A 56,632-nucleotide genomic window follows, 5' to 3' on the forward strand; every position below is an offset into this window, starting at 1 on the left:
GTTTGCGTCAGGAATCGGCCGCTTCCTGACGCAAACCTCTTGATCAACGCCGGTGGGTGGGGCGCGGCGGGGCCGGGGTGGGGGTTCTGGTTGGGAGGATGGGGGTGTGTGGGACGTCATCGTCGTCGGGGCCGGGCCCGCCGGGGCGGCCGCCGCGCTCGGGGCGCGGCGGGCCGGCGCCCAGCGCGTGCTGCTGCTCGACCGGCACGACTTTCCACGGGACAAGGCGTGCGGGGACGGCATCGCCGCGCACGCGCTGGACGTCCTCGCCGAGCTGGGCGTGACCGGGGCGGTCGACGGGTACGCGCCGCTGCCCGCGCTGCGCCTCGTCGGCCCCGGCGGCGGGACGGTGGCCCGGGCGCTGCCCCGGCCCGCGTACACGGTGCCCCGGCAGGTGTTCGACGCCCGGCTGGTGGCGGCGGCGACCGCGGCCGGGGCCGAGCTGCGGCGGCACACCGTACGCACCGTGGAGGTGCGCGACGACCGGGTGGTGCTCGACGGGGAACTGGCCGCCCGGGCGGTGGTCGGGGCGGACGGGGCCGGCTCGGTGCTGCGCCGGACGCTCGGCCACCCGGTGAACCCGGACCGGCACCTCGCGCTCGCCATCCGGGGCTACGCGCCGGCCCGCCCCGGCCCGCCCGAGCAGCTCATCGTCACCTCGTCGGCGCGCTGGCCGGCGTACGCCTGGTCCTTCCCGATCGGTGACGGCCGCGCGAACGTCGGGTACGGGGAGGTGCTGCGGGGGGAGCCACTGACCCGCGCCCACCTGCTGGACCGGCTGGCCGCCCTGCTCCCCGGCACCGACCCGGCGCAGGTGACCGACCTGCGCGCCCACCACCTGCCGCTCTCCACGCACCGGCCGGCCCCCGGGCGGGGCCGGGTGGTGCTGGCCGGCGACGCGCTCTCGCTGATCAACCCGTTCACCGGCGAGGGCATCTTCTACGCGTTGCGCTCCGGGGCTCTGGCCGGCGCCGCCGCGGCCGCCGCCCCGGGCGCGGCGGCCCGCCGGTACGCCGACGCGCTGCGCCGCCGGCTCGGCACCCACCTGCGGCACAGCTCGGTGGCGGCCTGGCTGGCTCGGCGCCGGTGGGTGGTGGACGCGGCGGTGCGCGCCGCCCGCCGCGACGAGCGGGTCTACCGGACCGTGGTCGAGCTGGGGCTGGGTGACGGACGTCTCGATGCGCGCACCCTCGCCAGGATCGGCGCGGGCCTTCCCCGGCGCCCATGAGCCACCCAGACACGGAACGTCCGCGCGGGTCGCTACCCTGCAAGGTGATGACTCTGCGGAAACTCCTCTACTCCGTGTACGAGCGCCGGCTCACCGCGAAGCTCGCGGGCACGCCGGTGCCCCGGCACGTCGGCGTGATGTGCGACGGCAACCGCAGATGGGCCCGGGAGATGGGCTTCGTCGACCCGAACGACGGCCACCGGATGGGCGCCGAGCGGATCAAGGAGCTGCTGCGCTGGTGTGACGCCGCCGGTGTGGGGCACGTCACGCTCTGGCTGCTCTCCACCGACAACCTCTCCCGGCCGGCCGCCGAGCTGGACCCGCTGCTCCAGATCATCGAGGACCTCACCACCGAGCTGGCCGAGGAGGGCAACCCCTGGCGGCTGCGGATGGTCGGCGCCCTCGACGTGCTGCCCGCGCAGCACGCCGCCGCGCTCAAGGCGGCCGAGGAGCGCACCCGGCACCGCAGCGGCGGCGCGCAGGTCAACATCGCGGTCGGCTACGGCGGCCGGCGGGAGATCGCCGACGCGGTGCGCTCGCTGCTGCTGGAGCACGCGGCGAGCGGCGGCACGGTGGAGGAGCTGGCCAACTCGATCGATGTCGACCACATCTCCGAGCACCTCTACACCAAGGGCCTGCCGGACCCGGATCTGATCATCCGGACCAGCGGCGAGCAGCGGCTCTCCGGCTTCATGCTCTGGCAGAGCGCGCACTCCGAGTTCTACTTCTGCGAACTCAACTGGCCCGACTTCCGCCGGGTCGACTTCCTCCGGGCCCTCCGCTCCTACGCCACCCGGCAGCGCCGCTACGGCTCCTGAGGGCGCAGGGCGCGGCTCAGCGCAGGTGGGAGAGCGCCTCGGTGAGGAAGTCGCCGAGGGCGGCGGGGGAGTCCAGGGTGAGGTCGGCGGCGTCGGCGACCTCGTGACCGGTCTCCGGGTTCGCCACCGCGACGCAGACGCCGAGGAACCGCGGGTCGGCGGCGGCCCGGGCGCGCAGCGCCGCGAAGGCCTTGATGTCGGAGACGTCGTCGCCGAAGTACCAGGCGCCGCCGGCGTCCCGTACCGCCTCGCCGATGACCATGCCCTTGTCCCGGTCGACCGGGGGCTTCAGCTCCAGCACCATGCGCCCGGCCTGGCAGCGCAGGCCCAGCCGCTCGGCCTGGGCCCGGCCCCACTCCTGCACGAGACCGCCGAGCTGCGGCGCGGTGCGCCAGTGCAGCGCGACGGAGAGCCGCTTGAACTCCACCAGGGCTCCGGGCGGCAGTTCGGCGCGGGCCCGCTCGGCCAGCTCGGCCATGGTGGGCACCCAGGGCAGGGCGGCCGGTTCGGTGACGGTCTCGCCGCCGGAGTGGCTGTGCTCCAGGCCGTAGAGGCCGTAGAGGTCGATGCCCGCGAGGCCGCCGAGGTGGTCGCGGAGGAATTCCACCGGGCGCGCGGAGACGATGGCGATCCGGCCCACCCGCGAGGCGAGGGCTTCCAGCGCGGCGAGCACCTTCGGCGCGGGCTGGACGGCCGTCGGGTCGTCCTCGACCGGGGCGAGGGTGCCGTCGAAGTCGAAGAAGAGCACCACGTCACCCGCCCGGGCGGCGGTGGCGCGCCACGCGTGCGCGGCGTCCAACGGAGTTTTCGGCTGCTGGTTGCCCAGATTCAACGGCGGCACGCGCGACAGCGTACCCCGGTCACGACGGCGTATTCGTGGCCGAGATGTGACGTCCGGAAGACGCGGATGATCAGCGTTCGGCGGCTCCCCGTCCCCGACGCCCGAACGGCACCACGGCCGCTTCCTGCCCGTGGCTCAGCAGGTAGCCCTCCACGAAGCCGGTGTTCCGGTCGCCGGTGTGCGCCTCGATCTCGTTGAGCCGCGCCACCAGGAACTCGGTGAGCGCGCTGACCCGGTCGTTGAGCCGGTCGTGCAGTTCGGCGACGACGGCGAGGACCACCGCGGTGCCGGCCGTGATGAGCGCGAAGAGGTTGACGACCAGGGGAAGCTGCCCGCCGTCCAGTACGCCGACCACCACGTTGCCGGTCACGCACGATGTCACCGACACCACCGCGACCACGACTGCCAACCATTTCAGGGTCATGGACAGACCCCTCCTTCTGTCCCGCAGGGCTGGGTTCGGCTGTGTCCCGTCCCCCCGCCGACGACGAGCCCTTAGCAGTACAAACGTGGACGCTAGCGTGTCCGATCCGGCCCCGAGGCGAAACGATCGGGTCTGGCCTTCCGTTCTTTCGCCATCTGAGGAACTACCCGGCTTGTTTACCTCTATTTCGGACATCGACCGGAAGAGTTGGGCGATAAGCGAGGTAACGAATGGTTTCTCGAATGTGGAACTTCTCCGCGTCGGAGACGTTCGGGTCGACCAGCCGGCGCAGCAGCGCCTCGACGTCGGGGTCCATGGGCGGCGGGGTCGGGGTGGCACGGGGGGCGGCTGCGCGGTCCCAGCCGAGGGCGACGAACGCGGCCGCCGGGTTGAGCCCCAGCCCTTGGCAGAAGGCGACCACCCGCTCGGCCTCGGGGTCGCTGGCCCAGTCGCCGCGGACCCAGCGGTTGATGGTCTGGCGGGAGACGCCGGTGCGCCGGGAGACCTCGGTGCCGCTCCAGGCCCGCATGGCGCGCGCGTCCTCCAGCGCCCGGCGGACGAAGGTGGCGAAGGCGATCTTCCGTGCGTTCGCGGTCTCGGTCACCCCGTGACGGTACGGCCAGTCGGTCTCCACGGCACCGCCCGGCACGCTGCTGTCACGCCCACGTGACGATGATCCACCGTTCCCGGTAAACGATCCAGAGCTCTTTCTGAGGGGTGTCACCCGGGCAGAATAGATGGACGCCAGTACGGCGGCAAACAGACGAAAAGCTGATACTGTCACGCCCATGAGACAACTTACGGTGTGTCACGTGCATGAGACGACGAGTGCTCACATGCGTCACTCCGCGGGTGTCGAGGGGGTCTCGTGACCGAGCTCGCGACCCGTGCGCAGGCCTTCGGCCTGATCGCGGAAGGGGTGACCGCCGGCCTGAGCGCCCCCTGGCGCCTCTACCTGGCCCGGGGCTGCCGCTACCTCTCTCTCAGCGTCGGTGACCGCGACGAGTGGGACGCCTGGCGGACCCACCTCGGCTGTCCCGAGCTGAGCGTCCGGGTCTACGAGGCCGGCGGCGAGATCCGCCGGGCCTCGGTGGCCGAGGTGATCGTCGACGGCTGCCGGATCAGCGTCGAACTGGTCGAGGAGGTCAGCACCGCGGACCTGGAGCGGCTGCTGGTCGTCGACCCGCTGCCCGGGGCGGACGAGCGATGAGCCCCTTTCTCGCCGTCGTGCTGGTCCTCGTGCTCGGCTCGACCTGCTACGCAGCCGGCCGGCTGCACGGCCAGCTCAGCTACCGGATCGGCTACCGGTTCGGCTACCGCCAGGGCTACTTCGACGGCGACCGGGGCGCCTGGAACCGGCGCCGCCGCGACGCCCAGGCCGCGATCGCCTCGGCCCTCGCCGGCCCGGCCCCGGCCGTGGTGACCTCCCAGGCCGGGCGTACCGCGCCGTTCGCCGGCACCGCCGTCCCCGCCGCGGTCACCGCCCGCACCGCCACCGGCCCGGCGCTGCGGGCGACCCCCACCGCCACCGCCCAGCTCGGCGGCCTGGCCACCCGGCAGGGCACCACGTACACCGGCTCCTCCTTCGGCGCGGCGGGCGGTGGGCCGCGGACCGGGACGCTGGTCCGGCGGCAGGGCTGAGGCCCTCCCAGGCGCGGTGTGCCGTCCGCGGCGGACGCGCACCGCCGGAGCCGCGGTCAGACCGGTGACGGCGGCTCCGCCGGCCGGGATGCGCGCAGGGGGCATGCATCCCGGCCGGTTCCGCCGCGCCACCCGTCCCCCGTACGGGTGATCCACTCGCACCACTAGCCGACCGGGCCCGCGGCCATTAGCGTCTAGGCATGGCACGGGGTTTTCCCGGGCCAGCCGGACAGCCCGGACCTGCGACCTCGCGCACGGGGCCCGCATCCGACCCCGTGTCCCACCGGGCACCGGAAGAGGCGGAACTCGGGTGGCCGGGTGCCCATCCGCGGAGCAGGCCTGTGACCACTCGCCGTACCCCCGCCGGTGCCGACCAGACCCCGGCCGCGACCGCCACGACCCGCCGGACCACCCGCAGCCGCCGCGCTGCCGCCGCGCCCGCCGGCGCCGAGGAGCCCCGACCAGCCGGCCTGGCCTTCGTCCTCGACACGTCGGTCCTCCTCTCCGACCCGGCGGCGTTCCACCGCTTCGCCGAGCACGAGGTGGTGCTGCCGCTGGTGGTGATCTCCGAACTGGAGGGCAAGCGCCACCACCCCGAGCTGGGCTGGTTCGCCCGGCAGTCGCTGCGCATGCTGGACGAGCTGCGGGTGCGGCACGGCCGGCTGGACCGGCCGGTGCCCGCCAACGACCAGGGCGGCACCCTCCGGGTGGAGCTGAACCACACCGACGACGGGGTGCTGCCGCCCGGGTTCCGGAACGAGTCGAACGACGCCCGGATCCTCTCCGTGGCGCTCAACCTGGCCACCGAGGGGCGGGAGGTCACGCTCGTCAGCAAGGACATGCCGCTGCGGGTGAAGGCGGCCTCGGTCGGCCTGCGGGCCGACGAGTACCGGCACGGCCAGGCCAGCGACCCGACCTGGACCGGCATGGCCGAGCTGGAGCTGGCCGAGGAGGAGATCGGCCGGCTGTACGCGGGCGAGACGCTCGACCTGGACGCCGCGGCCGGCCTGCCGTGCCACACCGGCCTGGTGCTGCACTCGGCGCGGGGCTCGGCGCTCGGCCGGGTGCTGCCGGACAAGACCGTCCGGCTGGTGCGGGGCGACCGTGAGGCGTTCGGCGTGCACGGTCGCTCGGCGGAGCAGCGGGTGGCGCTCGACCTGCTGCTGGACGAGTCGATCGGCATCGTCTCGCTCGGCGGCCGGGCCGGCACCGGCAAGTCCGCGCTGGCCCTCTGCGCCGGCCTGGAGGCGGTGATGGAGCGCCGGCGGCACAAGAAGGTGGTCGTGTTCCGCCCGCTGTACGCGGTCGGCGGCCAGGAGCTGGGCTACCTGCCCGGCTCGGAGTCGGAGAAGATGTCGCCCTGGGCGCAGGCCGTCTTCGACACGCTCGGCTCGGTGGTGCACGAGAACGTGCTGGAGGAGGTCACCTCGCGGGGGCTGCTGGAGGTCCTGCCGCTCACCCACATCCGCGGCCGGAGCCTGCACGACGCCTTCGTCATCGTCGACGAGGCGCAGTCGCTGGAGCGCGGCGTCCTGCTCACCGTGCTGTCCCGCATCGGCCAGGGGTCGCGGGTGGTGCTGACCCACGACGTGGCCCAGCGGGACAATCTCCGGGTCGGCCGGCACGACGGGGTGACCGCGGTGATCGAGGCGCTGAAGGGTCATCACCTCTTCGCGCACGTCACTCTCAGCCGTTCGGAGCGTTCTCCCATCGCCGCGATGGTCACCGATCTGCTGGAGGACATTCCGCTCTGAGGCTTACTTTTGCCCGGGTTTGATGGCATTCACCCTGTGGCGCAGATCACAAATGGCGTCCTTGGTTTCCCAACCGCCTCACTGTGCGCAATGGTGTCCATCGAGCGCCCATGCATCAGGAAGATCGTCGAGCATCGTTCGCCACGGCAAGGCGAAGGTGCCACGAACACCGGTGTATCGGCTGCGACCGCGAGGGTCGGGGCGCTCACGGCGCCGGCGCGGCCGCTCCAGGGCCACGCGTCGCGCCGTGTCCTTGCCCCCGACGAAGGGACACTTCGTGAGTCGGCTGTGGAGCCGGTTCGGCGCCCGTACGGCCGCTGTCGCACTGCTCTCCGTGGGCGTTGCCGGCGGCTTCTATCTGGGCGAAGACCGACAGACCCAGCAACAGGGCCTGACCGCGCAGGTCGGCCTGGAGGTCGACCGGACGGAGTACGCGTACCAGCGCGACCGTCAGGCCGACCACCGCCTGGTGTCGGCCAAGCAGCGGGCCGCCGAGTACCAGGCGAAGCTGCGGGCCGCGGCGGCGGCCAAGGAGGCCGCCGAGCGGGCCAAGGAGGCCGAGGCGGCGGCCGCGTCCCGCAAGAAGGAGCGGGAGGCCGCGGCGAAGGCGGCGGCCAAGCCGTACGACGGGCCGATCCCGGCGTCCTGCGAGGAGTTCAGCGGCAACCGCAAGGTCGGTTGCGCGATCATGCTCGACGAGGGCTTCGGCATGGACCAGTTCCCCTGTCTGGACAAGCTCTGGACCAAGGAGAGCGGCTGGAACCACAAGGCCTACAACGAGGGGTCCGGCGCGTACGGCATCCCGCAGGCCCTGCCGGGCAGCAAGATGGGCTCGGTGGCGGACGACTGGAAGACCAACCCGGCCACCCAGATCAAGTGGGGTCTCGGCTACATCGAGGGCCGGTACGACGACCCGTGCGGCGCCTGGCAGCACTCGCAGAGCTCCGGCTGGTACTGATCGGACATCGACGGCGGGGCGTGCGGATATTCGCACGCCCCGCCGTCGTCGTGGCACTCCCGAGTGGCGGTGCGCCCCGATTACTGATAGCACTTGACGGGTGACCTGGCACGACGGCCCCGCGGGCGGCGACCCCCACCGGTTCGGCACCGAGGCGTTCTACGCCTCGCTCGGCCGGGCCTTCGTCGCCATGTGCGCGGTCGTGCCGGTGCTGTTCCTCATCGAGGCCGTCGACGTCGGCCTGCGCGCCGACCTCGACGTGACCGCCGGCATCATCCCGCACCGCATCCAGGGCCTCGACGGCGTGTTCTTCTCGCCGTTCCTGCACGCCGGCTGGAACCACCTCTACAGCAACAGCATCCCGCTGATCCTGCTCGGCACCTTCGTGCTGGCCGCCGGCACCCGCCGGTTCCTCTGGTCCACGCTGGTGATCATCCTGGTCAGCGGCCTGGGGGTGTGGTTCACCGGCTCGCCCAACTCGGTGGTGGTCGGCGCGAGCGGCGTGATCTTCGGCTACCTCGGCATCCTGCTCACCCGCGGCATCGTCGAGCGGAGCTGGTGGAACTTCGCCGTGGTGCTCCTCGTCGGCCTGCTCTACGGCTGGCAGCTGCTCGGCATCCTGCCCACCGACGAGCGCATCTCCTGGCAGGGGCACCTGTTCGGGCTGCTCGGCGGGGTCGTCGCGGCCGTGCTGTTCCGCCGCCGGGTGGAGGGCGGGACGCGGGACTCCCTCGGATCACCGCCGGTCACGCTGCCCTGACGGCACGTCCACCCGCCGGCGGGACGTGCTTGCCCGCGGCCACCGCCCCGCCTACCGTCGGGATCAGCACGCGTTGATCCCCTGGCGAAAGTGACGGTACGCCATGCGCGAGGTCGATGTCGCCGTGATCGGGGCGGGCCCCGCCGGGCTGTTCGCCGCCTACTACGCCGGGTTCCGCGGGCTCTCCGTGGCCGTCATCGACGCGCTGCCCGAGCCGGGCGGCCAGGTCACCGCCATGTACCCGGAGAAGCTCATCCTCGACGTCGCCGGGTTCCCCGCCATCAAGGGGCGGGAGCTGGTCGCCAACCTGGTCGCCCAGGCCGCGCCCTTCCGCCCGGAGTACCTGCTCGGGGTCCGCGCGGAGAAGCTGTCGTACCTGGACGGGCGACCGGTGCTCGGGCTGGCCGGCGGTGACCAGCTGCACTGCGGCGCGGTGCTCATCACCGGTGGGCTGGGCAGCTTCACGCCCCGGCCGCTGCCGGTGGCGGACAGCTTCGTGGGCGCCGGGATCGTCTACTTCGTACCGCAGCCGACCGAGCTGACCGGGCGGGACGTGCTCATCGTGGGCGGCGGCGACTCGGCGTTCGACTGGGCCGTGACGCTGGCCCCGATCGCCCGCTCGGTGACCCTGGTGCACCGGCGGGACCGGTTCCGCGCGCACGCCTCGACCGTCGACCGGGTGCGCGCGCTGCCGGTGCGGGTGGTGGTCAACGCCGAGGTGAGCCGGCTGCACGGGGAGGACCGGGTCACCGGCGCCGAGCTGACCGTACGCGGCGGAGCGGTGGAGACCCTGCCGGTGGACACCGTGGTGGCCGCGCTCGGCTTCACCGCCGACCTGGGCCCGCTCGCGGAGTGGGGGCTGAACCTGGACCGGCGGCACATCGTGGTCGACAGCGCCATGGCCACCAACCTGCCCCGGGTCTTCGCCGCCGGCGACATCACCGACTACCCGGGCAAGGTGCGGCTGATCGCCACCGGCTTCGGCGAGGCGGCGACCGCCATCAACAACGCGGCGGTCGTCATCGACCCGAGCGCGCACCTCTTCCCCGGCCACTCCTCCGACGGCACCTGACCGGCGGCCGCCCCGGCTCAGGCGGTGGGCAGCCCGATCAGGTCGGCCATCAGCCCGATCTGATGGTCGAAGTACTCGTCGCGGTGCGGCAGGGTCTTGTTGATCCGGCCGAACAGCTCGAAGCTGATCAACCCGAAGAGCTGGGTCCAGCCGGCCATGCCCCGGGCCAGCAGCGCGGGCGGCAGGTCCACGGGGAGCAGCGCCGCCAGCTCGGCCACGTCGGACCGCAGCGGCTCGGCCAGCTCCTCGCCGGACGGGTCGAGCCGGCCGGCGGCCACCCCGTCGCGAAGGATGCCGACCAGGGTCGCCGGGGGGCGCTGCGCCGGCGCCACGGTGTCCTCCGGCGCCGCGTAGCCGGGGACGGGGCTGCCGTAGAGCAGGGCGTACTCGGCGGGGTTGGCCAACGCCCAGGCCCGGGCGGCCCGACACGCGGCGTGCCAGCGCCCGCGCAGGTCGGCCTGGTCGGCGGCGGCGTCGGCGGCCTCCACCGCGTCGCCCAGTGCCTCGTACGCCTCCAGGATCAGCGCGGTGAGCAGGTCGTCGCGGCTGGGGAAGTAGCGGTAGATCGCCGAGGAGACCATGCCCATGTCCCGGGCGACCGCGCGGAGCGACAGGTTCGCGCCGTCGGTGGCCAGGTGGCGGCGGGCGACCGCCTTGATCTCGTCGATCATTCCGGCGCGGACCCGGGCGCGGAGCGAGTGAGCGACCATGCCTCCACTCTGCCACGGATGAGAGCGCCAATCAAAAGAGAGAGCACCGCTCTTGACGGACGGGTGGGATGTCGGCCATGCTCTGTTGCGAGAGCGGTGCTCTCGTATTGGATTCCTGCTTCGAAGGGTGGCCCTCATGGCCCTGCACGTGATCGTCGGCGCCGGCCCCGTCGGCACCGCCACGGCCCGCCTCCTCACCGAGCGCGGCGACCGGGTGCGGGTGGTGACCCGCCGGGGCACCGGGCCCACGCACCCCGCGATCGAGCGGATCGCCGCCGACGCCGCCGACGCCGACCGGCTGACCGCCCTGACCGAGGGCGCGGTCGCCCTGCACAACTGTGCGAACCCGGCGTACCACCGGTGGCCGCTGGACTGGCCTCCGCTGGCCGCCGCGCTGCTCACCGCCGCCGGGCGGACCGGCGCGGTGCTCGCCACCGTCGGCAACCTCTACGGGTACGGCCCCGTCGACGCCCCGATGACCGAGGCGACCCCGCTCGCCTCGACCGGCACCAAGGGACAGGTCCGCAACCGGATGTGGGCCGACGCGCTGGCCGCGCACCGGGCCGGCCGGGCCCGGATCACCGAGGTACGCGGCTCCGACTACCTCGGCGCCGGCGGCACCTCGCTGGCCATGATGGTGCTGCCCCGGGTGCTCGCCGGGCAGCGGGTGTTCCTACCGGTCGACTGGGACGCCCCGCACACCTGGACGTACATTCCCGACGTCGCCCGCACCCTGGTCGCCGCCGCGACCGACGAGCGGGCCTGGGGGCGGGCCTGGCACGTGCCCAGCGCGCCCGCCGCGTCGATGCGGGACCTGGCCACCCGCGCGGCGGCCCTGGTCGGGGCGCCCGCGCCGCGACTGACCCGGATGCCGTACCCGGTGCTCTGGCTCGGCGGGCTGGCCAACCCGATGGCGCGGGAGTTGCGGGAGACCGCCTACCAGTTCCGGCGGCCGTACGTGCTGGACTCGACCGCCGCCACCGCCACCCTCGGCGTCGAGGCGACGCCGCTGGACCGGGCGGTCAAGGAGACGGTGGCGGCGCTGCGGGCCTGACCGCCCGCGGCGGCGGCCCGATCGCGGCGACCAGCACGGCGACCAGGGTCAGCGCCGCCCCCAGCAGGGTGGTCGGCGTGGGGTGCGAGGCGGCGGTGGGCAGCAGCAGATCCAGCAGGACCGCGCCGACGACCTGCCCGGCGATCGTGGCCAGGCCGAGCACCAGCACACCGGTGAACCGGACGATGGCGGCGGCCAGCGCGATGAACACGATGCCGATGGGGCCGCCCAGGTAGAGCCACGGCTCGGTCGGGAAACCGCCGGCCGGGCGGCCCCGGACCGCCACCTCCACGGCGAAGGTGGCGAGCAGCGCCACCGTGCCGACGGTGAAGTTGACCAGAGTGGCGGTCACGGCGCTGCCGGTGGCCCCCCGGACCCGGCCGTTCACCGCCTGCTGCCAGGCGATGCCCACCCCGGCGGCCAGCGGCAGCAGGGCCAGCGCCAGGGCACCCGGATCGCCGAGCCGGTCGCCCACCGCCAGCAGCACGGCCAGCACGGTGAGCGCCGCGCCGACCAGCCGGTTCGGGGTGACCGCCTGCCGCCCGGTGGGGCCGATCCCGGCCCGGTCGACGAGCAGGCTGCTGCCGGACTGCCCGGCCACCACGGCGACCGTGAACACCGCCACGCCGAGGGTGCCGATGGTCAGCCCCTGCGTGGCGACCAGGAAGGCGCCGCAGATCCCGCCCAGGCACTGCCACGGCCGCAGCGAGCCGTCCCGGAGCGCGGCCCGCAGTGCGGCCAGCCCCCGCCGGCCACCGGGGGTGGCGGGGACCAGCACGAGCAGCACCAGCAGGCCCAGGCCGAACGAGACCACCGCGGCGGCGATCCCGTCGGCCAGCCGTACACCGAGTTCGCCGTTGATCCGGGACTGGACGGCCACCGCGACCCCCGAGGCGGTGGCCAGCCCGGTGCCGGCGATCCGCCGCGTGGTCGGCAGCGTCGGGGACGCCGCCGTCCCGGTCGCGGTCACTCCTGCTCGGCCAGAGGGCGCCCGTCGAAGTCGACCGCCGAGTAGAGGGCCAGCTTCTCCAGGCGGTGATAGGAGTCGATCACCCGGATCGTGCCGCTCTTCGAGCGCATCACGATCGACTGGGTGTACGCCCCGCCCGCCCGGTAGCGCACGCCGCGCAGCAGGTCGCCCGAGGTGACGCCGGTGGCCACGAAGAAACAGTTGTCGCCGGTCACCAGGTCGTCGGTGAAGAGCACCCGGTCCAGGTCGTGCCCGGCGGCCAGCGCCTTCTCACGCTCCTCGGCGTCCTTGGGCCAGAGCTTGGCCTGCATCATGCCGCCCATGCACTTCAGCGCGCAGGCCGCCGTGATGCCCTCCGGGGTGCCGCCGATGCCCATCAGCACGTCGACGTCGGACTCGCCCCGGGCCGCCGCGATGGCGCCGGCGATGTCGCCGTCGGAGATGAACCGGATGCCCGCCCCGGTCCGCCGGATCTGCTTCACCAGGTCGTCGTGGCGCGACCGGTCCAGCACGCAGACCGTCACCTCCGCGGGGTCGGTGCCCTTGACCTTGGCGATCCGGCGGATGTTCTCGGCCACGCCGGCGTTGATGTCGACCACGTCGGCGTACATGGGGCCGACGGCGAGCTTCTCCATGTAGAAGACGGCGCTCGGGTCGAACATGGCGCCCCGCTCGGCCACCGCGAGCACGGCCAGCGCGTTCGGCATGCCCTTGCTCATCAGCGTGGTGCCGTCGATCGGGTCGACCGCCACGTCCACCTCGGGACCGGTCCCGTCGCCGACCTCCTCGCCGTTGAAGAGCATCGGGGCGTTGTCCTTCTCGCCCTCGCCGATCACCACGACACCGCGCATCGGGATCGAGTTGATGAGCTTGCGCATGGCGTCGACGGCGGCTCCGTCGCCGCCCTCCTTGTCGCCCCGGCCGACCCAGCGGCCGGCGGCCATGGCCGCGGCCTCGGTCACCCGGACCAGGTCGAGGGCAAGGTTACGGTCGAGATCCTGGGGCGTCCGCGTCCTGGTGGTTGTCATGACGGCTTCCTCCTCGCGACGTTGCGGGGTGGACCGGCGGGATGCGGCCGTCGCCGCCGCCGGTTTTGTCGCTGATCCTCACACGATCTCAGGTTCGACGCCGGAGCGGGGCGGAGGAGGCCAGGATCACGTCATCCGGGCGGCTGCGAGAATGGCCGGGTGGAACCCGCACAGCCTGCCGACCGCGCCCCGACCGACGCCACCCCGCCGGACGGCCAGCCGCCGGTGCGGCCGACCGCCGAGGCCACCCCGCCGGCCGGGGAACCGGCCCTGGTCGAGTCGACCGGACCCGCGCCGCCGGCCGACGCCGGGGAGCAGCCCGCGCCGCCCGCCCGGAAGGAGAAGGCCCGGTCCGAGCGGTCGCCGAAGGACATGGCGCTGTCGCTGCTGGTGCTGCTGGTCCCGATCGCCCTGCTGCTCGCCTTCTACCGGGGCTTCCTCGGCGGGGACGCGCCGGTCACCGTCGACGCCGCGCCCGTCTTCGAGCAGGCCCGCGCCGCCAACGCCTTCCCGGTCGCCGAGCCCCGCGGGTTGGGCTCCGACTGGCGTACGGTCAGCGCCCGCTACCAGACCGAGTCCGCCGGCGGGACGCTGCGCATCGGCTACGTGACCCCGGAGGGCCGGGGCGCGCAGCTGGTGGAGAGCAACCTGCCGGCGGAGAAGCTGCTGCCGGCCGAGCTGAGCGGCGGCCAGCCGCAGGGCCCGGCCGACCTGCCCGGCGGCGCGAGCTGGCAGCGGTACACCGCCCGCGGCAACGAGCAGGCCCTCGTCCTGCTGGAGCCCAACCGCACCGTGCTCGTGGTCGGCGACGCCGGCGAGGCGGAGCTGCGCGAACTCGTCACCGCGCTGCGCTGACCCGCCCCCGCCGCCGGGCGAGGTCGTTCTCCCGCACCGGACAGGGATTGCGGAACACCGCTTCAGGGAACAGAAGAGGGCACGAGCCCGCCGGAGCCGACCACCGGCCGGACCGGGCTCGTGCGCCGGAGCCGGCGTCCGGGCTGCGGCGTCCCGACTCCGGCACCTCCGTGGGCCGGACGACCCACCTGGAGAGGTTCACGTGACGATTCGACGTTTCAGCGCCACCGCGTTCGCCGCGGCGCTGCTCATTCCCGGCCTGGCCGCGTGCAACGACACCGGGACCGCCGGCGCGGGCGCCTCCGCGACCCCGGCCGCCTCCGGCAGCATCGCCCCGAGCGGCACGCCCGCCGGCGAGGCCAAGCAGGCCCTGCTCGACTCCACCAACGCGATCCGCGACGGGAACTTCCGGTTCACCATGTCCGGCGCCGGCTCCACGGCCGAGGGGCAGGTGCACGAGCCCAGCCAGAGCGCCGAGATGCGGATGACGATCGGCGACCCGTCGTCGGACCTGATGATGAAGCTCGACCTGATCCACTACAAGCCGGACAGCTGGGTGAAGCTGGAGCTGGGCGGCAAGGCCGCCGCCAGCGTGCCCGGGCTGAAGAACCTCAACCTCGGCAAGTACCAGCACCTCGACCAGACCCGGATCAAGGGCAACCGGGCGCTCGGCTTCGACTTCGACAAGGTCGACCCGGCCGGCAGCGCGGTGCTGACCCAGGGCGTCACCGAGGTCCGGAAGACCGGCGAGGGCACGTACGCGGGCACCGTCGACGTGTCGAAGGCGGCCGAGGCGGGCTCGCTCGACCCGGCCGTGATCACGACGCTCGGTGCGCAGGCGCAGTCGGTGCCGTTCACCGCGCAGGTCGACCCGCAGGGCCGGCTCAGCGAGCTGGTGCTGAAGATCCCGGCCGCCGGGCAGAGCGCCGCGCAGGACGTGAAGATCACCTACACCGACTACGGCAACGCCGCCGCCGCGCAGAAGCCCCCGGCGGACCAGGTCGCCGAGGCGCCGCCCGAGCTGTACAACCTGTTCAACTGAGCGTGCCGGCGGGACGGCTCCGGCCGTCCCGCCGCTCAGTCCTCCGCGCGCTGGCGGGCGGCGTCGATGCGGGCCCGGGCGCCGTCCAGCCAGCGCTGGCAGATCCCGGCGAGCTCCTCGCCGCGTTCCCAGAGCGCCAGCGACTCCTCCAGCGAGGTGCCGCCCGCCTCCAGCCGCTCGACCACCGAGGCCAGCTCGGCCCGGGCCTGCTCGTAGCTGAGCCGCTCGTCCTTCGTCGTGTCAGTCATCGGGTCCCATTCCATCAGCCGTCCACGGTGGCGGTCAGCTCGCCCTCGGCCAGGCGTACCCGCAGTGGGTCGCCCTTGGCCACCTCGGACGCGGCGCGCACCACGTGCCCGTCGCCGCGCTGGACGATGGCGTAGCCCCGGTCGAGGGTGGCCGCGGGGGAGAGGGCGCGCAGCCGCGCCAGGGTGTGCCGCAGGTCGTCGCCGGCGGCGCCGAGCCGGTGATCCAGGCAGCGGCCGGCCCGGTCGCGCAGCGCGGTGACGTCGGTGGCCCGCTGGTCGACCATCACCTGCGGGCGGGCCAGCACCGGCCGGGAGCGCAGCAGGTCGAGCCGGTGCTGCTCCCGGTCGACCAGGTTGCGCACCGCCCGCTCCAGCCGGGACCGGGCCTGGCCGATGAGGCGGACCTCCTCGGCCAGGTCGGGCACGATGCGCTTGGCCGCGTCGGTGGGCGTGGAGGCGCGCACGTCGGCGACGTAGTCGAGCAGCGGCGTGTCGGTCTCGTGGCCGATCGCGCTGACCACCGGCGTGCGGCACGCGAAGACCGCCCGGCAGAGCGCCTCGTCGGAAAAGGGCAGCAGGTCCTCGATGCCGCCGCCGCCCCGGGCGATGATGATCACATCGACCGTCGGGTCGGCGTCGAGCACCTTGAGCGCGCCCACGATGTCGGGCACCGCGCTCGGCCCCTGCACGGCCACGTTGATGGTGCGGAACTCCACGGCCGGCCAGCGGCGCCGGGCGTTCGTCAGCACGTCCCGCTCGGCGGCCGAGGCGCGGCCGGTGATCAGCCCGATCCGGCCGGGCAGGAACGGCGGCCGGCGCTTGCGGGCCCGGTCGAACAGCCCCTCGGCGGCCAGCAGCTTCTTGAGCTTCTCCAGCCGGGCCAGCAGCTCGCCCAGCCCGACCTGCCGGATCTCGTCGGCGCGCAGGCTCAGCGTGCCCCGGGCGGCGTAGAACTCCGGCTTGGCGTGCAGCACCACCCGGGCGCCCTCGCTCAGCTCGGGTGCGCCCGCGTCGAGCACGTCGCGGTTGGTGGTGACGGTCAGGCTGAGATCGGCCGACGGGTCACGCAGCGTCAGGAAGACCGTGCTCGCCCCCGGCCGCCGGCTGATCTGCGCGATCTGCCCGTCGACCCACACCCACCCCAGCCGGGCGATCCAGGCCCCGACCTTCTGGCTGACCACCCGGACCGGCCACGGCTCCTCGGACGTGCTCCGCTCCCCATCGCTCACCCGCCCACCCTAAGGCCCACCCCCGACGACGCCCCGTCAGCCGGGGGCGTGCCCCGGACGTGGCACAGCTCGCAGTCCGGCCGGGCACCGGGAGGCACGTACGATGGTCGGGTGACTGATGCGCAGACGACTCCCCGGACCGGCAAGCGCGTGCTCCTGGCCAAGCCCCGCGGCTACTGCGCGGGCGTGGACCGGGCGGTGCAGACCGTCGAGGAGGCGCTGAAGCTCTACGGCGCTCCCATCTACGTGCGCAAGCAGATCGTGCACAACAAGCACGTGGTGCAGACGCTGGAGGCCCAGGGCGCGATCTTCGTGGAGGAGAACGAGGAGGTGCCGGAGGGCGCCACCGTCATCTTCTCCGCGCACGGCGTGGCCCCCGAGGTCTACGAGCAGGCCAAGGCGCGCTCGCTCAAGGCGATCGACGCGACCTGCCCCCTGGTCACGAAGGTGCACCAGGAGGCCCGGCGGTTCGCCGCCGAGGACTACGACATCCTGCTCATCGGCCACGAGGGGCACGAGGAGGTCGTCGGCACCGCCGGTGAGGCGCCTGCGCACATCCAGCTGGTGGACGGCCCGGACGGCGCCGACAAGGTCACCGTGCGCGACCCCGAGAAGGTCGTCTGGCTCTCCCAGACCACCCTCTCGGTCGACGAGACCCTGGAGACCGTGGCCCGGCTCAAGCAGCGGCTGCCGCTGCTCCAGTCGCCGCCCAGCGACGACATCTGCTACGCCACCTCCAACCGGCAGCACGTGGTCAAGGAGATCGCCCCGGACTGCGACGTGGTGATCGTGGTCGGCTCGCGGAACTCCTCCAACTCCGTCCGCCTCGTCGAGGTGGCGCTGGACGCCGGCGCCCGCGCGGGGCACCTGGTCGACTTCGCGCACGAGATCGACGACGCCTGGCTGGAGGGAGCCCGCACCGTGGGGCTGACCTCGGGCGCCAGCGTGCCCGACGAGCTGGTCCAGCAGGTGCTCGCCCACCTGGCCGAGCGCGGCTTCGCCGACGTCGAGGAGATCACGACCGCCAACGAGCGGCTGACCTTCTCGCTGCCGCAGGAGCTCAAGCGCGACCTCAAGGCCGCCGCGGCCCGCGGCTGACCGGCCGGAACGAAACCACCGCCGACCACGTCCAACCGGTCATGAAGACTCCTCGGACGGTGCTCGTCGCCCTGCTCGCCGGCGCGGCGCTGACCGCCTGCGCCGGCCCCGGCAGCGAGCCCGGCGGCCCCAGCCCGACGGGTGCCACCCCGGCGACCAGCCAGCCCGATCCCGGCCCCAGCCCGACAGGAGCCGCCCCCGTGACCAGCCAGCCCGACCCCGGCCCCAGCGTCGGCCCGAGCCGCCCGAATCCCACCTGGAAGGGCGGCCCGTCGAAGCCGCCCGGCCCCGGCGCCACCACGCTCAGCGGGACGATCCGCGCCGGTGTCGAGCCGAACTGCCTGCTGATCGACGACCACCTGCTGATCGGCGGCCCGCGCGACCTGCTCAAGCCCGGCACCCGGGTCGAGGTCACCGGCCGCTCGGAGCCCGGCATGATGACCACCTGCCAGCAGGGCACCCCCTTCGTCGTCGAATCCGCCCGCCGGGCCTGACCCGAGGCCCCGCGAAGCGGGCCGGAAACGGCGGAGCCCCGCCCCCCGGACGGGGGGCGGGGCTCCTGGGTTCAGCGGGTCAGTTGACCGCACCGACCTCCACCGAGCCGCGGCCGACGACCGCGCCCTCGACGGTGGTGACGGCCAGGTCACCGTAGAGCTCCCGGCCGGCGGCCGGCGCCGACTTGGCGGTCACCGTGCCGGTCAGGGTGGCGGTGGCGCCGTTGGCCAGGGACAGCGGGGTGCTGGGGGCGGAGAGCGAACCCAGCGCCGGGGACGCGAACGAGTCGCGGTAGTCGTACGCGGTGGTCGGGTCGCTCACCGCGTAGCCGTCCACGACCACCCGGTAGGTGCCGGCGACCGGGTTGGACAGGGTGACCGCCTCCTCCGAGTCACCGTCGGCCGACTGGCCCACCCGGGTCGCGCCGAGGAAGACCGACAGGTCCAGGTCGGCGCTCAGGTCGGACGGGTTGCCGATCCGCGCGGTGAACGAGGTGGCGCCCGCCGGCACGTCCACGGTGTATTCCTGGCGACCGCCCGTGGCGATGCTCGGCCGCTCGGCGTGCACGCTGGCCAGCGGGCCGCCGACGCCGGTCACCTGGACCGGGCCGAAGGCGTTGGTCAGGCCCCAGCTCACCTCGGTCGGGGCGCCGGCGGTCACCGACGGCAGCTCGACCACGGCCGGCTCGACCGTGACGCCCTGCACCCGCGCCTGCAGCTGGAACGGGTTGTCCAGCGCCGGCGACGTGCGCCGGGCCTCGACCTCGATCTCCCACACACCCGGGATCGGGTTCTGGTAGTCCCGCTCCTGCGGCTTGCAGGCGGCGGCGTCGGAGAAGTTGGTGTAGCAGGCGGTGCTCGCGGTGCTCTCGACCGGCACGCCGTACGGGTTGATGGCGATGAACCGGGTCTGCGAGCCGGTGGCGATGCCGGAGAGGTTGACCTGGAGCGCGCCCGCGCCCTCCGGAACCGTCACGAAGTACGAGGTGAAGCCGTTCCGCTCGACCGAGCCCCCGGTGGAGAAGGAGTAGGCCGGGGCGAAGACCGCGTTCGAGGCGACCACGACGGTGGCGACCTCGAAGTCGACCACCGAGGTGGACGCGTCGTCGACGGTCATGATCGCGCCGTGCGCGCCGGCGGTCAGCGGCTTGGCCTTCACCTTGACGGTGACGGTCTTGTTCAGCGGCAGCCACACGACCTGCGGAGCCGAGAAGGTGCCGTCGTTGCCGCGGAACGCGACGGTGTGCTTGAGGCCCTTGTTGGGGCCGCTCGTGCGGGTCAGCTTGACGTCGTAGTAGCGGCTCTCCTTGACCTTCTGCCCGCCCTTGCCGGCCGCGCAGCGGTTGTAGATGCCGGTGCCCACGTTCGGGTTCGGCTCGAACTGGCCGGAGTCCTTGTTGTACTTCGTCAGGTTCCCCGACAGCTCGGTGCAGACCGGCGCCTCGGAGGTGTACGTCCGGGTCTGCACGCCCGCGGCGAGCAGGCCCCACGCGCCCGGCACGTTGAACATGCCGTAGCCCTGCGCGTACGTCGGGACGCCCGCGAGCGGCTTGGCGGAGGTGTAGATGGCCCGGCGCAGCGCGGCCGGGGTGACGCCCTTGTCGGTGGCCTTGGCCGCCGAGAGCAGCAGCGCGGCGGCGCCGGTGGCCTGCGGCGAGGCCATCGAGGTGCCGTTCAGCATCTGGTAGCCCGGGGGCAGCGGGTAGCCGGCCTCGGGGACCGGGTTGCCGGGCTGCCAGGTCGGCGCGGTGGAGATGGCCGAGCCGGGGGCGGTCACGTTGGGCTTGAAGCCGCCGTCCTCACGCGGGCCGCGGGAGGAGAAGTTGAACAGCGCGTTGCCCTTGCGGACGACCGAGCCGTAGTTGGCCAGCCAGGTGTCCTTGCTGATGTTGGCGGCCACGCTGACCACGTTGCTGGCGACCGAGGGGTCGCCGACGGTGTTCAGACCCGGGCCGGAGTTGCCGGCCGAGATGAACATCTGCACGCCGTAGGTGGTGATCAGCGTGTCGTAGAGGTTGGCGCGCGCGTTGGAGCCGTCGTTGAGCGCCGGCAGGCCGCCGATCGACATGTTGACCACGTCGACCTTGCGGTTGACCACGAGGTCCACCATGCCGGTGGTGAGCGCCGCGGCCGTGCAGCCGCCGCCCCACGAGCAGGCCCGGGCGGAGACCAGCTTGGCACCCGGGGCGGCGCCGTCGAAGGCGCTGTTGCCCAGCATGTCGTTGGCGGCGGTGATGCCGGCGACGTGGGTGCCGTGGGTGGCCTCGATGATGCCGATGTTCACGTAGTCGACCAGGCCGGGGCCGCCGGCCGGGGTGGTGTCGACGTCCTCGCGGTATTCGACGACGAACGGCATCTGGTCCCGCACCGCGGTGGCCGGGTTGTCGGTGCCGAAGTGGCCGACCTGGAACTTCTCCTTGTACGGCCGCATCACCTCGTCGTCGGTGAAGTCGCGGTTCTGGTTGACGTCCACCCGGATGTCGTGGTTCACCGGGTTGTAGAGGATGCCCCAGGAGTCGGTGGTGTCGCCGTCCCGGTTGACGTCGCCGGCCGGGTCGCTGCCGGCCGTGATCGACTCGCGGAAGGTGTTGAAGCGGTAGGTGCCGGCGGGGGCGGTCCAGGTGAGGGCGGAGGCGCCGGTGCCGGTGGTGAAGGAGGGGCCCGCCACCTCGGTGATCATCGCGCGCCAGGTGGCGTCCTCGAGCGGGTCGGTCGCGGTCACCCAGTCGACGATCTTGCGCTCGCCCGTGGTGGTCGTCTGCAGCGCCGGCTGGTCCAGGTCGACCCCGGAGTCCATGATGCCGATGGTGACGCCGCGGCCGTCCCACTCCGGGTGCGCGGCCTTGAAGGCCTCCGCGCCGGTCTCGTTGGTGGGCATGTAGGGGTTGACCGCGCCGGTGTCGGCGCCCGGGCCGGCCAGCGTCGCGCCCTGCTTGGCGGTCTTCGCGCCGGCCGGGGCGGCCTCGGGGGCCGGGTCGGGGAGCTTGATGGTCTCGTCGAGGTCGACGGCGGAGACGCCGGGGAGCGTCGCGGCCTTGAGGACCTTCGCGGTGGGAACCTTGGCCAGCAGGTAGCCGACCTGGTCGTAGCGCTGGCTGACCGTGGCGCCCAGACCGGCCAGCCCGTCGGCGACCTTCTTGGCCGAGCCCTTCTTGGCGGCGATGATCAGCGTGACGGTCGGGGCGTGCTTCGCCTCCGCCTCATCGAGCAGCTTGGCGTCGTGGGCGCCCAGCGTCTCGGCGGCGGTCGGCTGCGAGGCGTCGGGGGCGGCGGCGGGGGCTGCGCTCGCGGTCGCGGCACCACCCCCGACGGTCATGGCGCCGGCCGCCAGGACCGAGGCGAAGAGCGCGGCCGAGGTACGCCGGCTCCGGTTACGGGGTTGACTCACGTTCTCTTCCTCCAGAGAACAGGGCCCTTCAGGAGACAGGGCACGCGTGACAGCGATCCTTCGGGCTGGCCCTGTCGGTGTCACTACTCCGAAGTAGGTTGTGACCACTCCGTGACTCCGATCTGCCGTCGTCGTCACGTGGTGGGTGTCAACCGTCGATGGCTGCCGGCCGTTCGACCGATGTGGACGGCCCCTCCACCAGCTCCGGGGCCTGCGGCTGGCGCGGCGCCAGCTCGACCTGGGCCGGGGCGGCCAACTCCTGGTCGGAGACGCCCAGCTCGGCCAGCTTGCGGGCGCTGACCAGCACCCGCGCCTCCAGCGAACCGACCGCCCGGTTGTAGGCGGTCACCGCACCGCCCAGCGCGCCGCCGAGCTTGCCGACGTGGTCGCCCAGGGTGGACAGCCGCCCGTAGAGCTCGCGGGCCAGCGAGTGCACGGTGGCCGCGTTGCGCGCCAGCGCCTCCTGCCGCCACGAGTAGGCCACCGTGCGCAGCAGCGCCACCAGGGTGGCCGGCGTGGCCAGCACCACGTTGCGGGCGAAGGCGTGCTCCAGCAGCGACGGATCGCGCTGCAACGCCACGTCGAGGAACGGGTCGGCGGGAACGAACAGCACCACGAAGTCGGGGGTCTGGTCGAACGCCGCCCAGTAGGTCTTGGCGGCCAGCCCGTCGACGTGCGCCCGCAGGTGCCGCGCGTGCGCGTCGAGGTGGGTGTCCCGCCCCCGCTCGTCGCGCGCCTCCATGGCGGTCAGGTAGGCGTCGAAGGGCGCCTTGGCGTCGACCACCACCGTGCGGCCACCGTGCAGCCGGACCACCAGGTCAGGGCGGACCCCCTGGTGGTCGGTGGCGGCGGTGACCTGCTCGTTGAAGTCGCAGTGCTCCAGCATGCCGGCCGCCTCGACGATCCGGCGGAGCTGGTGCTCACCCCAGCGGCCGCGGACCTGCGGGGCGCGCAGCGCCGCGACGAGCTGCTTGGTCTCGGTGCGCAGCTCGCCGGAGACCGCGCTCATCGACCGCACCTGTTCGCGCAGCTCGGCGTAGGCGTCGACCCGGTCGCGCTCCAGCTCGGCGACCCGCTGCTCGTAGCGGCGGAGGGTGTCGTGCAGCGGGGCCACCGCCCGGGCCACCGCCTCCTGGGACTGCGCGGTCGCCTCGTAGCTGAGCGCCCGCATGGACTGCTCCAGCCGCCCCTCGCCCTCCCGGGTGGCGGCCAGGGTCGCCTCCAGCCGGGCGATCTCGGTCGCCGAGCGCGACCGGGCGGCCAGCCAGCCCACCGCGCCGCCCGCGGCGAGGCAGAGCACCACCACGGCCAGCGTCGAGAAGCTCATGCCGAAGAGCTTGCCAAACGGGTACGACGTGCGCCCGCTGGGTACGTTCGAGGTCATGGAGGTTGCCCTGTGGGTGGTCTTGATCCTGATGCTCGGAGGTGCCCTGGTGTTCTGGCGGTGGGGGAGCAGGTCCCGGCGGGCCACCGAGCTGGCCGACGCCCGCGCTGAGGCGCAGCGCTGGTACGAGCGGCTCGGCGGGCAGCTCATGAACCTGCACGGGGACGCCCCGGCGGTCCGCCAGGCGCTGGCCGACGCCGGTGAGCGCTACAACGCGGCCGGCTCCCAGCTGGAGCAGGCGGGCACCCCGCACCAGTTCGCCCTGGCCCGGGAGACCGCGCTGGAGGGGCTGGCGTACATCCGGGCGGCGCGCACCGCCATGGGCATCGACCCGGGCCCGGAGTTGCCGCCGCTGGCCGCCGCGCGTGGCGCGGGCATGCTCACCAAGGAGCGCGAGGTCAACGTGCAGGGGCAGACCTACCGGGCCGGCCCCCAGCCGGGAAACCACACTCCCTACTACTATCCGGGCGGAAACTGGCAGGGCCGCCCGGTGCCGGCCGGCTGGTACTCGACGCCGTGGTGGAAGACCGCGCTGGGCACCGGGGCCGGCGTGCTCGGCGGCATCCTGATCGCCGACGCGCTCTTCTCGCCCGCCTTCGCCGACCCGGGCTACGGCTACGACGCCGGCTACCAGGAGGGCTTCAACGACGGCCAGGACCAGGGCGGGGACCAGGGTGGCGACCAGGGTGGCGACCAGGGTCAGGACTTCGGCGACCAGGGTGATTACGCCGCCGGCGATTTCGGCGGCGGGGACTTCGGCGGGGGCGATTTCGGCGGCGGGGACTTCGGCGGCGGCGACTGGTAGCGCGCCCGGGAGGACGAAGGCCCCGGTCGGCGGGACCGGGGCCTTCGTCGTCGTCGACCCGGGTCAGCCGGTGTTGCGCATGCCGGCGGCGATGCCGTTGACCGTGGTGAGCAGCGCCCGCTCCAGGGCCGTGCCGTCGTTCGGGGCGCGGCGCCCGCCCGGCGCCGTGGCCACCGCACGGCCCGCGGCGCCGGAGTCCCGGTACTGCTGCAGCAGGGCCACCTGGAGGTGGTGCAGCGGCTCCAGGTACGTGTCCCGTACGGCGAGGGTGCGCTGGAGCACGGGTGAGTTGTCCAGCAGGGCGGGCGAGGCGGTGACCGCCAGCACCTCCTGCTTGGTCAGCTCGTACTCCTGCTCGATCTTGGCGAAGATCGGGTGCAGCTTCTTGGGGACCAGGGTTTCCACGTAGCGCCGGGCGATGGTGAGGTCGGTCTTGGTCAGCATCATCTCGACGTTCGACAGGAACGTGCGGAAGAAGTGCCAGTTCCGGTTCATCTCGGCCAGCACGTCCTCCAGCCCGGCCTCGCGCGCGGCGGCCAGCCCGGAGCCCACACCGAACCAGCCGGGCACGATCTGCCGGGTCTGCGTCCAGCCGAACACCCAGGGGATGGCCCGCAGGCCGGAGAGCCCGGCGCCGGTGTTCGGCCGCTTCGCCGGCCGGGAGCCGATGTTGAGCGCGCCGAGCAGCTCGGTCGGGGTGGAGGCCCAGAAGTAGGCGGGCAGGTCCGGGTCCTCGACCAGCGACCGGTAGGACCGGAAGGCCGACTCGGAGACCACGTCCATGGTCGCGTCCCAGCGTTCCAGCATCTCGGCCGGCTGCCGGGGCGCCGTGTGCAGCAGCGTCGCCTGGAGCACCGCCGCCACGGTCAGCTCCAGGTTCTCCCGGGCCAGCGCGGGCAGCGTGTACTTGTCGGAGATGACCTCGCCCTGCTCGGTCACCTTGATCGCGCCGTCGAGCGTCCCGTACGGCTGGGCCAGGACGGCCTCGTGGGTGGGGCCGCCGCCCCGGCCGACCGTGCCGCCCCGGCCGTGGAAGAGCCGCAGGTGCACGCCGTGCCGCGCCGCCACGTCCCGCAGCGCGCGCTGGGCGCGGTGGATGGACCACTGGCTCGTGGTGATGCCAGCCTCCTTGTTGGAGTCCGAGTAGCCCAGCATCACCTCCTGCACGTCGCCGCGGGCCGCGACGAGGGCGCGGTAGGCCGGCAGGGAGAGCAGCTCGTCGAGCAGTTCGCCGCCGGCGTTCAGCTCGCCCGGGGTCTCCAGCAGCGGCACGATCCCGATCCGGGCCCGGCCGCTGTGCACGTCGACCAGCCCGGCCTCGCGGGCCAGCACCACCGCGGCGAGCACGTCGTCCACGCCCAGCGTCATCGAGATGATGTACGACTCGATCACCTCGGCGCCGAACCGGTCCTGCGCGTCCCGGATCGTCCCGAACACGTCGAAGGTCTTCTGCGCGCTCTCGGTGAGCGGGCTGTCCTGGGTGGAGAGGGGCCGCCGGCCGGTCAGCTCGTCGGCGAGCAGCTTGGCGCGCTCCAGCCGGGTGAGCGACGGGTAGTCGGAGACCTCGCCGACCGCCGCGTAGAGCTGGGCGAGCACCTCGTGGTGCTTCTCGGCGTGCTCGCGGACGTCCATGGTGGCCAGGTGCAGCCCGAACGCGGAGACCGTGCGGATGGTGGAGGCCAGCCGGCCCACGGCGGTGAGCTGCCCGGAGTTGCGGGCCAGGGAGGCGCGCAGCAGCTCCAGGTCGGCGATCAGCTCGGCCGAGCCGCGGTAGTCCCGCCCCGGCACGTGCGGGGTGCCGGCGCGCAGCCGCTCCCGGGTGTTGGCCAGCTTCGCCTTCACGCACCGCGCCTTGAGCCGGTAGGGCTCCTCGGCGTTGACCCGGCGGAACCGGGGCGCCACCTCGGGTAGCGCGTCCAGGTCGGCGGCGAGGCTGGCGGAGAGGTCGAGGGAGACCGCGCGCAGCCGGCGGGAGACGCTGACCTCGTTGATCAGCTCGTCCATGGCCTTCTCGGTGGCCGCGATGCCGTGCTCGTGCTGGATGCGCAGCACCTCGCGGGTGACCGTCGGGGTGACGAACGGGTTGCCGTCCCGGTCGCCGCCGATCCAGGTGCCGAAGGTCAGCGGGCGGGCGGTCGGCGAGGTCTCCACGCCGAGGGTGCGCAGCGTGTCGGCGAGGTCGTCGAGGACCTGGGGGGCGGCCTCGGCGTGCAGGTCCCGCAGGTAGTAGATGGCGTTGCGGGCCTCGTCGGTCGGGTCCGGCCGGTCCAGCCGCAGCTCGTCGGTCTGCCACATGAGGTCGAGCAGCTCGGCCAGGCGCCGGTTGGCCGGCCCCTCGTCGCTGGCGCCGTAGAGGATCGCGTTGGCGGTCTCGGCATCCAGCTCGTCGGCGACCGCGCGCAGCTTCGACAGGATGGACCGGCGGGCCGCCTCGGTGGGGTGGGCCGTGAAGACCGGGCGTACCGCGAGCCGGCGGGCCGCGGCGGCGATCTCCTCGGCCGGCACCCCGCGCTCGGCGATCATCTTGGCCGCCTGGTCCAGCCAGCCGCCGTGCATGGCCCGCCGCCGGCGCAGGTCGCGGGCCCGGTGCACCTGCTCGGTGATGTTGGCCAGGTGGAAGTAGGTGGAGAAGGCCCGGGCCAGCTTCGTGCCGGTGGTGACGTCGAGCCCGGCGAGGCGCTGGGCGGCGGCCGGCGGGTCGGAGCGGACCTGGGCGCGGATCTCCTCCACCAGGTCGAGCAGGGGGCGGCCCTCCTGCCGGGCGAGGGTCTGCCCGAGCAGCGTGCCGAGGCGGCGGATGTCGGCCCGGAGAGCGGCGTCGGGGCCGTCGTGGTCGTGCTGGTCGGTCACGGTGCGCTCCTTACGCGAGTACGAAGGACAGCGCTGTCCGACTCCCTGGATGGTATCCGCGCGAGCCCCGACCGAAGGAGGGGGATCGCGTGACGATCTGCACTCTGGGACCGGCCGACCGGCTCAGCCGGGTGGCCCGCCGGCGGTGTCCGGGCGGGCGCGGCCGGCCCGGACCGCGCGCCGGTGCGCCCGGAAGATCGTCGCGGTGACCAGCCCGAGGAGCCCGAGCAACGCCCAGAGGGCGAGCCCGGACAGCGTCCAGCCCATCGAGCGGCGGTCGAAGTAGACCGCCGACCTGATCAGGTCGGTGGTCAGGCCGGGCAGGTTCCACCGGTGCATGCCGCGCATCCAGGCCGGCAGGAACTCGGGGGCGTAGATGCCGCCCGACCCGGGGTTGCCGAGCACCACCAGCAGCAGGATCACGAGGCCGGTGCCGAGCAGCCCGAGCCATGCCTGCACGGCGCTGGCGACCATGGCGGCGGCGAAGACGGCCAGCGTGCCGACCGCCGCGACGGCCGGGATGTCGTGGTGCCAGACGTCGAGCACCGGGCCCACGACGGTGGCGCCGACGACGCCCAGCACGACCGAGTAGACGGCCAGGGCGGCGATCCGCAGCCCGGCCCGGGGCAGGCTCACCGGGGCGGTGCCGGTGCTCAGGCCCAGCGCGGTGGAGGCCAGGTAGCCGCCCAGCACGAGGCCGACCGCCAGGTAGAACGGGACCAGCCCGCGCGGGTCGGTCGACTCCACCGGTACCTCGTCGGTGACCTGGATCGGCAGGTGCGCCTGCTGGGCGGCCTGGCCGAGCACCTGGGTCACCAGTTCGGTGGCCGCCGGGGCGGAGGCGCTGGCGGTGGCCAGACGCAACCCGTTGTCGGGGCCGGAGGTGAGCACGCCGTATACCTCGCGGCCCGTCAGGGCGTCGTCGGCGGCGCCCGGGTCGTCGTACTCGATGGGTTCGATCTTGTCGGTGCGCTGGCGGACGGCGGCCAGCACGGCCTGGGCGCGCTGGTCGCCGAGGACGACCCCGACGGGCACGTCGTGGGGTCGGGGCTGGTGCAGGGCACCCACGTAGGCGGCGATGAACGTGGTGGCCAGGGCCAGCGTGCCGAGCAGCAGCGCCGCCGTACGGGGCAGCCAGTCGCGTACCGGAAGGTTCCGCTGCGCCTCGTCCACGCGCTCAGCCTATTGCCCGTATATGCCCGGCTCGGGCGCTTTCTCCGGGCGGAATTCGCTGGCCTGGACCGATAGCTTCGGATCATGGTGCTGCCCAGCTATCCCCCGAAGCCGAAGCCCGGCGACCGGGTCGCGGTCGTCTCGCCCTCCGCCGGCCTGCCGGGCCTCTTCCCGCACGTCCACGAGCTGGGCCTGCGCCGGCTCCGCGAGGAGTTCGGGCTGGAGCCGGTGGAGTATCCGACCACCCGGCAGCTGGGGGCCGACCCCCGGGACCGGGCGCGCGACCTGACCGCCGCGTTCGCCGACCCGAGCATCACCGCCGTGCTCGCCACGGTCGGCGGGGACGACCTGATCACGGTCACGCCGTTCCTGGACGACGCGGTGCTGCGGGCCAACCCGAAGCCCTACTACGGCTACTCCGACAACACCAACGTCCTCAACCACCTCCACCGGCTGGGGATCGTCGCCTACCACGGCGGATCGGTGCTGGTGCACCTCGGCCGGTCCGGCGCACCGCACCCGCTGACCGTCGACTCGCTGCGCGCGGCGCTGTTCACCTCCGGCTGGTACGAGCTGACTCCCGCGCCCGAGTGGGGCGACGAGCCGCGCGACTGGCGGGACCCGGCGACGCTCGCCGACGAGCCGGTGATGTTCCCCGGCGAGGGCTGGCGCTGGCACGGGCCGGCCCGGGTGGTCCAGGGGCGCACCTGGGGCGGCTGCCTGGAGATCGTGCACTGGTTGCTGGCCACCGACCGGGTGCCCTCGGCGGCCGAGCTGGCCGGGTCGGTGCTGGTCGTCGAGACGTCCAACGAGCTGCCGGGCGCGCAGGAGGTCTTCCGGATCGTGCGCAACCTGGGCGAGCGCGGGCTGCTCGCCGGCTTCCCGGCGATCGTGGTCGGCCGGCCCAAGGCGTGGGACTTCGACCGGCCGCACACCCTCGACGAGCGCCGGGCCTGGGGCGAGGCGCAGCGGGAGGCGATCCTCCGGGCCCTCGCCGCCTACGCCGACGACCCGGTGGTGGTCTTCGACGTCGACCTCGGCCACACCGACCCGCAGCTGATCATCCCGTACGGCGGCGAGATCCGCGTCGACGCCACCGAACGCCGCATTTCGGTGCGCTACTGACCCCGGCCTGGAGATCTTGGTAGGAAACGTCCCCCATAGGGGCCACTTCCTACCAAGATCTCGGGCGGCTCAACCGACGGCGGCGAAGGCGCGGACCGGGAAGGTGCCCATGCCGGCCACGCGCGGCGGGGCGGCCGTGAAGCGGAAGCCTTCCGGGGGTAGGGCGGCCAGGTTGGTCAGGTGCTCGACGATCGGGATGCCGGCGGCGAGCAGGGCACTGTGCGCCGGGCGCTCACCGGCCGCGGCCGGGTTCATGTCGTCGATGTTGATCGAGTCGATGCCGACCAGCGCCGCTCCCGCCTCGACCAGCCAGTCGGCGCCGTCGGCGGTCAGGTAGGGCGCGTCGGGGCCGGCGTACCGGTCGGTGCCGAAGTGCGTGTCCCAGCCGGTGTGCAGCAGCACCGCCCGGCCCGCCACCTCGTACGGGGCGAGGAGCAGCCGGTCCACCGCCCGGGTGCCGGCCGGTACGCGCACCACCACCCCGGGCAGGTCGGCGAGGCGGTCCAGCGGGACGCCGGTCAGGTCGGGGCCGTCCGCCCAGCGGTGCGCCGGGGCGTCCACGTAGGTGCCGGTGTTGGCGATCATGTCGATCCGGGCCACGTGGAACTCGACGCCCGGCGCGTACCGCTCCCGGGACGCCTCGCGGGTCAGCCAGTCGGTGATGCGGGGCGGCTGCCAGCCGGGCAGGGTGACCATGCCGTCGGTGACCACGTGACTGAGCTCGACGAGGCGCCGCCCGCCGGCCGCCGGGGCGGCCACCCCGCGACCGCCCTTGTGGGGCTCCTCCACGACGGTCCGGTTGGTGATCCGCACCTCGCCGACCATGAGCAGGCCGAGGTGCCGCACGAGGAGCGCGGCCAGTTCGTCGTCGGTGATCTCCGGCCCCGGGATGTCCAGCCGGAATCCGTCGGTCCGCAGCCCGCCGCCGTTCGCGAAGATCACCTCGGCGTCGAAGACCGCGCGGTAGTCACCCGTCATGCGCCTCACCGCACCATGGGGCCCCGGACCCCGTCAAGATCCATGTCGGCGCACCGGCTGCGGCCCGGAATGTCCGCGCAGCGGGATAGTCTCGAACGGTGCACCCCCCGTCCGGCTGGACGAGGGGTCGTCGCCGTGCGTCGACCTCCTGGAAGTGATCGCTGATGCTCACCGGACTCTTCTCCGCCGCCCTGGCCGACCCCGGGCTGGCCCGGGCGCGTGACCTGGCGCGCTCCGGTGCCGCCCAGGTCGACGGCCTCGACCTCACCGCCCCCGCCGCGCTGCGGCCGTTCGCCGTCGCCGCCGTCGCGGCCGACGAGCCGGCCGGCGGCGCGGGCCGTCCCGTGCTGGCCGTGACGGCCACCACCCGAGAGGCCGACGACCTGGCCTCCGCGCTGGGCAGCCTGCTGCCGCCGGAGCAGGTGGCGGTCTTCCCGTCCTGGGAGACGCTGCCGCACGAGCGGCTCTCGCCCCGCTCCGACACCGTCGGGCGGCGGCTGGCCGTGCTGCGCCGGCTGGCCCACCCCGGCTCGGCCGACGCGCACGGGCGCACCGGCCCGCTGCGGGTGGTCGTGGCCCCCGTCCGCTCACTGCTCCAGCCGCAGCTCAAGGGGCTCGGCGACCTGGAGCCGGTGCAGCTCGCCGCCGGCGACGAGGCGGACCTGGAGGAGGTCGCCCGCCGGCTCATCGACATGGCGTACGCCCGGGTCGACCTGGTCACCAAGCGCGGCGAGTTCGCCGTGCGCGGCGGCATCCTGGACGTCTTCCCGCCCACCGACGAGCACCCGTCCCGGGTCGAGTTCTGGGGCGACGAGGTCGAGGAGATCCGCACCTTCGCCGTCGCCGACCAGCGCACCATCGAGGGCGTCCCGCAGCTCTGGGCGCCGCCCTGTCGCGAACTGCTCCTCACCCCGGGCGTGCGGGAGCGCGCCGCCGCGCTCGGGCGGGAGCACCCCGAGCTGGCCGAGATCCTCGACAAGCTGGCCGAGGGCATCCCGGTCGAGGGCATGGAGTCCCTCGCCCCGGCGCTGATCGGCGCCGACTCGATGGAGCTGCTGGTCGACTGCATGCCGGCCGGCACCCACGTGCTGCTCTGCGACCCGGAGCGGATCCGCACCCGGGCGCACGACCTGGTGCGTACCTCCGAGGAGTTCCTCCAGGCGAGCTGGGCCGCGGCCGCGGTGGGCGGGCAGGCCCCGGTCGACCTCGGCGCCGCCGCCTTCCGGACCCTGGCCGACGTGCGCACGGCGGCCCGCGCCCTGCGTCAGCCCTGGTGGACCCTCGCCCCGTTCGGCCTGGTCGAGGCCGACGCCGCGCCCGCCCGGCAGCCCTGGGAGGACGAGCCGACCGAGGTCGACGTCACCCCCGACGACGCCATCGCGGTGACCCTGGCCGCCCAGCCCGCCCCGCTCTACCACGGCGAGACCGCCCGGGTGGTCGACGACCTCAAGCGCTGGGCCGGTGAGGGCTGGTCGATCGCGCTCGTCTTCGAGGGGCACGGCCCCGCCCAGCGGGCCGTCGAGGTGCTCCGCGACGCCGGCCTCGGCGCCCGGCTCACCGAGGAGGTGCCGGCCGCGCCCACCCCCGGCGACCTGCTGGTCGCCTGCGGCTGCCTGACCGCCGGCTTCGTCGACGAGGCGTCCCGGTTCGTGCTGCTCACCGGCAACGACGTCACCGGCGGCCGGGGCACCTCCACCCGTGACATGCGCAAGATGCCGAGCCGGCGCCGCAACACCATCGACCCGCTGGAGCTCAAGGCCGGCGACCACGTGGTGCACGAGCAGCACGGCATCGGCCGCTACGTCGAGCTGGTCCAGCGCACGGTCAACGGCGCGAGCCGGGAATACCTGGTGATCGAGTACGCGCCGAGCAAGCGCGGCCAGCCCGGCGACCGCCTCTTCGTCCCCACCGACCAGCTCGACCAGCTCTCCCGCTACGTCGGCGGCGAGCAGCCCACCCTGCACAAGATGGGCGGCTCGGACTGGCAGAAGTCCAAGGCCCGCGCCCGCAAGGCGGTCCGCGAGATCGCCGCGCAGCTCATCCAGCTCTACGCCGCCCGCAAGGCGTCCAAGGGGCACTCGTTCGGCCCGGACACCCCCTGGCAGCGTGAGCTGGAGGACGCCTTCCCCTGGCAGGAGACGCCCGACCAGATGGCCGCCATCGAGGAGGTCAAGCGGGACATGGAGCAGACCGTCCCGATGGACCGGCTGATCTGCGGCGACGTCGGCTACGGCAAGACCGAGATCGCGGTCCGGGCGGCGTTCAAGGCCGTGCAGGACGGCAAGCAGGTGGCCGTGCTGGTGCCCACCACCCTGCTGGTGCAGCAGCACTACAACACCTTCGCCGAGCGGATGAGCCAGTTCCCGATCAGCATCCGGCAGCTCTCCCGCTTCCAGACGCCCAAGGAGACCGAGCGGACGCTGGAGATGGTCGCCGACGGCACCGTCGACATCGTCATCGGCACCCACCGGCTGCTCCAGTCGGCCACCCGGTTCAAGCAGCTCGGGCTGGTCGTCATCGACGAGGAGCAGCGCTTCGGCGTCGAGCACAAGGAGCACCTGAAGACGCTGCGCGCCTCGGTCGACGTGCTGGCCATGTCGGCCACCCCGATCCCGCGCACCCTGGAGATGGCGATCACCGGCATCCGGGAGATGTCCACGATCGCCACCCCGCCCGAGGAGCGGCACCCGGTGCTGACCTTCGTCGGGGCGTACGACGACCGGCAGGTGGCCGCCTCGATCCACCGCGAGCTGCTCCGCGACGGGCAGGTCTTCTACCTGCACAACCGGGTCGAGTCGATCGACAAGGCGGCCCGCCGGATCCGTGAGCTGGTGCCCGAGGCCCGGGTCGCGGTGGCGCACGGCCAGATGGGCGAGGAAGCGCTCGAGAAGGTGATGGTCGGCTTCTGGGAGAAGGAGTTCGACGTCCTGGTCTGCACCACGATCGTGGAGTCCGGCATCGACATCCCCAACGCCAACACCCTCATCGTCGAGCGGGCCGACCTGCTCGGCCTGGCCCAGCTCCACCAGATCCGCGGCCGGGTGGGCCGGGGCCGGGAGCGGGCGTACGCCTACTTCCTCTACCCGTCGGACAAGCCGCTCACGGAGAACGCGCACGAGCGGCTGGCCACCATCGCCCAGCACACCGAGCTGGGCGCCGGCATGTACGTGGCCATGAAGGACCTGGAGATCCGCGGCGCCGGCAACCTGCTCGGCGGCGAGCAGTCCGGGCACATCGAGGGCGTCGGCTTCGACCTCTACGTCCGGATGGTCGGTGAGGCGGTCTCCGCGTTCAAGGGTGAGCACAGGGAGGAGGAGACCGAGGTCAAGGTCGACCTGCCCATCGACGCGCACCTGCCGCACGACTACGTGAGCGTGGAGCGGCTGCGGCTGGAGATGTACCGCAAGCTGGCCGAGGCCCGCGACGCCGAGCGGCTGCGCGAGGTGGTCGCCGAGATGACCGACCGCTACGGCGAGCCGCCCGCGCCGGTGCAGAACCTGGTCGCGGTGGCCCGGTTCCGGCTGCTGGCCCGGCGCTACGGGCTCACCGACGTGTCGATGCAGGGCAAGCACATCCGGTTCGGGCCGCTGCCGCTGCCCGACTCGAAGCAGCTGCGGCTCAAGCGCTACCACCCGGACTCGGTCTACAAGCAGGCGCTCGACCAGGTCAGCGTGCCCCGGCCGAGCACCCGCCGGGTCGGTGGCGAGCCGTTGCGCGACCAGGCGCTGCTGGAGTGGTGCGCCCAGCTCCTCTCCGATGTCCTGGGGGAGCCGGTCGCGGCGCAGCCGGCGGGGGCGGGGGCGCGGTGAGGTGGGCGGCGTCACAGCCGGGCCCGGGGCGTGAGAGAGTGGCCGTCATGCGTGCTCGCCGTCTCATCGCCGCCGCCAGCGTCGCGGCCCTCGCTGCGCTCTCCCTCGCCGCCTGCGGGCGGTCCGCCCCGGACGTCGCCGCGTACGTCGGGGACACGAGCTACTCGATCGACCGGGTCAACGCCATCCGGGACGAGGCCGCGCAGGCGTACGCCGGGGTGGTCAAGGCCGCCGAGGAGCAGGGCCAGACCGTTCCGGCCGAGCTGCGCGAGGTCGACCTGGACGGGCAGGACGTGGTCAACCTGCTGGTCGGCCTCGACCTGGGCAAGCGGATCGTCGCCGACAAGAAGCTCCAGGTGGCCGACCAGATCAGCGCGGCCGACATCGGCGAGGCGCTGCGCGTCCCGGACACCGAGTACGCGAAGCTCGCCGCCGAGTGGTACGACGTCTTCAACGCGCTGGGCCAGGGGCTGCCGAAGGCGGAGCTCTCCGACGCCGACACCGCCGCCGTCTACGCGGCGCTGGTGAAGGCGAACGTGGCGCGTCCCGGCTGGACGACCGAGCAGCAGCGCCAGGCGTTCTCCGACCCCTCCATCGCGCCTCAGGTCTCGGCCGTGGTGGGCCTCAGCGAGGCGCTCAAGGAGCAGGTCGACCGGCAGGACGTGCGGGTGAACCCCCGCTACCCGACCCTGGCCGTGCCCGCCGTGCTCCAGATCCAGTCGCAGAACGTCAACCTCTACGACCTGCCGTACGTGGACGGCGCGGACCAGGTGACCGACATCTCCACCCCCGAGCCGGAGTCGACCGAGCCGGGTTCGGCCGAGCCGAGCGCGTCGGTGGCGCCCTGAGCATGACCGCGCGCATCGTCCTGCTCGTCACCTCACCCCGGCTGCCGGCCGGCCTGCTGACCGCGCCCGCCTGGGACGTGGTCCGCTCGGCGCCGGTGCTGGCGGGCGCCGAGAGCGAACTGGCCACGGCGGTCCGGTCGACGGGCGCCGAGGTCACGGTGGTGACCGCGGGCGCCACGCAGGCGTTGCTCGACGCGGCGGCCGCGCACGGCAGCGCGGTGTGGCTGGCCGGCCCGGCGGGCGACGAGGCGCTCGCGCGCGAGCTGGGGCTGCGGCTGGCCCGCCAGCCCGGTCTCGCCGAGCTGGAGCTGATGTACGGCTCGTGGGATCCGCCGGGGGCCCGGCTGCTCGACGCGGTCGAGGTGATGGACCGGCTCGCCTCGCCGGGCGGTGACCCGTGGAAGCGGGCGCAGACCCACCGCAGCCTCGCCGGCTTCCTGCTGGAGGAGTGCTACGAGGCGTACGACGCGATCAGCGCCGACGACACCGACGCGCTCCGCGAGGAGTTGGGCGACGTGCTGCTCCAGGTGCTGCTGCACGCCCGGCTGGCCGAGGACCTGCCGGAGGGGAAGCGCTGGACGGTCGACGACGTGGCCGGCGGCCTGGTCGACAAGATGGTCCGCCGCAACCCGCACGTGTTCTCGGGTGAGCAGGCCGGCTCGATCGAGGAGATCGAGGCGAACTGGGAGCGGATCAAGCGGGCCGAGAAGACCCGCGAGTCGGTGCTGGACGGCATCGCGCTGAGCCAGCCCGCGCTCGCCCTGGCCGCGAAGATCCTCGACCGCGCGGGCCGGATCGGCCTGGCCGTCCCGCCGCCGCTGGCGGAGTCGCAGGTCGACCCCGAGGCGCGACTCGGCGCCGGCCTGCTGGCCACGGTCGCCGCCGCGAGGCAGGCCGGCATCGACCCCGAGGCGGCCCTGCGCCGCGCCGCCCTGGCGTACGCCGACGCCGTCCGCGCCGCCGAACGCGCCGCCCCGTCGAGTTGACCAGGAGCTTCGCGTCGGCAGGACCGGCCTTCCCGACCCGAACTTCTTGATCAACGCAGGCGGCGGCGGTCGGTGGGGGTCGGTAGGGTCGTCGGCATGGAGTCGTTCGTGCCGCTCGCTGAGCGGATCGTCGAGGCGTTGCTGGAGAGCCGGCCCGGGCTGGCCACCTCGGCCGGGGACCACCGGTACGACGACCGGCTGCCCGACCTGTCCGCCGACGCCCTCGCCGCCGACCAGGCGATGCTCAAGGACGCGGCCGACGCGCTCTCCGAGATCGACCCCGACTCGCTCGACGTCGAGGAACAGGTCGACCACGCGCTGCTGAGCAGCCTGGTCGACCGGGGGCTGTTCGAGGCGACCGAGATCCGCGGCCACGAGTGGGACCCGCTGCGGCACAATCCCGGCCCGCTGCTGCACGCCCTCATGGCCCGCCCGTACGCGCCGGTCGAGGAGCGCCTGACCCACCTGGCCGGGCGGCTGGCGGCCGTACCCGACGCCCTGGCGACCGCGCGCGCGACGCTGCGCGACATGCCGCGGGTCCACGCCGAGACGGCGGTGGGGCAGTTCACCGGCACGGCGGCGCTGATCCGCGACGAGGTGCCCGGGCTGCTCGCCGAGGCGCCCGCGCTGCACGACCGGGTCGAGCCGGCCGCCACCGCGGCGATCGCCGCGCTGGAGGAGTTCGTGGCGTGGCTGCGCGGCGGGCTGGCCGCCGACGCCGGCCCGGGGCGGGACCCCCGGCTCGGCCGGCGCCGCTGGGAGGCGCGGCTCTGGCACACGCTCGACACCGAGCTGAGCGCGGCCGAGGTCCAGCGCCGCGCCTGGGCCAACCTCGACCGGGTCACCGCCGAGATCCGCGCGGCGGCCGTCGAGCTGGTGGGTGGCCCGGCCGACGACGAGACGGTCCGCCGGGCACTGGACCTGCTGGCCGCCGAGCACCCGGACGACGCCACCATCGTCGACCTCGCCTCGGTCACGCTCGACGAGGCGAGCGACTTCGTCCGGGTCCACGACCTGGTCAGTCTGGTCGACGACCCGTGCGTGATCCAGGAGATGCCGGAGTTCGCCCGGGGCGTGGCGGTCGCCTACTGCGACTCGCCCGGCCCGCTGGAGACGGCGGACCTGCCGACCTTCTACTGCATCGCGCCCACCCCGGCGGACTGGCCGGCGCAGCGCGTCGAGTCGTTCTACCGCGAGTACAACGACCACATGATCCGCAACCTGACCGTGCACGAGGCGATGCCCGGCCACTTCCTCCAGCTCGCCCACGCCCGCCGCTACGCGGGCCCGACCCGGGTCCGCGCGCTCACCGAGTCCGGCGTGTTCATCGAGGGCTGGGCGGTCTACACCGAGGAGCTGATGGCCGGGCTGGGCTTCGGCGGGCTGCCGGTCCGGCTCCAGCAGCTCAAGATGCAGCTCCGGATGACCATCAACGCACTGCTCGACCAGCTGGTGCACTGCGAGGACCTGCCCGAGTCCGAGGCCATGGCGCTGATGACCGGTCGCGGCTTCCAGGAGGAGGGCGAGGCGGCCGGCAAGTGGCGGCGGGCCCTGCTCACCTCGACCCAGCTCTCCACCTACTTCGTCGGCTACAGCGAGATGGCCGACATCGCCCGCGCCCGACCGGCCGGGGTGTCACCGCGCGACTGGCACGACGCCATGCTGGCGCACGACTGCCCGCCGCCCCGCCACCTGCGGACCCTGCTGGGCATCTGACGGCCGGCGCTACCCGCCGGCGGCGACCGCGTCGACCAGCCAGCGCGACAGGGAATACGCCGGGGGCAGCTCCGCGGGCAGCGCGTCCACCGGGAACCAGCGCGCCTCGGTCAGCTCCCTGGGGTCGACCACCGGCTCGGCGGCCGGGTCGGTGACGGTGGCGGTGAAGCCGGCGAGCAGGGTGCCCGGGCCGGACATCGCCCAGGGCTGGCTGTCCACGTAGGTGGGCCGTCCGATCGTCAGGCCGACCTCTTCGGCGACCTCCCGGTGGGCGGCCGCCTCCAGCGACTCGCCCGCCTCGACGAACCCGGCGACCAGCGCCCACAGCCCCGTCGGCCCGTAGGCGTGCCGGACCAGCAGCAGCTCGTCGGGGCCGCCGGTCGGGCCGGGGCGGGTGATCGCCACCAGCACCGCCACGGAGAGCGGCAGGAACGTGGTGAGCCCGCAGGCGGGGCAGCGCCGGCCGGTCTCGCCCGGCACGTCGGTCAGCTCGGCCCGGCACGCCCCGCACCACCGGTGCGTATGCCGCCAGGTGACCACGGCGAGCGCCCGCCCGGCCAGGTCCGCCGGCGCCGCGGGCAGTTCGGCGGCGAGGCCCCGCCACCCGCGCCAGCGCCCGGGCAGCGCCGTGGGGTCGGCCACGTCGGCCGCCCAGGCCGGGACCCCGTCCAGCGTGCCGACCGGCACCCAGTCGACGGCGGCGGTCAGCTCGCCGATCCGGGGGAACCGCCCGTCCGGGCCGGTGAGCAGCTTGCGCCCGGCCACGGCCAGGGCCAGGTCGTCCGGGTGCGGCGGCCGGCCGTGGTCGGCGGCGGGCAGGAAGCCCGCCCGGCCGGCGGCACCGTTCCGGCTGGACGGGAGGTCGAGCCGGTCGGTCACGAGGTTGCCGTGCGGCGGTCGACCACGCCCGCCCCGGCCGGCACGTCGAACGCGGCGGACTCGACGGTGTCCGTGTAGCGGCTCAGGGTGACCTCCGCCGCCTTGCCGTCGAGAGTGCCGGTGAAGCTGCCCAGCACCCCCTCGGTGGTCACGCAGGCGTTGAAGCGGTTGCCGGCCCGGGTGACGTCGACGCAGGTGGCGTGGTGCCCGGCCAAGGTGGTGTCGCTCTGCGCGATGGTCGCCTCGGGGTCGAGCGCCGCGTCGGTGAGCAGCCGGATCACCGCCGGCGGGGTGACCAGCCCGAGCTTGCGCGCCTCGCCGTAGACGACCACCGAGGGCTTGCCGGCGGTCAGCACCGGCGGCGACACCGTGCAGGAGGTGCGCCCGGCCTCGCTCGCGCACCGGGTCACCGCCTCCTGGGTCACCGTGATCTTGCCGTCCGGCCAGGTGTACGAGGAGCGCAGCGGCTCCTTGGTCTGCGCGATCGACGCGGTCCGCCCGCCGCTGAGCTGGTAGTCGGCGGCCCAGGTCTGCTCCAGCGCCCGGTCCATGCGAGCGGTCAGGTCGTTGACCAGGTCGGCCCGACCGAGGGCGACCCCGGTGTCGTCGAGGGCCTGGCAGCCGGTGACCGAGAGCGACGCGAGGGCCGAGGCAGCGAGCACGCGGAGAGTCGTCGAGGCGGCGGGCATGCCGCCCAGCCTTGTCGATCGACGCAACCTCTCGCAAACCCGTTGTCGGTTGAGGCCGGAGAATCCGGGAATGTCCGTGTCACCCTCCGCCGTGGGCGGGATTCACGTGAGGATCCGCGTGGGGTCAGGTTCCTCGCGGTGCGTCACCGGGGTGCCGCCCCGACGCAGGTACGCGAGGGCGGGGACCGATACGCTGCGTTCAACACCTGCCTCAGCCGCACCGTCGCGGCCCATACCGGACCGGAACACACAAACGAGGAGCGACTCAGTGGCAACCATCGAGGGAATTGTCGCCCGGGAGATCCTGGACTCGCGGGGCAACCCGACGGTCGAGGTCGAGGTCGGGCTCGACGACGGCACGATCGCGCGCGCCGCGGTGCCGTCCGGCGCCTCCACCGGCGCCTTCGAGGCGGTCGAGCTGCGTGACGGTGACAAGGACCGCTACTCGGGCAAGGGTGTCGAGAAGGCCGTCGCCAACATCGAGGACAAGATCGTCGACCAGCTCATCGGGTACGAGGCCAGCGAGCAGCGGCTCATCGACCAGAAGATGCTCGACATCGACGGCTCGGACAACAAGGGCGAGCTGGGCGCCAACGCCATCCTCGGCGTCTCGCTGGCCGTGGCGAAGGCCGCCGCCGGCAGCGCCGAGCTGAGCCTCTTCCGCTACCTGGGCGGGCCGAACGCGCACCTGCTCCCGGTGCCGATGATGAACATCCTCAACGGCGGCGCGCACGCCGACTCGAACGTCGACATCCAGGAGTTCATGATCGCGCCGATCGGCGCGCCCACCTTCCGGGACGCGCTCCGCTCCGGCGCCGAGGTCTACCACGCGCTGAAGTCGGTGCTGAAGAAGAAGGACCTGTCGACCGGTCTCGGCGACGAGGGCGGCTTCGCCCCGAACCTGCCGACCAACGCGTCCGCGCTCGACCTGATCGCCGAGGCCGTCGAGAAGGCCGGCTACCGGCTCGGCACCGACATCGTCTTCGCCCTCGACGTGGCGGCCACCGAGTTCTTCGACAACGGCAGCTACACCTTCGAGGGCACCGCGAAGACCGCCGAGGAGATGAGCAACTACTACACCAAGCTCGTCGGCGACTACCCGATCGTGTCCATCGAGGACCCGCTCTCCGAGGACGACTGGAGCGGCTGGGCCACCCTCACGGCGGCGCTCGGCGACCGGATCCAGATCGTCGGCGACGACCTGTTCGTCACCAACCCGCAGCGCATCGCCCGGGGCATCGCCGAGCGGGCCGCCAACGCGGTGCTCGTGAAGGTCAACCAGATCGGCTCGCTCACCGAGACCCTGGACGCGGTCGACCTGGCCCACCGGGCCGGCTTCATGTGCATGATGAGCCACCGCTCCGGCGAGACCGAGGACACCACCATCGCCGACCTGGCGGTCGCCACCGGCTGCGGCCAGATCAAGACCGGCGCCCCGGCGCGGTCCGACCGGGTCGCGAAGTACAACCAGCTCCTGCGGATCGAGGAGGAGCTGGCCGACGCGGCGCGGTACGCCGGCGCCGGCGCGTTCCCGCGTTACCGTTCGGCCTGAGCCGAGAGCTCCGGGGGAGGGGTGTGACGATGCAGCAGCGCCGCACACCGGGTGGCCAGCGGCCCGCCCGTCGGCCGGGTCAGGCCGGCCGGCCGGGCGGAGCCCGGGTCCGGTCGTCGGTCCGGGACACCGGCGTCCGCGCCGAGCCGCGCGCCGCCGGCCGGTCGCCCGGCGCCACCCGCGCCACCGAGGGGGTACGCTCCGCGAGCCGTCCCGCGGCGGCCCGGCGCACCGCGGCCGGTGGCACGGTCAAGCGGCTCACCGCACCCCAACCCCGGCGCTTCACCGGGCGCGCCACCGTGCTGTTCGCGGTGCTGATCGCGCTCGCCCTGGCCTACACCTACCCGGTCCGCGTCTACCTGGACCAGCAGGCCGACATCGAGCGGATGGAAGCGTCCCAGCAGCGGCAGCGTGAGCTGATCCAGGAACTCTCCGCCGAGGCGGAGAAGTGGAAGGACCCGGCGTACATCGAGACGCAGGCCCGGCAGCGGTTCTTCATGGGCCGGCCCGGCGAGACCCTGCTGGTGGTGCTCTCCGACCCGGAGGGGGCCGCCAAGGACGCCGGCAAGGGCGCGAAGCCGGGGCCGCCGAAGCCACCCGACCCCTGGTACGACACCCTGTGGTCGAGCGTGCAGGCGGCCAACGCCGAGCGCCCCGACAAGTGATCGACAGACGAGAGAGGCACCGTTGAGCGTCGTACCACCGCAGGATCCGGCGGCGGAATCCGTACCCCCGCCGGAGCGCCAGCCGGCCACCGAGGCCGACCTGGCCGCGGTGGCCGCGCAGCTCGGACGCCCTCCCCGCGGCACCCGGGCGGTCGCCCACCGGTGCCCGTGCGGCCTGCCCGACGTGGTGGAGACGACGCCCCGGCTGGCCGACGGCACGCCCTTCCCGACGCTGTTCTACCTGACCTGCCCGCGGGCCACCGCGGCGTGCAGCCGGCTGGAGTCGGCGGGGCTCATGAAGGAGATGGCCGAGCGGCTCGCCGAGGACCCGGAGCTGGCCGCCCGCTACCGGGCCGCGCACGAGGACTACCTGGCCCGCCGGGAGGCGATCGGGCAGGTGCCGGAGATCGCGGGGATCTCGGCCGGTGGCATGCCGGGGCGGGTCAAGTGCCTGCACGTCCACCTCGGGCACGCGCTCGCGGCCGGGCCGGGGGTCAACCCGTTCGGCGACGAGACCCTCGCCCTGGTGGAGAAGTGGTGGGCGGCCGGCCCCTGCGTGGACGTGCCCGCGGCGGAATGAGATGACCGCGCCCGACGAGATCGTGGTCCGCCGTGCCCGCACCGCCGACGTACGCGGCATCCGGCGGCTCGTGGACACCTACACCGACGACCGGCGGCTGCTCAGCAAGGCCACCGTCACCCTCTACGAGGACGTGCAGGAGTTCCGGGTGGCGGTGACGCCCGACGGCACGGTGGTCGGCTGCGGCGCCCTGCACGTGATGTGGGAGGACCTCGCCGAGATCCGCACCGTGGCGGTGGACCCGTCCTGCCGGGGGCACAAGCTCGGGCACCGGATCGTCGGCGAGCTGATCGACGCGGCCCGCGAGCTGGGCGTCGCCCGGATCTTCGTGCTCACCTTCGAGACCGGGTTCTTCGGCTCGTTCGGCTTCCGCGAGATCGACGGCGCCCCGGTGCCGCAGCCGGTCTACGAGCAGCTCCTCCGCTCCTACGACGAGGGTGTCGCCGAGTTCCTCGACCTGGAGCGGGTCAAGCCGAACACCCTCGGCAACAGCCGGATGCTGCTGCGCCTCTGACCCGCGTCACGTCCGGCGCGGGTGGGCCGCGAAGAACTCCCAGATCAGGTCGGTGGCCGAGACGCCGGCGTCCGGGTCGGCGAGCGTCCCCGAGGTGGCGCCCGGCCAGGAGTGGCTCATCCCGGGAAGGCTCCACACGGTCACGTCGCTGCCGTCGGCGCAGCGGGCGTCGGCCCGGCTCAGGCCCGCCGGCGCCGCCGGCTTCCTCCCCGGCACCGGGCGGCAGCCGAGCCGTCGCTGCCAGGTGCTCAGCCCGTCCTGGAAGATGCCGGCGTACTGGTCCTGCCCGCCGACGAAGGTGATCACCGAGACGGGCCGCTTCGGCACGTAGCTGTCCGGCTCGGTCAGCGGGCCGCTGTAGCCGCCGCTGACCACACCGATCGCCGCGAAGACGCCGGTGGCCTCCACGGCGACGCGGAAGCTCAGGTCACCGCCGTTGGAGATGCCGGTCAGGTAGACCCGGTCCGGGTCGGCCCGCCAGGTGTCGACCAGGTGGCCGGCGAGCGCCGTGAGGAAGCCGACGTCGTCGGCCGAGCCACAGCAGATCAGCGCGTTGAAGCCGCCGAACCGCCCGTCCGGGTAGGCGACCAGGAAGTTCTTCCGGTCCGCGCGGGCGTCCAGGCCGGTCAGCTCCCGCATGTCGGCCCCGGTGCCGGGGAAGAAGTGCAGCGCGATGACCAGCGCCGTCGGGCGCGCCGGGTCGTACCCGGGCGGGGCGTGCAGCAGGTAGCTGCGCTCCACCCCACCGTGCTGCAGGGTCAGCTCGTGGTTCCCGGCAGCCGGCCGCTCGCTGGGCGTCGCCGCGGCGGCCGGCCGCTCGCTGGGCGTCGGCGCGGCAGCCGGCTCGACCTTCCCCCCGCACGCTGCTCCGGTGAACGTCAGAACCAGCCCCGCCAGCACCGCGATCGTCCGCCGCACGTCCCGCCCTCCCCGTGGGTAACCGGGCTCCACCGTCGGTTCCTCGACCCGGGCCGGTCAACCCTTTCGGTCCTCGCCGAAGCCGGGCACGCTGCTCTCATGCTGCGGCTGCACCTCGGACCGACGGACCTGTGCCGGGTACGGTTCGTCAACCGGCTGCACCCGGTCGGCACCGCCATGCTGGCCTGCCAGGCGCTGCACGATCCGGCCACCGCCGCCATGGCCCCGGATCTCGTCGCGGCGGCCGGCGCGGCGACCTCCGTACGCGGGGTGCGCGCCGCCGCCACGTCCCTGCGGCACCTGCTGCCGGCCCGTGGGCGCCTGCCCGACTTCCTCACCCCGTTCGACGGGTCGGACTCGGTGGCCGCGGGCCTCGCGGCGATCCGGTCCACCCCCGCCCGCCGGGTCCGGGAGGAGGTCGCCGCCGCCTACAGCGAGGTCACCGCGACGCCGCTGCGGCGCGCGTTCGCCGCCGCCGACCCCACGGTGCTCGACCTGTTCGGCCGGGCGCTCGACACCTGGTTCGGGGCGGTGCTGGCCCCGCACTGGTCCACCCTGACCGCCGTCCACCAGCGACAGTTGGCCGACGCCGCGCACCGGCTGGCCCGGCGCGGGCTGGCCGGCCTCTTCGACGGGCTGCACCCGGCGATCCGGTGGCGGCCACCCGTGCTGGAGGTGCGCACCTGGTGGAGCGGGGAGGTGACCGGCACCGGCGAGGGGATGGTGCTGCTCCCGTCGCCGGTGGCCGGCCCGCTGCCCCGGGTCCTGGTCGAACCGGGCCGCCCGGTCCTGCTCGTGTACCCCGCCGCGATGCCGGCGCGGGCCGCCGACCCGGCGGTCGACCCGCTCGCCGGGGTGCTGGGCGCCACCCGGGCGGCGGTGCTGCGTCGCCTTGCCGAGCCGGGCCCGCACACCACCACGGCGCTCGCCCGGGGCGTCGGGATCAGCCTCTCCACGGCCTCCGAGCACGCCACCGCCCTGCGCGCCGCCGGCCTGCTCGGCACCGAGCGCGACGGCGGCGCGGTCCGGCACCGCCTGACCCCGCTCGGCGCCCACCTGCTCGGCCGCCCCGCCGCCGACGACTGACTCTTCGTCGGCTCCAGATCGCCGAGCTGGCGGTGTCCGCCCGCCTCCGATGCCCCACCTCGGCGAGGTGGAGTGGATCAGCCGGCGGGCGGTCGAGGCTGCCGTAGGGTGGCAGCCGTGACGACGCGTGTGGCCGCCATCGACTGCGGGACCAACTCGATCCGACTGCTGGTCGCCGACCTGCCCGACCCGTCCGCCGGCGCGCAGGCGCCGCTGGTCGACCTGAGCCGCCGGATGGAGATCGTCCGGCTCGGCCAGGGCGTCGACCGCACCGGCCGGCTCGCGCCCGAGGCGATCGAGCGGACCCGGGTCGCGCTCGCCGACTACGCGGCGGAGATCGAGAAGCTGGGCGCCGAGCGGGTGCGGATGTGCGCCACCTCGGCCTCCCGCGACGCGTCGAACGCGGCCGACTTCCGCACCATGGTCGAGGAAACCCTCGGGGTAGCGCCCGAGGTGGTCACCGGCGACGAGGAGGCCCGGCTCTCCTTCATCGGCGCCGTCCGGGGCCTGCCCGGCGACGCCGAGCCGCCGTACCTGGTGGTCGACATCGGCGGCGGCTCCACCGAGTTCGTGGTCGGCACCCGCGAGGGCGGCGTCCAGGCGGCCATCTCGATGGACATCGGCTGCGTCCGGATGACCGAGCGGCACCTGCACGGCGACCCGCCCGGCCTGGACGAGATCGCCGCCGCGCAGGCCGACATCGCGGTCGCCGTGGACCGGGCGCTCACGGCCGTCCCCGGCCGGGAGGCCGCCACCCTGGTCGGGCTCGCCGGGTCGGTCACCACCGTGGTGGCCCTCGCCCAGGGCCTCCAGGAGTACGACCCGGCGCGCATCCACCACGCCCGGGTGTCGTACGAGCAGGTTGCCGAGGTCACCGCCGACCTGCTGGGGAAGACCCGCGAGCAGCGGCTGGCCAGCCCCGTGATGCACCCGGGCCGGGCCGACGTGATCGGCGCGGGGGCGCTGGTGCTCCGGGTCATCATGGAGCGCGCCGGGATGCCCTCGGTGGTCGCCTCCGAACACGACATCCTCGACGGCATCGCCTGGTCCCTGGCCTGAGGCGACGGGGCGTTACCGGGGTCAGGTGCGTTCGGTGGCGAGGCGGGCGCCGAAGCCGAGCAGGGCCACCCCGGTCAGCCCGTCCAGCCAGCGGCGGACCCGCCGCCGGGAGAGCAGGTCCCGGGCCCGGTTGAGCGCGGGTAGTCGCCGCGCCAGGCCGACCGCCAGGCCTGCACCCCGAGGTACGCCAGGTAGGCCACGCCGGCCCAGCGGATCGCCTCGAAGAGCGGTTGGGAGCGGACGATGAGCGCGCCCAGCCCGGCGGCGGCGGTCACCCCCTGCACCGCGTTCGAGGCGGTCACGCCGATCGCGCTCCACCGGCCGTGGCGCCGGCCGGCGGCCAGCGTGTTCCGGGTGACCACGGCGAAGTCCGGCCCCGGGATGAGGATCAGCACGGTGGCGAAGACCAGGAAGGACGCGTAGCTGCTCCACGACGCGCCACGAGCCTACCCAGCTATCGTGTTCTTGACGGTACTCCGTAATCCGCACTAGTGTGCGGAGCGTGGATACGACGCAGCTCCTCAAGGGCGTGCTCGACCTGGCCGTTCTCGCCGTGCTCAAGGAGGAGGACGGCTACGGTTACGACATCCTCCGCCGGCTGCGCGAGGCCGGCCTGGAGGAGGTCGGCGACGCCTCGGTCTACGGCACCCTGCGCCGGCTCTTCGCCGCCGGGCTGCTGACCACCTACGTGGTGCCGAGCGAGTCCGGGCCGCACCGCAAGTACTACTCACTCAACGTCGCCGGCCGGGACCAACTCACCCGCTCCGGCAAGACCTGGCGCTCCTTCGCCACCACCATGGACGCACTGCTCGACGATCGGGGGATGGCGGCATGACCGTCACTGGGCAGGAGATCGCGGACTACGTCGACCGGGTGCGGGCCGCACTCGCCGACCTGCCGCCCGCCGTCCGGGACGAGCTGACCGAGGACCTGCCGGAGCACCTCGCCGAGGTGGCCGCCGAGTCCGAGGGCAGCCTCGTCGACCGGCTCGGCACGCCGGAGGCGTACGCGGCCGAGCTGCGGGCCGCCGCCGGCGCCGAGGCGGGGGCCGGTCGGGGGCGCCGGCGGCGGCGACTGGCCGCCGCGCAGGCGCGCGCCGGCACCCAGCTGCGCGCCCTCGACATCCAGCTTGGCCCACTGCTCGGGCAGTCCTCGGTGAGCGAGTTCCTCCGCCCGCTGCGCCCGGCCTGGTGGCTGCTGCGCGGCTGGCTCGCGGCGCTGCTGATCTCGGTCGTGCTCCAGCAGCCGTCCGGGTTGCTGCCGCGGCTCGACGGCAGCGTGCTGGCCGGCCTGTTCCTGCTCGCCGGCACGGTCCTCGCGTCGGTCTGGCTGGGCCGGCGCTCACCCGGCCTCCAGGGCTGGCCGCGGCGGCTGACGCGGCTCGGCACCGCGGCGCTGCTGATCTTCTCCTTCGGGGTGCTGGTCAACGTCGACCAGCACGCCAGCTCCGACCAGTTCGGCAGCTACCAGGAGGTCTCGGTCGGTGACCGGTACGACTCGATCGAGGACGTCTTCGTCTACGACCAGGAGGGGCGGCTGGTCCGCAACGCCCAGCTCTTCGACCAGAACGGCGTGCCCATCCGGCTCGGCTGGCCGACCTGCCTGAGCGTGGACGGCAACATGCCCCCGCCGCGCAACGCCTACCCCTACTGCCCCGACCGGGCGCCCTTCGGGCCGCCGGCCCCGGCCGCACCGGCGTCGGCCGCGCCGACTGTGAGCGCACCGCCCGCGCCGGGCCCGGGCACGGCCACCCCCACGCCGAGCGGGAGCGCCATCCCCGCGCCGACCGTGACTCCGTCGGCGGCGCCGAGCGAGAGCACGCCGACGCCGGCGCCGACCCGCTGACGTCGATCCCCGGGGCGCCCACCGACCGGTGGGCGCCCCTCGGCATGTCCACGGTGGAAGACCTGACGGGGGCTCCCGCAGGCCACCGGCGCCGTCCCGTCCCGCAGGCGAACGGGAGGTGAAGGCCACTGTTCTTTCGTCTTCCCCGGGCCGGTGAGCGCGTGGCACGCTACCGGCACGTAACACCCACTGTGCGACCAGCCAACGATGACTGACCGCTAGGAGGACGGGCCCATGGGCGAGATGGTGAGCTTCACCGGCAACGGGGGGACGAGCGAGGGGTATCTCGCGATACCCTCCGGCGGTGCGGCCAGCCCGGCGGTCATCGTCATCCAGGACTGGTGGGGCCTGGTGCCCCACGTCCGGGCGGTGGTGGACCGCTTCGCCGAGGCCGGCTTCGTCGCGCTCGCGCCCGACTTCCGGCACGGCGGCCCGGCGAGCAAGCCGAGTGAGCCCCGGCAGATGTTGAACAGCGCCCAGATGGACGAGGCGGCGAGCGACATCGCGGCGGCCGCGGAATACCTCGCCAACCGGCCCGAGGTCGCCGGCAAGGTGGGGTGCGCGGGGTTCTGCGCCGGCGCCAGCCTGGCGCTCTGGTCGGGCACGTTCTCCGAGCGGATCGTCGCCACCGCCGGCTTCTACCCGCGGCTGCCGTGGGAGGGCATGGCCGCTGGCGCGGCAGACGACGCGGGCCGCGCCGGCTGGGCCGGCTACGCCGGCAAGGCCGCGCTCGTGCACTGCTCCGAGGCCGACGGCCTCTCCGCCGCCGACGGGGTGCAGAGCGTCCGGCGGGCCATCGAGGCGGCCGGCGGCACCTGCCAGACCTACGACTACCCGGGCACCGCGCACGCGTTCTTCAACGAGGACCGGCCGGAGCACTTCGACCAGCGGGCCGCCGCCACCGCCTGGGCCCGCACGCTGGAACTCTTCCGGGCCAAGCTTGGCTGAGACGCGTACCCCCGACGAGGTGGTCGCCCGCGCCGCGCGGGCGACCGACCTGGCCGACCTCGACGGTGCGGTGAGTGACTGCTTCGCCTGCCCACGGCTGGTGGTCTGGCGGGAGGAGGTGGCCCGGGTCAAGCGGGCGGCCTTCCGCGACCAGGACTACTGGGGGCGGCCCGTGCCCGGCCTCGGCCCGGCCGACGCGCGGATCGGCATCCTCGGCCTGGCGCCCGCCGCCCACGGCGGCAACCGCACCGGCCGGATCTTCACCGGGGACCGCTCCGGCGACGTGCTCTTCGCGGCGCTGCACCGGGCGGGGCTGGCGAACCAGGCGACCAGCGTGTCCGCCGACGACGGCCTCGCCCTGCGGGACACCCGCATCTTCGCCGCCGTGCGCTGCGCGCCGCCGGACAACAAGCCCACCCCGGCCGAGCGGGACACCTGCGCGCCGTGGCTGCACCGGGAGGTCACGCTGATCCGGCCCACCCTGCGCGTGGTGGTCGCGCTGGGCGCGTTCGCCTGGGCCGCGTGGTGGCCGGTCCTGCGCCACGTGTACGGACAGCGCCCGCCCACACCGCGCCCGGCGTTCGGTCATGGGGCACACTGGTCCGGCACGTCCGCACCGGCGCTGCTCGGCTGCTATCACGTCAGCCAGCAGAACACCTTCACCGGACGGCTGACACCAGCGATGTTGGACGACGTGTTCGCCCGGGCGAAGGACCTGGCCGGGGTGGACTGAGGAATGCCTGGGGCGGTGGGATGGACGTCGGCGTGCTGCGCAGGTGGTGGCCGGTCGCGGCGGTGACCCTGCTGCTCGCCGTCGGCGCGCTCGCCGCCGGGCACTCGGCCATCGGGGCGAGCCGCATCCCGCCCGCCGCGGACACCATTCCGTACGTGCCGGACTACCCCTCCGCCGAGGCGGCGCCCTCGATCACCGTCGAGCCCCGGGATGCCGGCCCACCGACCTCGGGCGGCATCCCCGGGTGGCTCGTCACCGCCGCCATCGTGCTGCTCGGGGCGGCCGTGCTGGCCGCGGTCGGGTACGTGCTCTGGACCGTGGTCGGCGGCGCGCTGCGTCGGGCGACCCGCGCGGTGCCCGCGCAGCGGACCCGGCGCACCGCCGAGGGCACCGCCCGCGAGGTGGTGGCCGCGCTGGACGCCGGCCTGGTGGAGCTGGACGACCGGTCCACCGACCCGCGCACCGCGGTGATCGCCTGCTGGGTCCGGCTGGAGGAGGCCGCCGACGAGGCCGGGGTGCCCCGGCACGCCGGGGACACCCCCACGGACCTGGTCAGCCGGCTGCTGCGCGGCGATCCGGCGGCCGGCGTCCCGGCGATCGCCAGCGCCGACGTGCTCGACGGCTTCGCGCACGTCTACCGCGAGGCCCGGTACGCCACCCACACCGTCGACGAGCGGATGCGCGACCAGGCCCGGGCGGCCCTGCGCCGGCTGCGCGGTGAGCTCACCACGGTGGCCACCGGCGAGGGGGCGCATCCATGAGCACCAGCATCGACGACCTGCTCTCGTTCGCCGAGGAGCCCGCCGAGGAGGCGCGGCGGTCGGGCGGCGGGCGGGTGCGCTGGGTGTTGCGCACCCTCGCGGTCACCGCCGCGATCGTGGTGGTGGTCGTCGTCGCGCTGCGCACGGTCGGCCTCCAGGTCTCGCTCTGGGTCATCGTCGCGGGTGTGCTCGCCGTGCTCGCCGTCCGCCGGGTCACCGCCGAGCTGTCGCCCCCGCCGCCGTCCCGGGCCGGCGCCCGCGCCCCGGCCGGCGAGGAGCCCGGCACCTGGAACTGGTCCGCCCGGGACGCGCTGCGCGCCGCGATCAACAAGTGGGAACGCCCGCTGGACTGGTGCTCGGGCAACCGGGAGCGGTTCACCGAGCGGGTGCTTCCCCGCCTCGGCGAGCTGGCCGACGAGCGGCTGCGCCAGAAGCACGGCGTCACCCGCGAGTCCGACCCGGCCCGTGCCCGTGCCCTACTGGGCGAGCCGCTGTGGACGTTCCTCGCCACCCCCGCCCGCCGCCCCCCGTCGCCGCGCGACCTCGCGGCGATCGTCGCCGAACTGGAGAAGTTGTGATGAACGACGTGGACCGGAGCATGCCCCCCGCCGAGGTCGGCCGGCTGGCCCGCGCCGTGCTGGAGGCGGTCGGCACGGTCGTGGTCGGCAAGCGGGAGGCGCTGGAGCTGGTCCTCGCCGGCATCCTGGCCGGCGGCCACGTGCTGCTGGAGGATCTGCCCGGCCTGGGCAAGACCCTCACCGCGCGGTCGTTCGCGCAGGCCCTCGGGCTGGACTTCCGCCGCCTCCAGTTCACGCCGGACCTGCTCCCGGCCGACGTCACCGGTTCCTTCCTCTACGACCAGCGCAGCGGCGACTTCTCGTTCCGCGCCGGCCCCGTCTTCACCAACCTGCTGCTCGCCGACGAGATCAACCGGACCCCGCCGAAGACCCAGTCGGCGCTGCTGGAGGCGATGCAGGAGAAGCAGGTCTCGGTGGAGGGCGTCACCTACCGGCTGGACGAGCCGTTCCACGTGCTCGCCACCGCCAACCCCATCGAGTACGAGGGCACCTACCCGCTGCCCGAGGCGCAGCTCGACCGGTTCCTGCTGCGGGTCTCGTTCGGCTACCCGAACCACGACGAGGAGTGGGAGGTGCTGCGCCGGCGGATCGCCCGCCGCCGCGAGGAGGCCGAGATCAAGCCGGTGGTGGACTCGGGCACGCTGCGCGCCATGCAGGCCGCGCTGGAGGACGTGGTCGTCGAGGACTCCATCGGCCGGTACATCGTTTCGCTGACCGCGGCCACCCGGGAGCACCCGTCGGTGCTGGTCGGCGCCTCGCCGCGCGGCTCGCTGGCGCTGCTGCTGCTGTCCCGGGTCCGCGCGGTGCTCGCCAACCGGGACTACGTGGTGCCGGAGGACGTCAAGGCGGTGGCGGCGCCCGCGCTGGCGCACCGAATCACCCTGCGGCCGGAGATGTGGCTGCGCCGGGTGGATCCGTCCTTCGTGGTCGGTGAGGTGCTGGAGTCGACACCCGCCCCGGCCAGCGGCGCGCTGCCCAGCTACGCGGCCGGGCCGTCCGGGCGCTGATGGCCGACCGTCAGGAACCGGCGAGCGGCTGGGCGCCCACGCGGGCGCTCGGCCGGGCCGTGCTGCTCACCGGCCTGCTGCTGGTCGCGGCGGCGCTGCTCGGCCGGATCGACCTGGTCGTGCTGGCCACCCCGTTCGCGCTGGGCACCGCGTACTCGCTGCGCCGCCGGCCCACGGCCCTGCCCGACCTGGAGATCGGCGCCGCGGACGCGCACCTGGTCGAGGGCACCCCGATGGCCGCCACGGTGGCGGTCGCCAACCCGGACACCGTCTCCTACGACCTGGCCGTGGTGCGGACGCGGATGTCGCGCTGGTTGCGGGTGGAGAAGGTCGGCTTCGGCGGGACCGGGGTGGACGTGAGCCGCTCCGGCGCCGACCGGCCCTTCGTCACCTCGGTGCCCTCCGGCTCGGCCGTCGACCTGGAGCTGACCGGGACGGCGCTGCGCTGGGGGCGGCACCCGATCGGGCCGGCCGGCGCCCGGGTCGCCGCGGCGGACGGGCTGCTCGTGTCGCGGGCCGTGGTCACCGACGCAATCCGGATGCGGGTGTACCCGATGACCGAGCCGTTCGAGGCGGTCGAGGCGATGCCCCGGGCCGCCGGGCTGGTCGGGGCGCACCACTCGCGCCGGCCGGGGGAGGGCGGCGAGCTGGCCGGGGTGCGCGTCTTCGCGCCCGGTGACCGGCTGCGCCGGATCGACTGGCGGGTGTCGCTGCGGGCCCGCCAGCTGCACGTGGCGGCCACCCTCTCGGACCGGGACGCCGAGGTGGTGGTGCTGCTCGACGTGCTGGCCGAGGCGGGCCGCTCCGGCGGCGTACGCGGGGCGGCATCGGTGCTGGACACCACGGTCCGGGCGGCCGCCGCGATCGCCGAGCACTACCTGCACCGGGGTGACCGGGTGGCGCTGCTGGAATACGGCCCGGCCGCCCGCCGGCTGCGCCCGGCCACCGGCCGCCGGCAGTACCTGACCGTGCTGGAGTGGCTGCTCGACGTCCACGCCGAGTCCTCCCCGCACGAGCCGTACGACCAGGTGTTCGGCCCGCAACTGCTCTCCTCGGACGCGCTCGTGGTGGTGCTCACCCCGCTGCTCGACGAGCGTTCGGCGCAGATGCTGGCCCGGATGGCCCGGGGCGGGCGGTTCGTCGTGGCGGTGGACACCCTGCCGGCCGAGCTGCCGGTGCCGAAGGACCGGGGCTGGTCCGAGGTGGCGTACCGGCTGTGGCGGCTGGACCGGGACACGATGATCGGCCAGCTCCGCGAGCACGGCGTGCCGGTGGTGCGCTGGGCCGGCGCGGGCAGCCTCGACCAGGTGCTGCGTGACGTGGCACGCCTGGCCACCGCACCCAAGGCCGGTATGCGATGAACGATCTCGTCGAGGGGCTGAACGAGCGGGTGCGGGCGCTCCGCTACGGGGTCCGGCGGGTCAGCCCGACCCCGCTGCTGGTGCGCGCCGGCATCTTCCTCAGCGTGCTGGTCGGCCTCCTGGTCGCGTACCCCGCTCAGGCCCTCATCCCGCGGGCGCTGCTGGCCCTCACGGTGGTGGCGCTGCTGCCGGCGATCGGTCCGCGCCGGGTCTGGCCGACGTTCGCCGCGCTGGTCACGGTCGGCGGCTGGCTGCTCGCCACGCTCGGCTTCGACCGGCCGCCCGCGCTGTGGCGGCTGCTCGCCGTGGCCACCCTGCTCTACCTGGCGCACACGCTGGCCGCGCTGGCGGCGCTGCTTCCCTACGACGCGGTGGTCGACCCGGATCTGGTGCTGCGCTGGCTGGCCCGGGCCGGTGGGGTGGTGCTGGCCGCCGCCGTGCTCGGCATCGTGCTGGCCTGGCTCGGTGGGGTCGGTGGGGACCGCGGTTCCCAGGCCGCGACGGTGGCCGGGCTGCTGGTGGCGGTGGGTCTCAGCGGCCTCCTGGCCTGGCTCCTGCGTCGCAGATAACGGGACACCCCGGGAAGTTGCGCAGGTCACAGGGGTTGTGCTCCGTCACAGAAGAGGGTCTCGATCGGGATTAGCCGAGCCCCCCGGGGAAAGATAGATGACGTGAATCCGAAGCGGATCCTTGTCGTGGGTGCCGGGCATGTGGGCCTGTACGCCGCTCTGCGCCTGTCCAAGAAGCTGAGCTCCCGTGAGGCCGAGGTCATCGTCGTCGACCCGCAGCCGCACATGACCTACCAGCCGTTCCTCCCGGAGGCTTCGGCGGGCAACATCTCCCCGCGGCACGCTGTGGTGCCGCTGCGGCGGGAGTTGCGCAAGTGCAAGGTCGTGGCCGGGACGGTCACCCGGATCGACCACGACCGGAAGACCGCCGTGGTGCAGCCGATCAGCGGCCCGACCCGGGAGATCCAGTACGACCACGTGGTGGTCGCCCCCGGCTCGGTCTCCCGCACCCTGCCGATCCCCGGCCTGCACGAGCACGGCATCGGTTTCAAGACCATCGGTGAGGCCATCTTCCTGCGCAACCACGTGCTGGACCGGCTCGACGTGGCGGCCGCCACCACCGACCCCGACGTGCGCAGCCGCGCGCTGACCTTCGTCTTCGTCGGCGGTGGTTACGCCGGCATCGAGGCGCTCGCCGAGATGGAGGACATGGCCCGGGACGCGCTGCGGTACTACCCGGAGCTGAAGCCCGAGGACATGCGCTGGGTACTGGTCGAAGCCACCCAGCGGGTGCTGCCCGAGGTCGACCGGGACATGGGCGCCTACACGGTGCAAGAACTGCTCAAGCGGAACATGGACATCCGCCTGGACACCCGGCTGGAGTCCTGCCTCGACGGGGTCGCGAAGCTCTCCGACGGGTCGAGCTTCCCGTCCGACACGATCGTCTGGACGGCCGGCGTCAAGCCGTCGCCGATGCTGGACGCGACGGACTTCCCGCGGGACGAGCGGCGCCGCGTCACCTGCCTGCCCACTCTCCAGATCGTGGACGGCGACCGGGTGGTCGAGGGCGCGTGGAGCGCCGGCGACTGCGCCGCCGTGCCGGACCTGACCAAGGAGCCGGGCAACTTCTGCTCGCCCAGCGCGCAGCACGCGGTCCGGCAGGCCGCCCGGATGGCCGACAACATCACGAACGTGATCCGCGGGCGCGAGCCGGTCAACTACAAGCACAAGCACGCGGGCAGCGTCGCGAGCCTCGGCCTGCACAAGGGCGTGGCCCAGGTCTACGGCGTGAAGATGACCGGCTGGCCGGCCTGGTTCATGCACCGCACGTACCACATGTCGCGGATCCCGTCGTTCAACCGCAAGATCCGGGTCGTGGTCGACTGGTCGCTGGCGTTCTTCCTCAAGCGCGAGGTGGTCGCCCTGGGCCAGCTGCACGACCCGCGGGAGGAGTTCGCCGAGGCGTCCGCGCCGCCGGTGGGCGCGCGCGTCTGAGAAACCGGAAAGGGCCCTTCCCGTACGGGAGGGGCCCTTCGCCGTGTCCGGGTCAGAACCGCCAGGTCCAGGCGTCGGCGGTCCGCGTGCCCGGCCCGAAAAGCTGCTCCAGGGTCCGGCGCAGGGTCTCGGCGTGCGGTGCGTCGTCGGTGAGCGCCACGCAGGAGGCGCCCCAGAACTCGATGTCCCGGGCGGCCTGCCGGCGCTGCCGGTCGCCGACCGCCGGCGCCACCCCCCGTCTGGCCGCCTCGGCCAGCAGGGCGGAGGTGGGGCGCTGGTACGTGCCCATGGTGGCCGAGCCGTTGCGGCCGTACGGGCCGATGAAGAAGCCCTCCGGCATGCCGAACGCGGCGTCGGTGGCGGTGCCCCAGCGCATCGGCCAGGGGTCCTTGGGGGTGGCCGTGGGCACCGGCACCAGCACCCCGCCGGGGCGTACGCACTGCCGCCAGTGCCCGCCGGTGACGAACTCGGGCAGCGGCGGCCGGTCGGTGGTGGGCAGCGGCGCGGGGAACACGCTGAGCAGGGCCGCGCCGACCGCGACGGGGACCAGCCGGCGGGAACGCCCGCGCTCGCCCAGCGCCCGGTGCACGGCCAGCGTGAGCACCGTCGCGACCAGCGGCAGCACCGCGAGGCCGAACCGCATCGGCAGCGCGCCGTCCACCACCGGCAGGCCGGCCAGCAGGGCGTACGGGCCGGGCAGCCCGGTCCGCTCCCCGCCGACGACCACCTCGGGGCCGAGCGACAGCGCCGCCATGACCAGCGCCCCGGCGAGGCAGGCGACGACCAGGGCGCGCCGGCCCAGCCAGACCGCGCTGGCGGCGGCCACCAGCAGCAGCGGCCAGCCCAGGAAGCCGTTGAACTCGGCCGGGCCGGTGGTCAGCCGGACCGCGTCGGCCCCGCCGAGCACGGACAGCGCGGAGAGCCGGGTCCAGCTGGTCAGGTCGGCCGAGAAGTAGCGCGGGCTGAACATGCCGTCCGAGACGGCCTGCGGCCCGGCGAACTGCAGCCACAGCGGGTACGCCAGCACGAGCAGGGCCAGCCCGGCGGCGCACATCAGCCCGCCGGCGAAGCCGGGCAGCGCCCGGCGCAGCAGCGCCCGGTCGGCCAGCCCGTACGCGACGGCCATGACGAGCAGGGTGAGCGCGGTGAGGAAGAGCACCTCCTCGCCGACGAAGACCTGGACGGTGACGGCCGCGGCCAGCCCGAGCGCCCAGGTGGCCAGCCGGCGGCGGTCCGGGCCGTCCGGGCGGCCGGCCGGGTCGGCGGCCCGGAGCAGCCGGACCACCAGCCAGATGATCACCGGGACCAGCCACTGGGCGGTCATGTGCAGGTGCGCGTTGCTCTGCGAGACCATGCCGGGGCCGAAGCCGCAGAGCGCCGCGCCGAGCCCGGCGGCGAGCCGGCGGGCCCGCAGCGTCCGGTTCAGGAGCAGGTACCAGGCCAGCGCCGTGCCGGCCAGGTTGGCCGCGGCCAGCAGGGCGAAGGTGACCGGCGCCCCGAGGGCGAGGGTGACCGGGGCGAGCAGCACGCCGAGCGCGATGACGGTGGTGTTGGTCATGAGGTTCACCCCGTCCGGCGCGTTCAGCCGGTCGGTGGTCAGGCCGAAGTCGCCGAGCAGGGCACGCGCGTCGACGGTCAGGAACCACTCGTAGAGGGTCTGGTCGGCCGGGTTGAGGGCGAGCACCCGCTGCCCGGGCGCCGGCCACAGCCCGTGGGTGAGCCAGCCGGCGAGCGCGGCGAACAGCAGGCCGACCAGCAGGTCCGCTCGGTGCCGCCGGCCGGCGGCCAGCAGCCGGGCCGCCCGGCCCGGGCGCACCGCCGGGTCGAGACGGACGGCCTGGTCACGGTCGGGCCCGGGGGCCGTGCGGGCGGCGCTGGTCACGGCCTCGACCATATCGGCCAGGCCCCGCGGGGTACGCCGGGCCGCGATGCAGCCGCTACGGTGAGATCTGCACCGCCGCGTGTCGACGCGCCGGTGTCACCCGCCCGGGTGGTGGAACGGCAGACACGGCCGCCTTAAAAGCGGCTGCCGAAAGGCGTGCGGGTTCGACCCCCGCCCCGGGCACCACACTCTCAGCTTTCCCACAGCTTCGCGCGGCGCGCGGCGTTGCCCCCGCGTTTACCCTGGAGAGGCACGTTCACGTGCATCGACCCCCTGAGGGAGGCCT

Annotated in this window: 53 protein-coding genes and 1 tRNA gene; 36 read left to right on the top strand and 18 right to left on the bottom strand. The window is 74.1% G+C overall.

Annotation, left to right across the window (positions count from 1 at the left end; all coding sequences use genetic code 11):
* Window positions 1–106 precede the first annotated feature (106 nt).
* Together ABZS80_RS00880 and ABZS80_RS00885 are read left to right on the top strand one after the other, a co-directional pair.
* Window positions 107–1,228 carry a geranylgeranyl reductase family protein gene (locus ABZS80_RS00880; RefSeq protein WP_355053810.1) on the top strand — a complete coding sequence of 374 codons (1,122 nt, stop codon included), beginning with the start codon at window positions 107–109 and terminating at the stop codon, window positions 1,226–1,228.
* A gap of 47 nt (window positions 1,229–1,275) precedes the next feature.
* Window positions 1,276–2,046, top strand: a complete 771-nt coding sequence (locus tag ABZS80_RS00885; protein WP_355053811.1) for an isoprenyl transferase — start codon at window positions 1,276–1,278, stop codon at window positions 2,044–2,046.
* A 16-nt stretch (window positions 2,047–2,062) separates the two neighbouring features.
* Here ABZS80_RS00885 and otsB read toward each other — a convergent pair whose 3' ends face one another.
* The 3 genes from otsB to ABZS80_RS00900 form a co-directional block, all read right to left on the bottom strand.
* Entirely contained in the window at window positions 2,063–2,887 is an 825-nt protein-coding gene (otsB, locus tag ABZS80_RS00890; RefSeq protein ID WP_355053812.1) for a trehalose-phosphatase, read from the bottom strand.
* 70 nt (window positions 2,888–2,957) lie between these two features.
* Entirely contained in the window at window positions 2,958–3,311 is a 354-nt protein-coding gene (locus ABZS80_RS00895; protein ID WP_091314007.1) for a hypothetical protein, read from the bottom strand.
* Window positions 3,312–3,474: 163 nt separating this feature from the next.
* A complete protein-coding gene (locus ABZS80_RS00900) occupies window positions 3,475–3,915 on the bottom strand; it encodes a helix-turn-helix transcriptional regulator (protein WP_355053813.1) in 441 nt (146 codons plus the stop codon).
* A 264-nt stretch (window positions 3,916–4,179) separates the two neighbouring features.
* Here ABZS80_RS00900 and ABZS80_RS00905 point away from each other — a divergent pair, with 264 nt between their 5' ends.
* From ABZS80_RS00905 to ABZS80_RS00930, 6 genes are all read left to right on the top strand, one after another.
* A complete protein-coding gene (locus tag ABZS80_RS00905) occupies window positions 4,180–4,521 on the top strand; it encodes a hypothetical protein (protein WP_091260344.1) in 342 nt (113 codons plus the stop codon).
* Complete coding sequence (locus ABZS80_RS00910; RefSeq protein WP_355053814.1) at window positions 4,518–4,952, top strand: hypothetical protein; 435 nt, start codon at window positions 4,518–4,520, stop codon at window positions 4,950–4,952. Before ABZS80_RS00905 ends, ABZS80_RS00910 begins: the two co-directional genes overlap by 4 nt.
* Before the next feature lie 341 nt (window positions 4,953–5,293).
* Window positions 5,294–6,706, top strand: a complete 1,413-nt coding sequence (locus ABZS80_RS00915; protein WP_355053815.1) for a PhoH family protein — start codon at window positions 5,294–5,296, stop codon at window positions 6,704–6,706.
* A gap of 277 nt (window positions 6,707–6,983) precedes the next feature.
* Window positions 6,984–7,664, top strand: coding sequence for a lytic transglycosylase domain-containing protein (locus tag ABZS80_RS00920; protein ID WP_355053816.1), 681 nt, complete (start codon window positions 6,984–6,986; stop codon window positions 7,662–7,664).
* 100 nt (window positions 7,665–7,764) lie between these two features.
* Window positions 7,765–8,424: a rhomboid family intramembrane serine protease gene (locus ABZS80_RS00925; protein WP_151464584.1), complete on the top strand. Its 660-nt coding sequence runs from the start codon at window positions 7,765–7,767 to the stop codon at window positions 8,422–8,424.
* A gap of 103 nt (window positions 8,425–8,527) precedes the next feature.
* A complete protein-coding gene (locus ABZS80_RS00930) occupies window positions 8,528–9,496 on the top strand; it encodes an NAD(P)/FAD-dependent oxidoreductase (protein ID WP_151464585.1) in 969 nt (322 codons plus the stop codon).
* 17 nt (window positions 9,497–9,513) lie between these two features.
* Here the strand turns inward: ABZS80_RS00930 and ABZS80_RS00935 are convergent, their stop codons facing one another.
* Window positions 9,514–10,206, bottom strand: a complete 693-nt coding sequence (locus ABZS80_RS00935) for a TetR/AcrR family transcriptional regulator (RefSeq protein ID WP_355053817.1) — start codon at window positions 10,204–10,206, stop codon at window positions 9,514–9,516.
* A 136-nt stretch (window positions 10,207–10,342) separates the two neighbouring features.
* On the opposite strand from ABZS80_RS00935, the gene ABZS80_RS00940 reads away from it, so the two are divergent.
* A complete protein-coding gene (locus tag ABZS80_RS00940; protein WP_355053818.1) occupies window positions 10,343–11,260 on the top strand; it encodes an NAD-dependent epimerase/dehydratase family protein in 918 nt (305 codons plus the stop codon).
* On the opposite strand, the gene ABZS80_RS00945 is transcribed toward ABZS80_RS00940, so the two are convergent.
* Both ABZS80_RS00945 and glpX read right to left on the bottom strand, forming a co-directional pair.
* Window positions 11,229–12,197 carry a DMT family transporter gene (locus tag ABZS80_RS00945; RefSeq protein ID WP_355054183.1) on the bottom strand — a complete coding sequence of 323 codons (969 nt, stop codon included), beginning with the start codon at window positions 12,195–12,197 and terminating at the stop codon, window positions 11,229–11,231. The genes ABZS80_RS00940 and ABZS80_RS00945 overlap by 32 nt on opposite strands.
* A 29-nt stretch (window positions 12,198–12,226) precedes the next feature.
* On the bottom strand, window positions 12,227–13,258 hold the full coding sequence (glpX, locus tag ABZS80_RS00950; RefSeq protein WP_091313972.1) for a class II fructose-bisphosphatase: 1,032 nt from the start codon (window positions 13,256–13,258) through the stop codon (window positions 12,227–12,229).
* 159 nt (window positions 13,259–13,417) lie between these two features.
* Between glpX and ABZS80_RS00955 the strand changes: the two genes are divergently transcribed.
* Window positions 13,418–14,113: a DUF4245 family protein gene (locus ABZS80_RS00955; protein WP_355053819.1), complete on the top strand. Its 696-nt coding sequence runs from the start codon at window positions 13,418–13,420 to the stop codon at window positions 14,111–14,113.
* A 202-nt stretch (window positions 14,114–14,315) separates the two neighbouring features.
* Complete coding sequence (locus ABZS80_RS00960; RefSeq protein WP_355053820.1) at window positions 14,316–15,155, top strand: hypothetical protein; 840 nt, start codon at window positions 14,316–14,318, stop codon at window positions 15,153–15,155.
* A 35-nt stretch (window positions 15,156–15,190) separates the two neighbouring features.
* Here ABZS80_RS00960 and ABZS80_RS00965 read toward each other — a convergent pair whose 3' ends face one another.
* Window positions 15,191–15,403, bottom strand: coding sequence for an exodeoxyribonuclease VII small subunit (locus ABZS80_RS00965; protein ID WP_355053821.1), 213 nt, complete (start codon window positions 15,401–15,403; stop codon window positions 15,191–15,193).
* A gap of 14 nt (window positions 15,404–15,417) precedes the next feature.
* On the bottom strand, window positions 15,418–16,632 hold the full coding sequence (gene xseA, locus ABZS80_RS00970; RefSeq protein ID WP_355053822.1) for an exodeoxyribonuclease VII large subunit: 1,215 nt from the start codon (window positions 16,630–16,632) through the stop codon (window positions 15,418–15,420).
* 111 nt (window positions 16,633–16,743) lie between these two features.
* Here xseA and ABZS80_RS00975 point away from each other — a divergent pair, with 111 nt between their 5' ends.
* A complete protein-coding gene (locus tag ABZS80_RS00975) occupies window positions 16,744–17,730 on the top strand; it encodes a 4-hydroxy-3-methylbut-2-enyl diphosphate reductase (protein ID WP_151461236.1) in 987 nt (328 codons plus the stop codon).
* Window positions 17,731–17,771: 41 nt separating this feature from the next.
* Window positions 17,772–18,224, top strand: coding sequence for a hypothetical protein (locus ABZS80_RS00980; protein ID WP_355053823.1), 453 nt, complete (start codon window positions 17,772–17,774; stop codon window positions 18,222–18,224).
* A gap of 79 nt (window positions 18,225–18,303) precedes the next feature.
* Here ABZS80_RS00980 and ABZS80_RS00985 read toward each other — a convergent pair whose 3' ends face one another.
* Both ABZS80_RS00985 and ABZS80_RS00990 read right to left on the bottom strand, forming a co-directional pair.
* Window positions 18,304–21,612 (bottom strand): S8 family serine peptidase, encoded by a 3,309-nt coding sequence (locus tag ABZS80_RS00985; RefSeq protein WP_355053824.1) that lies wholly within the window; start codon window positions 21,610–21,612, stop codon window positions 18,304–18,306.
* Window positions 21,613–21,760: 148 nt separating this feature from the next.
* Complete coding sequence (locus ABZS80_RS00990) at window positions 21,761–22,939, bottom strand: DNA recombination protein RmuC (protein ID WP_355053825.1); 1,179 nt, start codon at window positions 22,937–22,939, stop codon at window positions 21,761–21,763.
* A 55-nt stretch (window positions 22,940–22,994) separates the two neighbouring features.
* Between ABZS80_RS00990 and ABZS80_RS00995 the strand changes: the two genes are divergently transcribed.
* Window positions 22,995–23,801 carry a hypothetical protein gene (locus tag ABZS80_RS00995; protein WP_355053826.1) on the top strand — a complete coding sequence of 269 codons (807 nt, stop codon included), beginning with the start codon at window positions 22,995–22,997 and terminating at the stop codon, window positions 23,799–23,801.
* Window positions 23,802–23,864: 63 nt separating this feature from the next.
* Here ABZS80_RS00995 and ppc read toward each other — a convergent pair whose 3' ends face one another.
* Together ppc and ABZS80_RS01005 are read right to left on the bottom strand one after the other, a co-directional pair.
* The gene (gene ppc, locus ABZS80_RS01000; protein WP_355053827.1) at window positions 23,865–26,651 is read right to left on the bottom strand and encodes a phosphoenolpyruvate carboxylase; all 2,787 of its coding nucleotides are present in this window, start codon (window positions 26,649–26,651) and stop codon (window positions 23,865–23,867) included.
* 123 nt (window positions 26,652–26,774) lie between these two features.
* Entirely contained in the window at window positions 26,775–27,824 is a 1,050-nt protein-coding gene (locus ABZS80_RS01005; protein ID WP_355053828.1) for a hypothetical protein, read from the bottom strand.
* Between the two features lie 84 nt (window positions 27,825–27,908).
* On the opposite strand from ABZS80_RS01005, the gene ABZS80_RS01010 reads away from it, so the two are divergent.
* Complete coding sequence (locus ABZS80_RS01010) at window positions 27,909–28,949, top strand: S66 peptidase family protein (RefSeq protein ID WP_355053829.1); 1,041 nt, start codon at window positions 27,909–27,911, stop codon at window positions 28,947–28,949.
* A gap of 69 nt (window positions 28,950–29,018) precedes the next feature.
* On the opposite strand, the gene ABZS80_RS01015 is transcribed toward ABZS80_RS01010, so the two are convergent.
* Window positions 29,019–29,927: a cyclase family protein gene (locus tag ABZS80_RS01015; protein ID WP_355053830.1), complete on the bottom strand. Its 909-nt coding sequence runs from the start codon at window positions 29,925–29,927 to the stop codon at window positions 29,019–29,021.
* Between the two features lie 164 nt (window positions 29,928–30,091).
* Between ABZS80_RS01015 and mfd the strand changes: the two genes are divergently transcribed.
* The 4 genes from mfd to ABZS80_RS01035 all read left to right on the top strand — a co-directional run bounded on the left by mfd (window position 30,092) and on the right by ABZS80_RS01035 (window position 37,286).
* Complete coding sequence (mfd, locus tag ABZS80_RS01020) at window positions 30,092–33,736, top strand: transcription-repair coupling factor (RefSeq protein ID WP_355053831.1); 3,645 nt, start codon at window positions 30,092–30,094, stop codon at window positions 33,734–33,736.
* Between the two features lie 47 nt (window positions 33,737–33,783).
* On the top strand, window positions 33,784–34,584 hold the full coding sequence (locus ABZS80_RS01025; RefSeq protein ID WP_355053832.1) for a hypothetical protein: 801 nt from the start codon (window positions 33,784–33,786) through the stop codon (window positions 34,582–34,584).
* 2 nt (window positions 34,585–34,586) lie between these two features.
* Window positions 34,587–35,570, top strand: a complete 984-nt coding sequence (locus ABZS80_RS01030) for a nucleoside triphosphate pyrophosphohydrolase (RefSeq protein ID WP_355053833.1) — start codon at window positions 34,587–34,589, stop codon at window positions 35,568–35,570.
* 96 nt (window positions 35,571–35,666) lie between these two features.
* The gene (locus tag ABZS80_RS01035) at window positions 35,667–37,286 is read left to right on the top strand and encodes a DUF885 domain-containing protein (RefSeq protein ID WP_355053834.1); all 1,620 of its coding nucleotides are present in this window, start codon (window positions 35,667–35,669) and stop codon (window positions 37,284–37,286) included.
* A gap of 9 nt (window positions 37,287–37,295) precedes the next feature.
* Here ABZS80_RS01035 and ABZS80_RS01040 read toward each other — a convergent pair whose 3' ends face one another.
* Both ABZS80_RS01040 and ABZS80_RS01045 read right to left on the bottom strand, forming a co-directional pair.
* Window positions 37,296–38,165: an NUDIX domain-containing protein gene (locus tag ABZS80_RS01040; protein WP_355053835.1), complete on the bottom strand. Its 870-nt coding sequence runs from the start codon at window positions 38,163–38,165 to the stop codon at window positions 37,296–37,298.
* Window positions 38,162–38,854: a hypothetical protein gene (locus ABZS80_RS01045; RefSeq protein ID WP_355053836.1), complete on the bottom strand. Its 693-nt coding sequence runs from the start codon at window positions 38,852–38,854 to the stop codon at window positions 38,162–38,164. The genes ABZS80_RS01040 and ABZS80_RS01045 overlap by 4 nt, the downstream gene beginning before the upstream one ends.
* Before the next feature lie 268 nt (window positions 38,855–39,122).
* Here ABZS80_RS01045 and eno point away from each other — a divergent pair, with 268 nt between their 5' ends.
* The 4 genes from eno to ABZS80_RS01065 are packed head-to-tail and all read left to right on the top strand — an operon-like array spanning window position 39,123 to window position 42,165.
* A complete protein-coding gene (gene eno / locus ABZS80_RS01050) occupies window positions 39,123–40,406 on the top strand; it encodes a phosphopyruvate hydratase (protein WP_355053837.1) in 1,284 nt (427 codons plus the stop codon).
* 29 nt (window positions 40,407–40,435) lie between these two features.
* On the top strand, window positions 40,436–41,071 hold the full coding sequence (locus ABZS80_RS01055; protein WP_355053838.1) for a septum formation initiator family protein: 636 nt from the start codon (window positions 40,436–40,438) through the stop codon (window positions 41,069–41,071).
* Window positions 41,072–41,093: 22 nt separating this feature from the next.
* The gene (locus tag ABZS80_RS01060; RefSeq protein WP_154230005.1) at window positions 41,094–41,651 is read left to right on the top strand and encodes a DUF501 domain-containing protein; all 558 of its coding nucleotides are present in this window, start codon (window positions 41,094–41,096) and stop codon (window positions 41,649–41,651) included.
* A gap of 1 nt (window position 41,652) precedes the next feature.
* Window positions 41,653–42,165 carry an amino-acid N-acetyltransferase gene (locus tag ABZS80_RS01065; protein ID WP_151461253.1) on the top strand — a complete coding sequence of 171 codons (513 nt, stop codon included), beginning with the start codon at window positions 41,653–41,655 and terminating at the stop codon, window positions 42,163–42,165.
* 6 nt (window positions 42,166–42,171) lie between these two features.
* Here the strand turns inward: ABZS80_RS01065 and ABZS80_RS01070 are convergent, their stop codons facing one another.
* On the bottom strand, window positions 42,172–43,083 hold the full coding sequence (locus ABZS80_RS01070) for a PHB depolymerase family esterase (RefSeq protein WP_355053839.1): 912 nt from the start codon (window positions 43,081–43,083) through the stop codon (window positions 42,172–42,174).
* A 99-nt stretch (window positions 43,084–43,182) separates the two neighbouring features.
* Here ABZS80_RS01070 and ABZS80_RS01075 point away from each other — a divergent pair, with 99 nt between their 5' ends.
* Entirely contained in the window at window positions 43,183–44,169 is a 987-nt protein-coding gene (locus ABZS80_RS01075; protein ID WP_355053840.1) for a winged helix-turn-helix domain-containing protein, read from the top strand.
* 129 nt (window positions 44,170–44,298) lie between these two features.
* Entirely contained in the window at window positions 44,299–45,228 is a 930-nt protein-coding gene (locus ABZS80_RS01080) for a Ppx/GppA phosphatase family protein (RefSeq protein ID WP_355054184.1), read from the top strand.
* Window positions 45,229–45,302: 74 nt separating this feature from the next.
* On the opposite strand, the gene ABZS80_RS01085 is transcribed toward ABZS80_RS01080, so the two are convergent.
* Window positions 45,303–45,623 carry a LysE family translocator gene (locus ABZS80_RS01085; protein ID WP_355053841.1) on the bottom strand — a complete coding sequence of 107 codons (321 nt, stop codon included), beginning with the start codon at window positions 45,621–45,623 and terminating at the stop codon, window positions 45,303–45,305.
* A gap of 107 nt (window positions 45,624–45,730) precedes the next feature.
* Between ABZS80_RS01085 and ABZS80_RS01090 the strand changes: the two genes are divergently transcribed.
* The 10 genes from ABZS80_RS01090 (at window position 45,731) to ABZS80_RS01135 (ending at window position 54,464) form a co-directional block, all read left to right on the top strand.
* Window positions 45,731–46,063, top strand: coding sequence for a PadR family transcriptional regulator (locus ABZS80_RS01090; protein WP_151461256.1), 333 nt, complete (start codon window positions 45,731–45,733; stop codon window positions 46,061–46,063).
* The gene (locus ABZS80_RS01095; protein WP_355053842.1) at window positions 46,060–47,073 is read left to right on the top strand and encodes a hypothetical protein; all 1,014 of its coding nucleotides are present in this window, start codon (window positions 46,060–46,062) and stop codon (window positions 47,071–47,073) included. Before ABZS80_RS01090 ends, ABZS80_RS01095 begins: the two co-directional genes overlap by 4 nt.
* A gap of 234 nt (window positions 47,074–47,307) precedes the next feature.
* Window positions 47,308–48,021 (top strand): dienelactone hydrolase family protein, encoded by a 714-nt coding sequence (locus ABZS80_RS01100; RefSeq protein WP_355053843.1) that lies wholly within the window; start codon window positions 47,308–47,310, stop codon window positions 48,019–48,021.
* 19 nt (window positions 48,022–48,040) lie between these two features.
* Window positions 48,041–48,754, top strand: a complete 714-nt coding sequence (locus ABZS80_RS01105) for a uracil-DNA glycosylase (protein ID WP_151461291.1) — start codon at window positions 48,041–48,043, stop codon at window positions 48,752–48,754.
* Window positions 48,755–48,774: 20 nt separating this feature from the next.
* Window positions 48,775–49,515: a DUF4129 domain-containing protein gene (locus ABZS80_RS01110; protein WP_355053844.1), complete on the top strand. Its 741-nt coding sequence runs from the start codon at window positions 48,775–48,777 to the stop codon at window positions 49,513–49,515.
* Window positions 49,512–50,093 (top strand): hypothetical protein, encoded by a 582-nt coding sequence (locus ABZS80_RS01115; RefSeq protein ID WP_355053845.1) that lies wholly within the window; start codon window positions 49,512–49,514, stop codon window positions 50,091–50,093. Before ABZS80_RS01110 ends, ABZS80_RS01115 begins: the two co-directional genes overlap by 4 nt.
* On the top strand, window positions 50,093–51,100 hold the full coding sequence (locus tag ABZS80_RS01120; protein WP_355053846.1) for a MoxR family ATPase: 1,008 nt from the start codon (window positions 50,093–50,095) through the stop codon (window positions 51,098–51,100). Before ABZS80_RS01115 ends, ABZS80_RS01120 begins: the two co-directional genes overlap by 1 nt.
* A complete protein-coding gene (locus ABZS80_RS01125; RefSeq protein ID WP_355053847.1) occupies window positions 51,100–52,461 on the top strand; it encodes a DUF58 domain-containing protein in 1,362 nt (453 codons plus the stop codon). Before ABZS80_RS01120 ends, ABZS80_RS01125 begins: the two co-directional genes overlap by 1 nt.
* On the top strand, window positions 52,458–53,030 hold the full coding sequence (locus ABZS80_RS01130; RefSeq protein WP_355053848.1) for a hypothetical protein: 573 nt from the start codon (window positions 52,458–52,460) through the stop codon (window positions 53,028–53,030). Before ABZS80_RS01125 ends, ABZS80_RS01130 begins: the two co-directional genes overlap by 4 nt.
* Window positions 53,031–53,132: 102 nt before the next feature.
* A complete protein-coding gene (locus ABZS80_RS01135) occupies window positions 53,133–54,464 on the top strand; it encodes an NAD(P)/FAD-dependent oxidoreductase (protein WP_355053849.1) in 1,332 nt (443 codons plus the stop codon).
* 52 nt (window positions 54,465–54,516) lie between these two features.
* On the opposite strand, the gene ABZS80_RS01140 is transcribed toward ABZS80_RS01135, so the two are convergent.
* Window positions 54,517–56,346, bottom strand: coding sequence for a hypothetical protein (locus tag ABZS80_RS01140; protein ID WP_355053850.1), 1,830 nt, complete (start codon window positions 56,344–56,346; stop codon window positions 54,517–54,519).
* Between the two features lie 102 nt (window positions 56,347–56,448).
* On the opposite strand from ABZS80_RS01140, the gene ABZS80_RS01145 reads away from it, so the two are divergent.
* A tRNA-Leu gene (locus ABZS80_RS01145) sits at window positions 56,449–56,532 on the top strand.
* Window positions 56,533–56,632: the final 100 nt, after the last annotated feature.

The sequence above is a fragment of the Micromonospora sp. NPDC005305 genome, assembly GCF_040607315.1.
Classification (GTDB): domain Bacteria; phylum Actinomycetota; class Actinomycetes; order Mycobacteriales; family Micromonosporaceae; genus Micromonospora.

Coding starts and splice junctions, on each gene's coding strand:
- ABZS80_RS00885 (WP_355053811.1), top strand. CDS start 1,276: ATGACTCTGCGGAAACTCCTCTACTCCGTGTACGAGCGCCGGCTCACC.
- ABZS80_RS00895 (WP_091314007.1), bottom strand. CDS start 3,311: ATGACCCTGAAATGGTTGGCAGTCGTGGTCGCGGTGGTGTCGGTGACA.
- ABZS80_RS00910 (WP_355053814.1), top strand. CDS start 4,518: ATGAGCCCCTTTCTCGCCGTCGTGCTGGTCCTCGTGCTCGGCTCGACC.
- ABZS80_RS00930 (WP_151464585.1), top strand. CDS start 8,528: ATGCGCGAGGTCGATGTCGCCGTGATCGGGGCGGGCCCCGCCGGGCTG.
- ABZS80_RS00935 (WP_355053817.1), bottom strand. CDS start 10,206: ATGGTCGCTCACTCGCTCCGCGCCCGGGTCCGCGCCGGAATGATCGAC.
- ABZS80_RS00940 (WP_355053818.1), top strand. CDS start 10,343: ATGGCCCTGCACGTGATCGTCGGCGCCGGCCCCGTCGGCACCGCCACG.
- glpX (WP_091313972.1), bottom strand. CDS start 13,258: ATGACAACCACCAGGACGCGGACGCCCCAGGATCTCGACCGTAACCTT.
- ABZS80_RS00965 (WP_355053821.1), bottom strand. CDS start 15,403: ATGACTGACACGACGAAGGACGAGCGGCTCAGCTACGAGCAGGCCCGG.
- ABZS80_RS00980 (WP_355053823.1), top strand. CDS start 17,772: ATGAAGACTCCTCGGACGGTGCTCGTCGCCCTGCTCGCCGGCGCGGCG.
- ABZS80_RS00990 (WP_355053825.1), bottom strand. CDS start 22,939: ATGAGCTTCTCGACGCTGGCCGTGGTGGTGCTCTGCCTCGCCGCGGGC.
- ABZS80_RS00995 (WP_355053826.1), top strand. CDS start 22,995: ATGGAGGTTGCCCTGTGGGTGGTCTTGATCCTGATGCTCGGAGGTGCC.
- ABZS80_RS01010 (WP_355053829.1), top strand. CDS start 27,909: ATGGTGCTGCCCAGCTATCCCCCGAAGCCGAAGCCCGGCGACCGGGTC.
- ABZS80_RS01015 (WP_355053830.1), bottom strand. CDS start 29,927: ATGACGGGTGACTACCGCGCGGTCTTCGACGCCGAGGTGATCTTCGCG.
- mfd (WP_355053831.1), top strand. CDS start 30,092: ATGCTCACCGGACTCTTCTCCGCCGCCCTGGCCGACCCCGGGCTGGCC.
- ABZS80_RS01025 (WP_355053832.1), top strand. CDS start 33,784: ATGCGTGCTCGCCGTCTCATCGCCGCCGCCAGCGTCGCGGCCCTCGCT.
- ABZS80_RS01030 (WP_355053833.1), top strand. CDS start 34,587: ATGACCGCGCGCATCGTCCTGCTCGTCACCTCACCCCGGCTGCCGGCC.
- ABZS80_RS01035 (WP_355053834.1), top strand. CDS start 35,667: ATGGAGTCGTTCGTGCCGCTCGCTGAGCGGATCGTCGAGGCGTTGCTG.
- ABZS80_RS01045 (WP_355053836.1), bottom strand. CDS start 38,854: ATGCCCGCCGCCTCGACGACTCTCCGCGTGCTCGCTGCCTCGGCCCTC.
- ABZS80_RS01055 (WP_355053838.1), top strand. CDS start 40,436: ATGCAGCAGCGCCGCACACCGGGTGGCCAGCGGCCCGCCCGTCGGCCG.
- ABZS80_RS01065 (WP_151461253.1), top strand. CDS start 41,653: ATGACCGCGCCCGACGAGATCGTGGTCCGCCGTGCCCGCACCGCCGAC.
- ABZS80_RS01075 (WP_355053840.1), top strand. CDS start 43,183: ATGCTGCGGCTGCACCTCGGACCGACGGACCTGTGCCGGGTACGGTTC.
- ABZS80_RS01095 (WP_355053842.1), top strand. CDS start 46,060: ATGACCGTCACTGGGCAGGAGATCGCGGACTACGTCGACCGGGTGCGG.
- ABZS80_RS01100 (WP_355053843.1), top strand. CDS start 47,308: ATGGGCGAGATGGTGAGCTTCACCGGCAACGGGGGGACGAGCGAGGGG.
- ABZS80_RS01110 (WP_355053844.1), top strand. CDS start 48,775: ATGGACGTCGGCGTGCTGCGCAGGTGGTGGCCGGTCGCGGCGGTGACC.
- ABZS80_RS01115 (WP_355053845.1), top strand. CDS start 49,512: ATGAGCACCAGCATCGACGACCTGCTCTCGTTCGCCGAGGAGCCCGCC.
- ABZS80_RS01120 (WP_355053846.1), top strand. CDS start 50,093: ATGAACGACGTGGACCGGAGCATGCCCCCCGCCGAGGTCGGCCGGCTG.
- ABZS80_RS01125 (WP_355053847.1), top strand. CDS start 51,100: ATGGCCGACCGTCAGGAACCGGCGAGCGGCTGGGCGCCCACGCGGGCG.
- ABZS80_RS01130 (WP_355053848.1), top strand. CDS start 52,458: ATGAACGATCTCGTCGAGGGGCTGAACGAGCGGGTGCGGGCGCTCCGC.